Below are 56,962 nucleotides of genomic sequence, written 5' to 3'. Positions count from 1 at the left end.
CGCGCGTGCCGTCCAGCACGGTGAGGTTGCAGGTCTCGCCCAGCTGTTCCACCAGCCGGGACAGCACCTCATGGCGCAGCGCCTGACGCGGGTCGGCCTGCAGCGCGCGCACGGCCAGGCTCAGCAGCCGGGGCCCCGGCGAGAAGCTGCGGTCGCCCTCATGGCGCGCCAGCCATTGCCGCGCCTCCAGATGGGAACACAGGCGCGAGGCCGTGGCCTTGGGCAGGTTCAGCGCGCCGGCGATGTCCATCAGCCCCGGCGGGCTCTCGGCCTGGGTCACGAAGTCCAGCACGGCCAGAGAACGGTCCGAGACCGAACTCGCTTCTTCCGGCCGTGCGGGCTGGGAGTCTGGAACACGGGAGTCAGTGGCTGCGATGGGCATGGCATGGCGGTGGGAGCGGGGCTTTCGATCATGCCTGATCGCAGGGGCCAGGGTTTGCGCGGATTGTGATGGCGACGCCGACTATTTAAGTTCCACCAAAAGAAACAAATAGTTCCTTCAAAAGAAACAACAGGAGACATGCCATGGCGGAGCGCATCGATACTTATGACTACGTGCTCGTCGGGGCCGGCTCGGCGGGCTGTGTGCTGGCCGCCCGCCTGTCCGAGGATCCGGCCACCCGCGTGTTGCTGCTGGAGGCCGGCCCGCCCGACCGCTCGCCCTGGATCCACCTGCCCATCGGCTACGGCAAGACCATGTGGAGCCCGGTCTACAACTGGAGGTTCGAGACCGACCCGGACCCCAACATGAACGGCCGGCGCATCTACTGGCCCCGGGGCCGCACGCTGGGCGGCAGCAGTTCCATCAACGGACTGATCTACGTGCGCGGCCAGCCCGAGGACTACGACCACTGGGCGGCGCTGGGCAACCGGGGCTGGTCCTATGAGGAGGTGCTGCCCTACTTCGTGAAGTCCGAGGGCAATGCGCGTGGCGCCTTCGCTGGCCATGGGGGCGAGGGGCCGCTGAAGGTCTCGGACATAGGCGCCAGGCATGAACTGATCGAGGCCTTCATCGCGGGGGCCGGCCAGGTCGGTGTGCCGCGCACGGAGGACTTCAACGGCCGCGACCAGGAAGGTGCGGGCTACTACCAGCTCACCACGCACAAGGGCCTGCGCTGCAGCACGGCCAAGGCCTACCTGGCAGATGCGCGGCGCCGGGCCAATCTGCGCATAGAGACCGATGCCATGGCCACGCAAGTGATCCTGCGTGGCAGGCGGGCGGCCGGCGTGCACTACCGGCAGGGCGGCCAGCCGCGCCAGGCCAAGGCGCGGGCCGAGGTGATCCTGTGCGCGGGAGCCATCCAGTCGCCCCAGCTGCTGCAGCTGTCGGGCATCGGGCCGGGTTCATTGCTTCAGGAATTGGGCATTCCCGTGGCCTGCGACCTGCCGGGCGTGGGCGAGAACCTGCAGGACCATCTGCAGATCCGCCTGGGCTATGAGTGCAGCAAGCCCATCACCACCAACGACCAGCTCAATTCCTGGGTGGGCAAGACGCAGCTGGGCCTGCAATGGCTGCTGTTCCGCTCCGGTGCGCTGGCCGTGGGCATCAACCAGGGCGGCTGCTTCATGCGCGCGCTCAAGGACGATGGCGGCCGGCCCGTGGCAGCCACGCCCGACATCCAGTTCCATGTGTCCACGCTGTCCGCCGACATGGCGGGCGGCCAGGTCCACCCGTATTCGGGCTTCACCATGTCGGTATGCCAGTTGCGCCCCGAGTCGCGCGGCCAGTTGCGCATCCGCTCGCGCGATCCGTTCGAGGCGCCGTCCATCCAGCCCAACTACCTGGCCACCGAGCTGGACCGCCGCACCAACGTGGCTGCCGTGCGCGCGGCCCGCGCCATTGCCGACGCACCGGCCATGCGCCCTTACGTGAAGCGCGAGGTCAAGCCCGGCCCCGGCCTGCAAAGCGATGCCGAACTGCTGGAGTTCTGCCGCAACCATGGCGCCACCATCTTCCACCCCAGCGGCACCTGCCGAATGGGCCGTGACGACCTGGCCGTGGTCGACGAGCGGCTGCGCGTGCAGGGCATGCAGGGGCTGCGCGTGGTCGATTGCTCGGTCATGCCGACCCTGGTGTCGGGCAACACCAATGCGCCCGTGGTGATGATGGCCGAGAAGGCCGCCGACATGGTTCGTGAAGACGCGAAGCAGCCCGAAGTCGCATGACTGCTTCGCCCGCTCCCCGGCATATGCGACGGACAACCAGGAGACATCATGACGACGGCAACCGATCCCAGGGTGATTCGCAAGGTGGTGACCTCGGCGCTGATTGGCGCGACGATCGAGTGGTACGACTTTTTCCTGTACGGCGTGGTCGCCGGCATCGTCTTCAGCAAACTGTACTTTCCCGGAGACGATCCGCTGGTCTCCATGCTGCTGGCCTACACCACCTTTGCCGTGGGCTTCGTCACCCGGCCGCTGGGCGGCGTGATCTTCGGGCACTTCGGGGACAGGGTGGGGCGCAAGAGCATCCTGGTGATCACGCTGATGATCATGGGCGTGTCCACCTTCCTGATCGGCCTGCTGCCCACCCATGCCCAGATCGGCGTGGCGGCGCCCATTTTGCTGCTGCTGCTGCGCGTGGCCCAGGGCATCGGCCTGGGCGGCGAATGGGGCGGCGCCGTGCTCATGGCCTATGAGTACGCGCCCAGGGAAAAACGGGGCTTCTATGCATCCCTGCCCCAGGTGGGCCTGGCCATCGGGCTGTTCATGGCCTCGGGCGTGGTGGCCCTGCTGTCATGGCTGTGCACCGAGGAGCAGTTCATGGCCTGGGGCTGGCGCATCGCCTTCCTGATCTCGGGGCTGATGGTGGCCGTGGGCATGTACATCCGGCTGCACGTGAAGGAGACGCCCGAGTTCGCGGCCGTCAAGGCGCGCAATGCGGAAACCGCGATCCCGTTCATGGACATGCTGCGCCGCTATCCGGGCAACGTGCTCAAGGGCATGGGCGCGCGCTACATCGATGGCGTGTTCTTCAATGTCTTTGGCGTGTTCTCGATCACCTATCTGACCTCCACCCTGCAGATCAGCCGCACCGATGCCCTGATTGGCGTGATGGTGGCCGCCGTGGTGATGTGCGTGACCATTCCCTTCTTCGGCCACCTGTCGGACCGGCTGGGCCGCACCCGGGTCTATCTGTGGGGTTCGCTGATCACGGCGGTATCGGCCTTTCCGGCCTTCTGGCTCATGGGGCACAGCGACGGCAACGTATTGCTGGTCTGGATCGCCATCGTCGTGCCCTTCGGCATCCTGTATGCAAGCATCTATGGCCCCGAGGCCGCCTTGTTCTGCGACCTGTTCGACGCCAAGGTGCGCTATACCGGCATCTCCTTCGTCTACCAGTTCTCGGGCATCTTCGCATCGGGCATCACGCCCATCATCGCGACAGCCCTGGTCAAGACCTCGGGCGGCAGCCCGTGGCTGGTGTGCCTGTATGTGCTGTTCGCGGGACTGGTGTCGGCGTGGTGCGCATGGGCGATCGGAAAGACTTCGCCCACCACTCCCCAGACCTTTGCGCCGACACGGAATGCCGGACTGGGCCTGTAATTCCGCCGAAGGCGCGATCCAATACATCCAATCCCGCAGATCCGTCTTCACAGGAGTGTCATTTTGTAATTCAAATCGATAAAATAAACATGAATTTTCATATCTCGATAGAGAGGGAATCATGTTCAAGAAAGCACTGGCCGCGGCCACCTTGCTGGGCTGCGGCCTGGCCCATGCATTCATGCCCAGCAATGGCACCTGGGTCGTGACATCGGAGCTTGATGGCAAACCCGGACGCGGGCTGGCCATCGACGCACAGAACGGTACGCTGGTCATGCAAATGTATGCCTATGAGAGCAATGGCCAGCCCAGCTTCTACATGACCTCAGGTGCGCTGAGCAACAACCGCTTTTCTGCGCCGCTGATGCGCTACAAGGGCGGTCGCCACCTGGGCAGCGGCCCGCTTTCGGGGTCCGAGGACCGCAACATGGGCCAGGTCAGCATTCGCTTCACAAGTGGTGTAGCCGGCTTCATCACTCTACCCGGCGAACGTGAAGTGGCGATCTCGCGCTTCAACTTTGGCTATCCGGCCACGGCCTCCAGCCTGCGTGGTGTCTGGAACATGACCTCCTGGGGCTCGGAAGGCCTTCAAACCGTGGCTGCGGAATTGACTCGCCAAGGAGGCGCCACTGCCAACGGCAATGGCATCATGGCCACCGAGGACGGCCAGTTCCTCTGCGAGCATCAGGTCCGCGGCACGCTTGCGGGCCAGACCCTGTGTGTCTGGGTCAACGGCTCCGGCCAGATTCTGCGCGGCTATCGCTACGTCTATAGCGTCAACGACGGCGAAGGGATTTCCAACACCAATGGAGACCGTGCCGACCAGCGCCTGTTCGTCAAGCGCTGGACCACACCACAGAACGTGAGCACCGGCATCGTCTACGCCAATTCGGCTCCTGCGGAGCCCGCGTACTCGGCACTGCTGGAATACATCGAGAGCCAGAGCCTCAACGCCACCCCTCTGCCCAGCGAGCAGGAATAATGCAGGAGCCGCCGGCCTGCCTCAATGCGGCGCCGGCAACCGCTGCGCATGCCGCAGGTCCACGTGGGCCTGCAGGAAGTCGAGCACCGCGCGCGTGCGTGGCGGCAGCCGGTCCGGCTTGCCCAGGTAGACCGCGTGGATGGGCTCCAGGTCGCCGGTGTTGAAATCCTCCAGCACCGGCACCAGCCGCCCAGCCTGGAGATCCTCCCAGGCGTGGTAGAGCGACAGGCGCGCCAGGCCCGCGCCGGCCAGCGCCAGCTCGCGCATGACGTCGCCGTCGTTGACGCGCACCACCTCGCCGATCTCCACCGCCACGCGCTGACCGTCCACCAGAAAGGGCCAGTGCGGTATGGCGCGCTGGTAACTCCAGCCCAGGCGTACATGGCGCGCCAGGTCCGTCGGATGCAGGGGCCGGCCCATGCGCTCCAGGTAGGCGGGCGAAGCCAGGATCACCTGCCGCGTGTGGCCCAGCAGGCGCGCCACCATGTCCGAAGGAGGCAACTGGCCCCAGCGGATGGCGATGTCGATGCCGGCCTCCACGAGGTCCACGATCTGGTCTGACAGGCTGATCTCCAGGCTCAGGCCCGGGTGCGCGGCCAGCAGCTGGGGCACCAGCGGCACCAGCAGCATCTTGCCCGTCGATGAGCTGGTGTTGATGCGCACCAGCCCGCGCGGCGCGCTGCGCACGGCCACGCAGGCCTCCAGTTCGTCCAGGTCGGCCAGCACGCGCTTGCCACGCTCATAAAGCTGAGAACCTTCGGGCGTGAGCTGCATGCGACGCGTGCTGCGCTGCAATAGCTGCACGCCCAGCCGTGCCTCCAGCCGCGACATGGTCTTGCTCACGGCCGAGGGCGAGATGCCCAGTTGGCGTGCCGCAGCCGACAGGCTGCCGCGTTCGGCGACCAGCACCAGCATCTCCAGTTCGGCGAAGCGGTTGGCCTCCGGGCCGCTGTTGTCGGGGAGGGCGGCAAGGCGGGAATCGGGCATGGCAGCTCCTGGAAGGATTCATCTGTTCCCCCATGGAACAGATACGTTTCCATTATTCCATCTACACAAAGATATGTTGCAGTGCGACATTAACAGGCATCAAACCAAGGACCACAAGGAATCCTTCCATGCCTCTCTCCCTCCTCGCCCTGGCGGCCGGTGCCTTCGGCATAGGCACCACGGAATTCATCATCATGGGCCTGCTGACCCAGGTCAGCCAGGATCTCCACATCAGCATTCCCACGGCCGGCACGCTGATCTCGGGCTATGCCATCGGCGTGGCCGTGGGCGCGCCCGTGCTCACGCTGCTGACGCGCCAGTGGCCGCGCAAGCGCCTGCTGCTGGCGCTGATGCTGATCTTCATCGCCGGCAATCTGGCGGCCGCCTTCGCGCCCAGCTATGCATGGCTGATGTCGGCACGCGTGCTGACTTCGCTGACCCACGGCACCTTCTTCGGCGTGGGCGCCGTGGTGGCCACGGGCCTGGTGCCGGTGGACAAGAAGGCGTCGGCGATTGCGCTGATGTTCTCGGGCCTGACCCTGGCCACCCTGCTGGGCGTGCCTGCCGGCGCCTGGATCGGCCAGATGTTCGGCTGGCGCAGCGCCTTCCTGGCCGTGGCCGTGATCGGCGTGCTGGCCTTTGCCATCCTGGCCGCCTTCGTACCGCGCGACCAGGGCCGCCCCGAGGTCACGCCGCTGGCGCAGGAACTGGCCGTGCTGGCCAACGGCCAGGTCTGGCTGGGCCTGGGCATCACGGCCTTCGGCTTTGCCGGCGTGTTCGCGCTCTATACCTATGTCGAGCCGCTGCTGACCCAGGTCACCCACATGGGTGACAGTTTGGTCGCGCTGACCCTGCTGCTGTTCGGCGCGGGCCTGGCGGCAGGCAACCTGCTGGGCGGCAAGCTGGCCGACCGGGGCGTGATGCGCGCCCTGGTGTGGAGCATCGTGGCGCTGATGCTGGTGCTGGCCTCCGGGCGCTGGGCCTTCGGCCACCAGGCCGTGGCCATGGCCTATGTGATCGTGCTGGGCATCGTGGCCTTCGCCACGGTGGCGCCCATGCAGATGCGCGTGCTGGAGCAGGCCGGCCCCCACGGTGCCAACCTGGTGTCCAGCCTGAACATCGCGGCCTTCAACCTGGGCAATGCCCTGGGCGCCTGGGCCGGCGGCATGGCCCTGGCCGGTGGCCTGGGCCTGGTCCACCTGGGCTGGACCGCTGCCGCGCTGACGGCCGTGGGCCTGGTGCTGGTGTTCTGGAGCAGCCGCTTGCCCGCAGCTGCCACGCAGGGCGCAGGCGTTGCCTGCGCCTGAGGCTCAACGGGCCAGCACGGGGGCCAGGGCGCGCCCCGTGTGCGTGCCCGCCGCCACCAGATCTTCCGGCGTGCCGGCCGCGACGATGCGGCCGCCTTCCTTGCCACCTTCGGGGCCGAGGTCGATGATCCAGTCGGCCTCGGCGATCACGTCCAGGTCATGCTCGATGACGACCACGCTGTGGCCTGCATCGACCAGCCGGTGCAGTACGCGGATGAGCTTGTCCACGTCGGCCATGTGCAGGCCCACCGTCGGCTCGTCCAGCACATACAGCGTATGTGGCGCCTTGTTGCCGCGCCGCGTGACGTCGTCGCGCACCTTGGTCAGTTCGGTCACCAGCTTGATGCGCTGGGCTTCGCCACCGGACAGGGTGGGCGAGGGCTGGCCCAGCGTGAGATAACCCAGGCCCACGTCCTTGAGCAGCTGCAGCGGATGGGCGATGCCGGGCATGCTGGCGAAGAACTCCACGGCCTCGTCCACCTCCATCTGCAGCACATCGCCGATGCTCTTGCCGCGCCAGGAGACAGCCAGGGTCTCGGGGTTGAAGCGCGCGCCGTGGCAGACCTCGCAGGGCACCTTCACATCGGGCAGGAAGCTCATCTCGATGGTGCGCATGCCCTGGCCCTCACAGGCCGGGCAGCGGCCTTCGCCGGTGTTGAACGAGAAGCGCCCGGCCGCGTAGCCACGCGCCTTGGCCTCCAGCGTTTCGGCATAGAGCTTGCGGATGGTGTCCCAGAAGCCGATGTAGGTGGCGGGGCAGCTGCGCGGCGTCTTGCCGATGGGGGTCTGGTCCACCTCCAGCACGCGGTCTATTCCCTCGAAGCCCTGCAGGCCCTTGCAGCCCACGAGGGCGGGCGACTTGCCCGCATCCATGGCATCGCGCCCGGCCTTGGTGGCCCGCTGGCCCACCCAGGCGGCCACATTGGCCAGCATCACGTCGCGCGCCAGCGTGGACTTGCCCGAGCCGCTGACGCCCGTGACGGCGACCAGGCGCTTGAGCGGCACGCGCGCATCCACGTTGTGCAGGTTGTGCAGATGGGCGCCGCGCACGGTGAGCCAGCCCAGGGCCTCGGGCTGGAGGGTGGCCTCGACAATGGCCGGCGCGGCCTTCTTGCGGGACTTGGCAGCCTTGGCAGGCACCGGCTCGGCCTGGGGCACAGCCGCAGCGGCCGGCTGCGGCGGCACGCCTTCGCCCACCCACAGGCGGGGCTGGAACGGATGGCGCATGGCATGCAGCAGGTAGCGGCCCGTCACCGAGTCCTCGGCCGCCATGATGTCGGCCGCCGTGCCCTGGGCGACCAGGCGGCCGCCGCGTATGCCGGCGCTGGGGCCGATGTCGATGATGTGGTCGGCGCGGCGGATGGTGTCCTCGTCATGCTCGACCACGACCAGGGTGTTGCCCTTGTCGCCCAGCTTGTGCAGGGCGTTGAGCAATATCTGGTTGTCACGCGCATGCAGGCCGATGGTGGGCTCGTCCAGCACGTAGCACACGCCCTGCAGGTTGCTGCCCAGTTGGGCGGCCAGCCGGATGCGCTGGGCCTCGCCGCCCGACAGCGTGGGCGCGCCACGGTCCAGCGTGAGATAGCCCAGCCCCACTTCCTCGAGGAATTCGAGGCGGCTCTGGATTTCGGGGACCAGGTCACGGGCGATGTCGGACTCGCGGCCCGACAGGGCCAGGGCCTGCACCCAGTGGCGCACGTCGGTGACGGACAGCCGGGCGATCTCGGCGATGCCCACGCCATGGAAGCGCACGGCGCGCGCCGTGGCGTTCAGGCGCGTGCCCTGGCAAGTGGGACAGGTCACCTCGGCCAGGTCCTCGATCTCCTGGCCTTCGAACTTGACCTCGCGGCCCCGGTTGTCCTCGACCAGCAGGGTGTCGTCATAGACCTTGCGCTGGTCCTTGGTGAGCTTGACGCCCGTGCCCACGCAATCGGGACACCAGCCGTGCTTGCTGTTGTAGGAGAACAGGCGCGGGTCCAGCTCGGCATAGCTGGTGGCGCAGACCGGGCAGGCGCGCTGGGTGGAGAACACCTGCAGGCTTCCGATGCCGGCCGTGCTGCGGCCGCCGGCCATGGCGCCTTCCAGGTCGTCCAGGCCGGACAGCACATGCAGTACACCCTTTCCGATCTCCAGCGCCTGGGCCAGATGGGTGCGCAGCTCACGCTCGTTGGCAACCGTCACCGAGAGGCTGGCCACGGGCAGCTCGATGGTGTGTTCCTTGAAGCGGTCGATGCGCGGAAAGCCCGTGGTCGGCAGGAATTCGCCATCCACGCGCAGATGCGTGTAGCCGCGTGGACGCGCCCAGTCGGCCAGCTCGGTGTAGACGCCCTTGCGGTTGACCACCAGCGGCGCCAGCAGGCCGATGGTCTGGCCTCGGAACTGCGTGAGCAGCTGGGCCGCGATGCTTTCGGCGGTCTGCGGCTGCACGGCGGCGCCGTCATGGATGCAGTGCTGGGTGCCCAGCTTGACGTAGAGCAGGCGCAGGAAGTGCCAGACCTCGGTGGTCGTGCCCACGGTGGACTTGCGCCCGCCACGCGACAGGCGCTGCTCGATGGCCACGGTGGGCGGAATGCCGTAGACCGCATCCACCTCGGGCCGGCCCGCGGGCTGGACGATGGAGCGCGCATAGGCATTCAGCGATTCGAGGTAGCGGCGCTGGCCTTCGTTGAACAGGATGTCGAAGGCCAGCGTGGACTTGCCCGAGCCCGACACGCCGGTGACCACGTTGAAGCGGCCGCGCGGAATGTCCACCGACAGCTGCTTGAGGTTGTGCTCCTTGGCGTTGACGATCTCGATGGCGTTGCGGGCCAGCTGCGCCGAGGCCGCGCGCGCCTTGCGCTCGGGCCGGTAGAGCATGGGTGCGACCTCGCGCACGGCCTCGCCGCCCACGCCCATGGCCAGGTCGTATTCGCGCAGCGCCTGGGCCGTGTGCGAGGACTGGACCTGGCGCACTTCCTCGGGCGTGCCCTGGGCGACGATGGCGCCGCCGCCGTCGCCACCTTCGGGGCCGAGGTCGATCAGCCAGTCGCTGGCGCGGATCACGTCCAGGTTGTGCTCGATGACGATCAGCGAGTGGCCGGCCTCCAGCAGCTTGCGCAGCGCGCGCATGAGCTTGGCGATGTCGTCGAAGTGCAGGCCCGTGGTCGGTTCGTCGAACAGGAACAGGGTGCCCTTCCTGGCCAGCGCCTGCCTGGACTTGGCCTGGGCCTTGGCGGCCTCGGCCAGGAAGCCGGCGAGCTTCAGGCGCTGGGCCTCGCCACCTGACAGCGTCGGCACGGGCTGGCCCAGCTTCACATACTCCAGGCCCACGTCCACGATGGGCTGCAGCGCGCGGATGACGTCGCGGTCCTGGGCGAACAGCTGGGCCGCCTCGGCCACGGTGAGTTCGAGCACGTCGGCCACGTTGAGCCGGCGCGGCTGCAGTTCGCCGGCCGCATGGCGCTCGATGGTGACTTCGAGGATCTCCGGACGGTAGCGCGTGCCGTTGCAGTCGGGGCAGCGCAGATAGACGTCGGACAGGAACTGCATCTCCACATGCTCGAAACCCGAGCCGCCGCAGGTGGGGCAGCGGCCATCGCCGCTGTTGAAGCTGAACTTGGCCGCCGTGTAGCCGCGCTGGCGCGCCAGCGGCGAGATGGCGAACAGCTCGCGGATGCTGTCCCAGGCACCGACATAGCTGACGGGGTTGGAGCGCGCCGTCTTGCCGATGGGTGACTGGTCCACGAACATCACGTCGCTCAGGTGGTCGGCGCCCATCAGGCGGTCGAAGGCGCCCGCCGCGTCCGTGGGCTTGCCGAAATGGCGCATCAGCGCGGGCACCAGCACGTCCTGGACCAGCGTGGACTTGCCCGAGCCGCTGACGCCCGTGACGGTGACCAGGCGCTGCAGCGGGAAGTCCACCGAGATGTCGCGCAGGTTGTGCTCGCGCGCGCCTTCGAGGATCAGGCGCGGCGTGGACTCGGTGACCATGCGCTTGAGGCCGAAGCCCACCTGCTTGCGCCCGCCCAGGTAGGCACCGGTCAGCGTGTCGGCATGGCGCAGGTCCTCGGGCGTGCCGTCGAAGACGATCTGGCCGCCGCGCGCGCCGGGGCCCGGGCCCATGTCGATCATGCGGTCGGCGGCGAACATCACGGCCGGATCATGCTCGACCACCACCAGGGTGTTGCCCGCATCGCGCAGGCGCTGCATGGCCTCGGTGATGCGGTCCATGTCGCGCGGATGCAGGCCGATGCTGGGCTCGTCCAGCACGAACAGGGTGTTGACCAGCGAGGTGCCCAGGGCCGTGGTCAGGTTGATGCGCTGCACCTCGCCGCCCGACAGGGTACGGCTCTGGCGGTCCAGCGTCAGATAGCCGATGCCCACGTCGCACAGGTACTGCACGCGCGCCATGATCTCGGCGTGCAGCATCTTGAGCGCCTGGGCCTCGCCGTCATGGGCGGGCGCATCGGCGGCCGGCGCCAGCTGCTGGAAGAAATCGCGCAGCCGCACGATGGGCAGTTGCATCAGGTCGTGCAGGCACAGGCCGGGCAGCGCATCGAGCTGCGCGCGACTCCAGGACACGCCCCGCGGCATGAAGCGGCGGTAGCGACCGCCCTCCTCGCCCGGTGGCAGCACGGCATCGGCCGCCTGCTTGCCGCCCAGGCGCCACAGCAGGCTTTCGGTCTTCAGGCGCGCGCCGCCGCAGGTCGGGCATTCGGTGTAGCTGCGGTACTTGGACAGCAGCACCCGGATGTGCATCTTGTAGGCCTTGCTCTCCAGGTATTCGAAGAAGCGCTTGATGCCGTACCAGGTCTGGGTCCACTTGCCGTTCCAGTTGGGCGAGCCGTCCAGCACCCAGGATTTCTGGGCATCGGTGAGCTTGGCCCAGGCCGTGTCGCGCGGGATGCCTTCGGCCTCGGCGTGGCGCATCAGGTCGTCCTGGATCTCCTTCCAGGCCGGCGTCTGCACGGGCTTGATGGCGCCCGTGCGCAGGGTGAGCTTGTCGTTGGGGATGACCAGGCCCCAGTCCACGCCGATCACGCGGCCGAAGCCCCGGCAGGCCTCGCAGGCGCCCACGGCGGAGTTGAACGAGAACAGCGAGGGGATGGGCTCCTGGTAGCTCAGGCCGCTTTCGGGGCAATGCAGGCCCAGCGAGAACTTCCACAGCTGCGGCTCGGCGGCCTCCACGGCGGATTCAGGCAGCACGTACACGGTCATGTGGCCGCTGCCGCGCTTGAGGGCGACCTCGATGGCTTCGTAGACGCGGGCGCGCTCCACATGGCCCAGGCGGAAGCGGTCGGCCACCACGTCCAGCACCTTGACCTTGAGCGGCGCAGCGGCCTTGGCCTTCCTGCCCTTGGCATCGGCGGCGGGCTCCACGGCGCCGGCCTTCTCGGCCTCGCGCTCGGCCTGGACCTTGGTGAAGCCGCTGGCCGACAGCCATTGTTCGACCTCGGCGGCCGTGGTGTTGGCCGGCAGCTCCACGGGAAAGGTGATGGCGATGCGCGGATCGCCAGCCTGCCGGCAGCGCGCGGCCAATTCCTCCAGCACGCTGTCGGGCGTGTCATGGCGCACGGGCACGGCGGTGTCGCGGTCGAACAATTGCGCCGCGCGCGCGAACAAGAGCTTGAGGTGGTCGTTCAGCTCCGTCATCGTGCCCACGGTGGAGCGCGAGTTGCGCACGGGATTGGTCTGGTCGATGGCAATGGCCGGCGGCACCCCCTCCACGCGGTCCACGGCCGGCTTGTCCATGCGGTCCAGGAACTGGCGCGCATAGGCCGAGAAGGTCTCCACGTAGCGGCGCTGGCCCTCTGCGTACAGGGTATCGAACACCAGGCTGGACTTGCCCGAGCCGCTGGGCCCCGTGACCACCGTGAGTTCGCCTGTGCGGATGTCGAGATCGAGGTTCTGGAGATTGTGCTGGCGTGCGCCGCGGATTCGAATCAGGCCCTGCGTCATGGTGTTCTTTGGTCAGTGGGAGCCAAACATTCTAGGCAGTCCATGCGACAGGCACGGGCCGCTTTCCAATACCTGTATTTTCATACAGGTTAAGCCCCAAAGCACCTGGCCAACCGACCGTATCGGCCATGAAAAAAGCCCCGGAACCAGTCCGGGGCTCTTGTCTCTCGCCAGGCGTGGCCTATTTGGCCATCTGCACGGAAGCCGGCATGGCCTGCTCACCTTGCACGCCCTGGACCTGGGTGATGGCCAGCAGCGATATGACAACGAAGGCCAGGCAACCGGCCGCAATGATCCTCATGGTGAATTTCCTTGATCGGGCTTGAAAGAGGGGCCCAGACAAAAAGGCCCCGCACCGCAAGGTACGAGGCCTGATGGCAGGCAGGCCCTGATTGGAACAGGCCGGCTTTGCACGCGGCTTACGCCGCGCGGCGATCAGAATGCGTGGCGCACGCCGACGGCGAAGGACGAGAAGTCCGCGCCCTTGACGCCGGTCATGTAGTTGGCGCCGGCCTTGTTGTCCACCTTGGTGTAGTAGCCGTAGACCTTGGTGCGCTTGCTCAGGTTGTAGTTGTAGCCCAGGGTCCACTGGTTGGCACCGGAGTCGGCGATGTTGCTCCACTTGTTGGCGTGGCCCAGGTTCACATGGAACTCGGAAGCGCCCAGGGTATACATGCCCGACAGGCGGAAGTTGTTGCGCGTGCCGCGGATCTCTTCGTCGTTGCGCTGGTAGTAGCCGCCGACCACGAACTGGCCGAAGGTGTAGGCAGCGCGGAAGGCCAGTTGCTTGTCTTCGTCGACCTGGCTGTAGCCGGCGCCCAGGGCCAGGGCGCCCAGGTTGTAGTTGGCGGCCAGGTCATAGCCGTTCTTGCGGGCGGGCGTGGCCTTCTCGTGCATGGAGACCGAGCCTTCCACCGTCAGGCCGCCCAGGTTGGGCGTGGTGTAGGAGATCTTGTTGGCGGTGCCCAGGCCGCTGGCGAACCAGACGGGGTCGAAGTACAGAGCGTCGGAGGACGAGCCCGTGTCATGGTTGTGCATGCTCACGTAGTCGGCCGTGGCGAAGTACGAACCGGGGAAGAAGTTGCCCATGCGGATCGTACCGAAGCTGCCCGACAGGTTCACTTCGCTCTGGCGGCCGAAGGTCAGCGCGCCGGTGGAGGAGGAGCCCAGGCCGGTGTCGGAAGCGAAGCCGCTTTCCAGCACGAAGCCGGCCTTCAGGCCGCCGCCCAGATCTTCGACGCCACGGATGCCCCAACGCGAGGAGTTGTTTTCCATCTTGTTGACGGACTCGTCGCCGATCTTCTGGCGCTCAACGGTGGTGTTGATACGGCCATAGATCGTCACGCTGCTTTGCGCCATCACGGTGGTGGAACCCAGCACGGCCAGCACGGCCAGGGCAACGCGGTTCATCTTGATCATCTCGGCATCTCCTCGGGATTGTTGAGTGGGTGTTCTGGAAATCTCAGGGCCGACTCCGGCTCCGGATCAGTGCCATCTGCGGCTGCTGCGGATTCTAGGTGCGGGCTTGTCAAAAAATGTGCGCCCACCTTTCAAAATGAGCGATCTGATGCTTTGCTGCCACAGACAAGACATGGAAAACCAGTAGAAGCACCCAAGAAAAAGCCCATGGCAAACCGCCATGGGCTTTCATCGATGCAGAGCAAAATTTTGTGCTCTGTGACCACAGTGCATGCATTGAACACTGCGCGCAAATCAGGCACGCCCTAACTCAGGGACACCGAGGAAGGGCCGCCCCGCACCGAGGGTGTCGTCCCCCTCCCGCGAAGCGAGAGAGGGGGAAGGCGCGCAAGCGCCTCAGGGGGCGCCCTCAATCGTTAGCGTAGATATCCACGTCCTTGGTTTCCTTCAGGAACAGCGTACCGATGATGGCCGTGGCCCCTGCGATCACGATGGGATACCACAGGCCGCTGTACATGTTGCCGGTCTGGGCCACGATCGCGAACGACATGGTCGGAAGCAGGCCGCCGAACCAGCCGTTGCCGATGTGGTATGGCAGGCTCATGGAGGTGTAGCGGATGCGCGTGGGGAACAGTTCCACCAGCATGGCCGCGATGGGGCCGTAGACCATGGTCACGAGGATGACCAGGTAAGTCAGGATGGCCACCATCATGACCTTGTTCATCTTCGCCGGGTCTGCCTTTGCCGGGTAGCCGTCCTCGGCCAGCACCTTGGCCACGGTCTTCTTGAACTCTGCGTCCCTGGCCTTGGCTTCCTCGGGGCTCAGGCCCTTGAGCGAGAACGAGGGGATCTCGGTGCTGCCGATGCGGATGAAGGCGGTCTTTCCGGGCGCGGCGTCCTCTGCGTCATAGCTGACCGAGCCGGCTGCAAGCACCTGCTTGGCCACGTCGCAGGAACTGGTGAACTTGGAAGTGCCCGTGGGATTGAACTGGAACGAGCATTCCTTTGGATCGGCGACGATGACCACCTTGCTCTTGGCCTGGGCAGCCGCCAGGTCGGGGTTGGCAGCCTCGGTCAGTGCCTTGAAGACGGGGAAATAGGTCACCACGGCCAGCACGCAACCCAGCATGATGATGGGCTTGCGGCCTATCCTGTCCGACAGCGAGCCGAAGACCACGAAGAACGGCGTGCCGATGATCAGCGCCGCCGCGATCATCAGATTGGCCGTCACCGCGTCCACCTTGAGCTGCTGCGTGAGGAAGAACAGCGCGTAGAACTGGCCCGTGTACCAGACCACGGCCTGGCCGGCCGTCAGGCCGACCAGCGCCAGCAGCACGATCTTGAGGTTGCGCCACTGGCCGAAGGACTCCGACAGCGGGGCCTTGGAGACCTTGCCCTCGGCCTTCATCTTCTGGAAGGCCGGCGACTCGGACAGCGTCATGCGGATCCACACCGAGATGCCCAGCAGCACGATGGACAGCAGGAAGGGAATGCGCCAGCCCCAGTCGGCGAACGCCTGCTCGCCCAGCGTGGTGCGTACGCCCAGGATCACCAGCAGCGACAGGAACAGGCCCAGCGTGGCCGTGGTCTGTATCCACGAGGTATAGGCACCGCGCTTGCCGTGCGGCGCATGCTCGGCCACATAGGTGGCCGCGCCACCATACTCGCCGCCCAGCGCCAGGCCCTGCAGCATGCGCAGGCCGATCAGGATGACGGGAGCCGCCACGCCGATGCTGGCGTAGGTGGGCAATATGCCGACGATGAAGGTCGACAGGCCCATGATCAGGATGGTCACCAGGAAGGTGTACTTGCGGCCGATCATGTCGCCCAGGCGCCCGAACACCAGTGCGCCGAAGGGCCGCACGATGAAGCCGGCCGCGAAAGCCAGCAGCGCGAAGATGAAGGCCGATCCCGCATCCAGCCCGCTGAAGAACTGCTTGGCGATGATGGCCGCCAGCGATCCGTAGAGATAGAAGTCGTACCACTCGAACACGGTGCCCAGCGACGAGGCAAAGATCACCTTGCGTTCTTCCGGAGTCATGGGCCGCGGGGTCGCCTTGACCCCCGCGCCTTGCGATGCGTTGATAGCCATGTCTGTCTCCTAGATTTATTGAATGTGTAGCGGGCCTTGCCATAGGGCCCGCAGATTCACTATCCGCCCGGCTGCTGACGCGAATCTGACTCGCCTCTTACAGAAATTGACGGCGAACTGAATGGATTCTTACGAACTCCGCAGCAACCCTGATGCCGTCTTTTTCCATGTGAAAACCACGGTAAAAACCCTGGGAAATCAGTCGCTTGCACGTAAGCACGCGGTCAGACGCCATTTCCAGAATGCGCCGCATATGCCGGAGCCACCCAGGGCTTCGCGCTGGCATATACGACCTTTCAGGAGACAAACCATGACCGATCCGGTGGTAGACAAAATACAGCGCCATCCCAAATACCAGGAGTTGCGCAGCAGGCGCAATCGACTGGGCCTTTTCCTGACGGTGCTGATGCTGGTCGTCTATTACGGCTACATCGCGCTGATCGCCTTCGACAAGTCGTTCCTGGCCCAGCCCATCGGCGCGGGTGTGACTTCGCTGGGCATCCCGATCGCCATGGGGGTGATCGTCTTCTCGGTGATCGTCACCGGCCTCTACGTGCGCCGCGCCAATGGCGAGTACGACAAGCTCACCCAGGACATCCTGAAGGACGCCACGAAATGAAGACCTCCGCACAACGCATGCTGCTGGCGCCCCTGGCGCTGGCCCTGGCCGGCCCCGTGCTGGCCGCCGGCGGCGACGTCGGCGTGGCCGCCAAGCAGGCCACGAACTGGACCGCCATCATCCTGTTCACGGTCTTCGTGGTCGCCACGCTGTGGATCACGAAGTGGGCCGCGGGCCGCACCAAGTCGGCCGCCGACTTCTACACGGCCGGCGGCGGCATCACGGGCTTCCAGAACGGCCTGGCGATCGCGGGCGACTACATGTCGGCCGCCTCGTTCCTGGGCATCTCGGCCTCGGTCATGGCCAGCGGCTATGACGGCCTGATCTACTCCATCGGCTTTCTGGTGGGCTGGCCCATCCTGACCTTCCTGCTGGCCGAGCGCCTGCGCAACCTGGGCAAGTTCACCTTCGCCGACGTGGCGGGCTACCGCTTCTCCCAGACGCCGTTCCGCGCCTTCGCGGCCAGCGGCACGCTGGTGGTGGTGGCCTTCTACCTGATCGCCCAGATGGTGGGCGCCGGCCAGCTGATCAAGCTGCTGTTCGGCCTGGACTACTGGATCGCCGTGGTGCTGGTAGGCGCGCTGATGATGATCTACGTGCTGTTCGGCGGCATGACGGCCACGACCTGGGTGCAGATCATCAAGGCCTGCATGCTGCTGGCCGGCGTGACCTTCATGGGCTTCATGGTACTGGCCAAGTACGGTTTCAGCCCCGAGGCACTGTTCGCCGAAGGCGTGCGCGTGCGCACCGAGATCGCGGCCAACAACGGCGCCGATCCCTCGGCGGCCGCCAAGGCGGGCCTGGCCATCATGGGCCCGGGCGGCTTCATCAAGGACCCGATCTCGGCCATCAGCTTCGGCATGGCGCTGATGTTCGGCACGCTGGGCCTGCCCCACATCCTGATGCGCTTCTTCACCGTGCCCGACGCCAAGGAAGCGCGCAAGAGCGTTTTCTGGGCCACGACCTGGATCGGCTACTTCTACGTGCTGATCTTCATCATCGGCTTCGGCGCCATCACCCTGGTGCTGACCAACCCCGAGATGGCCGACACGGTCAAGGGCGTGATCCACGGCGGCGCGGGCACGGCCAACATGGCGGCCGTGCTGGTGGCCAAGAGCGTGGGCGGCGACGTGTTCTACGGCTTCATCTCGGCCGTGGCTTTCGCCACCATCCTGGCCGTGGTCGCGGGCCTGACGCTGTCGGGCGCCTCGGCCGTGTCGCACGACCTGTACGCCACGGTGATCAAGAAGGGCAAGGCAGACAGCGCCGCCGAGCTGCGCGTCTCGCGCATCACCACGCTGACGCTGGGTGCCATCGCCGTGCTGCTGGGCATCGTGTTCGAGAAGCAGAACATCGCCTTCATGGTGTCCCTGGCCTTCGCGGTCGCGGCCTCGGCCAACTTCCCTGCCCTGCTGCTGTCGGTGCTGTGGAAGGACTGCACGACCAAGGGCGCGGTCATCGGCGGCTTCATGGGCCTGGTCTCCTCGGTGGGCCTGACCATCGTCTCGCCCCCGGTGTGGGAGGCCACGCTGGGCAATCCCGCAGGCTCGGCCTGGTTCCCCTACGCCTCGCCCGCGCTGTTCTCGATGAGCATCGGCTTCTTCGGCGTGTGGCTGTTCTCGGTGCTCGACAAGAGCGCCCAGGCCGCCAGGGAACGCGCCGTGTTCCCCGCGCAGCAGGTGCGCTCGGAAACCGGCCTCGGTGCCTCGGGAGCCTCGGGCCACTGAGCCACGCCGCAAGGCCATACGGAAGCCGGGCGCTGTGCCCGGCTTTTTTTCGTCCGCGAGCCTTCGGATGGATCGGCTGGAGAAGCCCCCTGAGCGGATTGGAGATGTCCGGCATTTTCACGGCCTCTAGACTTGGTGGTCTGCCGAGCATTTCGTGCAGCACGATTTCTCTCTTCAACGCACAGGACCCCTCCGACATGCAAATCACCAGCCAAAGTTTCCAGGACGGCCAGGCCATCCCCGGCGAATTCGCGTTCGCCGTGCCCGATGCGACCTCGCACGTGGCGCTGTCGTCCAACCGCAACCCGCACCTGGCCTGGAGCGGCGCGCCCGCGGGCACGCAGTCCTTCGTCGTGGTCTGCCACGACCCCGACGTGCCCAGCCGTGGCGACGACGTGAACCAGGAAGGCCGCGAAGTGCCGGCCAGCCTGGCACGCGTGGATTTCTTCCACTGGCTGCTGCTGGACATCCCGGCCACCACCACCGCAATCGCCGCCGGCAGCCACTCCGATGGCGTGACGGCGCGCGGCAAGAGCGGCCCGGCCGCCCCGGGCGGCCTGCGCCACGGCATCAATGACTACACGGGCTGGTTCGCGGGCGATGCGCAGATGAAGGGCGACTACTTCGGCTACGACGGCCCCTGCCCGCCGTGGAACGACAGCATCGTCCACCACTATGTCTTCACGGTCTACGCACTGGCCACGCCCACGCTGGCGGTCTCCGGCCCGCTGACCGGCGCCAGCGTGCGCGCGGCCCTGGCCTCGGCACCGGTGCTGGGCCAGGCCAGCATCACCGGGCTGTACAGCCTCAATCCCTCGGTGCCTGCCGCCTAAGCCAGGCCCCGCAGCCTGCGCAGCTTGACGAAGGCCAGCGCCGCCATCACGGCGTCGTTGAGCGCGTCATGGGCCTCGCGCCGCGGCAGGCCCAGCTCGGCCATCAGCGTGGCGAAGCGCAGGTCGATGTCGGGCGCCTGCTGCTGCCAGGGCGCAAGCTGCTGGAAGCGGTGGTCGTAGTACAGCGCCGAGATCTCGATGCGCGCGTTGGGCAGGCCCGTGCCCAGCAAAGGCCGCAGCGCGCGCTCGATCATGGCCACGTCGAACTCCAGGTAGTAGCCCACCAGCGGGCGGCTGCCGACGAAGCGCAGCAGCCGGGCCATGGCCTCCTCGATGGGCAGGCCCTGGGCCAGGTCGCGCTCGCGCAGACGGTGGATGCGCACGCTGTCGCCCGGCACGCCGCGCGAGGGCCGCACCAGCAGCTCCAGCCGCTCGCTGGTCAGGATGCGATCGCCCACGATGCGCACGGCGCCGATGGACAGGATGTCGTCGCTGCGCACGTCCAGGCCCGTGGTCTCGCAGTCCAGCGCCACCCACTCGCCGGGCGGCGGTGGATCGAACAGGAAGGCGTAGGCCGGGTCCCTGAGCGCACGCCGCAGGCGGCTGCGGCGCAGGCCCTCCAGCCATCGGTGCAGGAGGCCCGCGCTCATACCAGGTCCAGCCGCAGGCGCTGGCGCAGCAGCGCCTTGAAGCGCCTCACCACGGCCAGCGTGTCCTTGAGCAGGTCGCGCTCCAGGCTGCCCAGGCGCGCGGGATCCACATGGCCGGTGACGGGCCGGTCCAGGGCCATCTCGGCCAGGCCGGCCTGCAGGCGCAGGCCCATGAGCAGGTGCAGGCCGTCGAGCAGTTCGCGCCCCAGGGCCTCGTCTAGCACGCCCTCGGCCACCAGGGCCGCGATGCGTTCGGCCGTGCCCGTGGCCGTGATGTGGTGGGCCAGGGCCAGGCTGCGCACGCCGTGCACGATGGGAAAGATGCCGGCCTTCTTGAGGTGCACGGTGCTGTCTTCATCGCCGCGCACCAGCAGCCGGCTCCACCAGTGGCCCGGCGCCTCGCCGAAGGCATTGATGGCCGAGGCAAAGCGGGCAATCAGCGCGTCATTGTCCGTGGCCAGCGCCACGAGGCCCTGGCGCACGCCGGCCAGCAGCGCGGCGTCGCCGGCCACGGCCTGGGCATCGAGGAAGATGGCCAGGTGCATGAGCCCCTCGGGGCCGGGCAGGACCAGCCACTCGCGCACGCGCCGGCCGAAGTCCGAGGCCGAGCCGCGCCATGCCGGGTTGCTGAGCATGATGCGCCCCGGGCATTCGGGGTAGCCGAAGCGCTGCAGCACCTCGGAAAAGCGCCGGCAGATGGCGTCCAGGTTCTCGGGCGGCACATAGCCGTCGCGCAGCAGCAGGCCGTTGTCCTGATCGGTCTTGAGCAGTTGCTCGCCGCGCCCTTCGCTGCCCATGACGAACAGGCAGCTGTGGGCCACGAGCTCGGCGGGCGCCAGCATCTGCCAGGCGCGCTCGAACAACCGTGCATTGAGCTGCTGCACAAGGCGCGCCATCAGCCCCACGCGCGTGCCGCCCCGGTGCAGCGCCGCCACCAGGCGCGTGACCTGGCCGGCCGCCTGCTCCAGCGCCTGCAGGTCCTGGGCCTGCTCGATCTGCACGGTGATCAGGTGGGAGTGGTTGGCCAGGAAACTGAACAGGTCCAGCGCCTCCAGGATGCCCATGACCTGCCCGTCCGCGCCCAGCACCGCCAGCCGGTGCACGCGCGCGCGCAGCAGCAGCACCATGGCGTCGCCCAGCTGATCAGAGGCGCGCACCGTGACCACGGGACAGCTGGCGAATTCGCCCACGGCCAGCCGGTCCAGCGCGCGACCGTCGAGGACGGCACGCTGCAGGGTGGTGGCCGTGAAGATGCCCAGCCCGGCCTCCAGCCCCGAGACCAGCACGCTGGTCGTGCGCTCGGCCTGGAACAGGCGCGCGACGGAGACGATGTCGGTGGCCGCATCGACCACATGGGCCGGCCGCAGATAGGCCTGGTCCACGCGCTCCAGGGTCAGCGACTGGCGCTCATGCCGCTGGGCACGCTGCGCCAGCGTGCCCAGCTTGTGGCCCAGGTCGGAGAACAGCAGGGCGCCGAAGGCCGCGTTGCGCGCGATCAGCTCGTTGACGGTGGCGTGGGCGAGCTGGTAGGCCACCAGTTCCTCGGCCACCGTGAAGCGGCTGCTGGCACGGCCCGCGACCAGGGCACGGCCATCGAAGCTGTCGTCGGGGCCGTAGGTGGCCAGCACCTCGTCGCCCTCGGTCTGGACCACATGGCCCTTGATGATGACGAACAGGTGGGTGGGTGCCGAGCCCACATCCAGCACCACGGCGCCTTCGGGGAAGTAGGCGATGTCCACGCCGCCGCGCACCAGCGCCTGTTCATCGGGCGCGAGGCAGTCGAAGGGCGAGGCCGAAAAGTTGAAGGCGTTGGGCATGGGGCGGGGGCATGTCTGCGTGCCCCGCCATTCAACCCTTCAGGCCTTGCTCCACGCTTGCAGCGGCGTCCCAGCCGCCGTCGAACCAGGTGTCGCCGTCCAGATAGGCGCGCAGCATGGGCAGGCTGTCCAGGCCCCAGAAGACGCGGCCATCGACCTCCCAGGCCGGCACGCCGAAGATGCCCTGCGCGGCGGCGGCTTCGGTGTTCTCGCGCAGCAGGCGCCTGGCGTTGTCGCCCGCGTCGGGGCGCAGTTGCGGCTCCAGCTCGGCGCGCAGCGCATCGAGCCGCGCGGGCTCCAGCGCGTCGGCGCCGCCGATCCAGACATGGCGCAGCACCGTGCCCGCCACGAAGCGGTTGACCGTGCCGTCATCGCTGCATTCCAGCGCCAGGCGCAGCAGCGGCAGCGGGTTGAACGGATGGCGCGCGGGCATGTCCAGCCCCACGCCCGAGGCATGGCCCAGCCAGCTCACATGGCGGTAGGTCCATTCGCGCTTGCCGGGGATGGCGGCCGGCCCCGGGTTGCCCAGTCGATTCAGCAGCGCGCCCAGCAGCACGGGCCGATAGCGCATGTGGTGGCTGATGCCTTCGAGCGCGCGGGGCAGTTGCTCGAACGCCAGCCAGGCATAGGGCGAGACGAAGTCGAGGTGGAAGGTGATCTGCTTCATGGGCGGGCCCGGTGGATCGTCAGGCGGAGAGGTCCGCCGCGGCCAGACCGGCACGCTCCAGCAGCGCATGCCAGATCACCAGCCGCTGCGGCGTGTCGGATTTGGACCAGGCGCGGATCTCGTCGATGGTGCGAAAGCAGCCTTCGCAGTGGCTGCGGTCCGGCGTCATGCGGCACACCGAGATGCAGGGCGAGGGAACGGGTTCATCGTCGGCACGCGGCGCGAACGCTGCCTGGGCCTTGTGGGCCAGCATGTCCCTGGGGCCCATCATGCGGACACCTCCTGCACCACGTCGGCCCAGGGCGCACCGGCCAGCAGCTGCAGCGCGGCCGGCGTGGCCGCGAACACCGCATGCGGGTGGCCCGCCGCCGCCCAGACGGTGTCGAAGCGCTGCAACTCGCGGTCCACCAGGGTCACGGGCTTGCTGGCATGTGCCACGGGGCTGACGCCGCCGATGGAAAAGCCGGTCTGCGCCTTGACGAAGTCGGCATCGGCGCGGCCCACGGGGCCGACCAGGGCCGCGACCTTCTTCTCGTCCACGCGGCGGTCGCCCGAGGCCACCACCAGCACGGCCACGCCGTCGCTGCGGCGGCGGAAGATGATGCTCTTGGCCACCTGGCCCACGAGGATGCCAAGCTGGTCGGCCGCCTCCTGGGCCGTGCGCGCCGCGCCGTCCAGCATGCGCGGGCCTTCGCCGTGCCCGGCCTGCTGCAGGAAGGCCGCCACGCGTTGCACGCCTTCGGGCAGGTTCTGGAGTTCGGATCCGCACATGGTCATACCGCCTCGCATGCGGCAGCCGCGCTGGCGCGTTTCGTCAAGAGTGCCTTGGCCACACGCGACTGCGTGGGACGGCCCAGGTGGTCGCTGATGAACTGGCCGGCGTCGATCAGCCTGTCCAGGTCGATGCCGGTCTCGATGCCCATGCCCTGCAGCATGTAGACCACGTCCTCGGTGGCCACATTGCCCGTGGCGCCCTTGGCATAGGGGCAGCCGCCCAGGCCCGCCACCGAGGTGTCGAACTGCCACACGCCCAGGGACAGCGCGGCCAGCGTGTTGGACAGGGCCTGGCCGTAGGTGTCGTGGAAATGTCCGGAGACATCGTCGATGGCGAAGTGCTGCAGCGTGGCCTCGATGGCCTTGCGCACCTTGACGGGCGTGCCCACGCCGATGGTGTCGGCCACGCCCACATGCTGCACGCCGATGCCCTTCATGAGGCCGGCCAGGTAGGCCACGCGCTCGGGCGCGATCTCGCCTTCGTAGGGGCAGCCCACGGTGCAGCTCATGGCGCCGCGCACGTAGATGCCCTGGGCGCGCGCGGCCTCGGCCACGGGGGCGAAGCGCTCGATGCTTTCGGCAATGGAGCAGTTGATGTTCTTCTGGCTGAAGGCCTCGCTGGCCGCGCCGAAGACCACGATCTCGTCGGGCCACAGTTCGCGCGGCGCCGACAGGGCGGCCTCCAGGCCCTTCATGTTGGGCGTGAGCACGCTGTAGCGCACGCCGGGGCGGCGAACGATGCCGGCCATGACTTCGGCGTTGTCGGCCATCTGCGGCACCCACTTGGGGCTGACATAGCTGGTGACCTCGATTTCCTTGAGGCCGGCCTCCTGCAGGCGGTGCACCAGCTCGATCTTGATGGCGGCGGGCACGGGCTGTTTTTCATTCTGCAGGCCGTCGCGGGGGCCTACATCGACGAGTTTGACGCGGGAAGGAATGCTCATGGGGTGTTCTCACCGGGATGACGGGTACGGCCCCTATTGTCCAGGCTTGCAGGTCCGGGCACCACCCCATATCCTGCCGGGCCATGCACAACGGCTGCCAGCGCCCTCTTCAGCCGGGCAGGGCCGCCATTTCCTCGCGCAGCATCTCCACCATGCGCGCGGCAGCCGGCGACAGGCGGCGGCCGCTCAGGCGGACCAGGCCGATGGGGCGTCGCAGCACCGGCCGTGCCAGCGGGCGCGCCACCACTTCCGGCCGCTGCACCACCTGCGCGGCCAGCAGCGGCAGCGCGCTCACGCCCAGATCGGCCGCCACCATGGCCGCGATGGTGGCCAGGTGCTCCACGGCGTACTGCGGCGCAAAGCGTATGCCGTGGGTCAGCAGGGCCTCGTCGGCGTACTGGCGCACGCTGGTGCCGGCGGGCATGGAGATGTGGGGCAGATGGGCCACGTCGGCCCAGCCCAGGTCGCCGCGCCCGCGTGCCAGTGCGTGGCCCCGGCCCAGCAGCAGCACGAAGCGGTCCGAGGCCAGGGGCGCATAGTCCAGGTCGGCATAGGCGGGATTGGCCGCCGTGAGCGCGAAGTCCACGCGGCCCGCGCGCACCATGTCGAAGGCCGGCCCGGCCAGGCTGTCGAACAGCTCCAGGTGCACGCCCGGATGCTCGGCCGCGAAGCGCGCCAGCACGCGCGGCAGCAGGCCCGCCGCCAGCGACGGCAGGGCCGCCAGCGCCAGCCGGCCCACCTGCACCTGGGCCACTTCCTGCACGCGGCGCACGGTCTCGTCCATCTGGTGGCGCAGGATGCGCGCCTGCTCGGCGAAGACCGCGCCGGCCTGGGTCAGTTCCACGGCGCGCGTGGTGCGCTCGAACAGGCGCGCGCCCAGCATCTCTTCGAGCCGCGCCAGCGTGCCCGAGACGGCCGACTGCGACAGGTGCATCTGCAGCGCCGTGCGCCGAAAGCTCAGCGTGTCGGCCAGGGCCAGAAAGACATCGACCTCGCGGGCCGACCAATTGATCTTCATGGCCGATCAGTTTATCGAAAAATGCGTCTTTACCGTTCAATGACGGCTGCCTAGACTGCGCTCCACATCCATGAAATCAGCAGGAGACAGCATGCACAGCAGTTCGCCGCGCAACGCGCGCACGGTGGTCGTCGGGGGAGGCACCATGGGTGCCGATGTGGCCGTGGTCCTGGCCCGGGGCGGGGCCAGCGTGACCGTGGTCGATCCCGGCGCGGCACGGCGCGAGCTGCTGCTGCAGCACGTTGCCATCGAGCTGGCCACGGCCGGCTTTTCTCGGTGCGCGCCCCAGGTCTCGGTCTGCGCGGCGCTGGAGGATGTGGCCTGGGACGGCGTGGCCCTGGTGGTGGAATGCATCACCGAGCGGCTGGATGCCAAACAGGCGCTGTTCGCCGAGCTGCAGGCGCATGCGCCGGCCGACGCCGTGCTGGCCAGCAACAGCTCGGGCTTTCCCATCAGCGCCATCGCCGCCGGCCTGCCCACGGCCCGGCGCATGCTGGGCCTGCACTTTTTCATGCCAGCCCACCTGGTGCCGCTGGTGGAAGTGGTACTGGGCGAGCGCAGCGACCCGGCCCTGGGCCAATGGCTGCACGGCTTCATGCGCGGCTGCGGCAGCGTGCCCGTGCTGGTGAAGAAGGACAAGCCCGGCTTTCTGGCCAACCGCATGCAGCACGCGCTGTCGCGCGAGGCCTTTGCACTCATCGACGAGGGTATTGCCTCACCCGAGGACGTGGATGCCGCCGTGCGCTTCGGCTTCGGCTTCCGCTTCCTGGCGGCCGGCCCCGTGCTGCAGCGCGACCATGCGGGCATCGAGGTGCATTGCGCGGCGGCCGCCACCATGTACCCCACGCTGTCCAACACCGATGTACCGGCCCAGGCCCTGCGCGACCGCGTGGCGCGTGGCGATCTGGGCATGAAGACCGGCAAGGGCTTCTTCGACTGGCCCGAGGACCGCCGCCTGGCCGAGCGCGCCCGCTATGACGCGCTGCTGCGCCAGGGCCTGGCCCTGCTGGCCAGCGAACTGCCGGTGCCGGGCGGCGAAGAAGGCACGCCATGAGCACGCCAGTCCCTTCATCGCAGTGGAGCAATCCGCTGATCATCACCGTAGCGCCCAATGGCGCCTACAAGCAGCCGGCCGACCACCCTGCCCTGCCGATCACGCCGCAGGCGCTGGCCGCCACGGCGCGCGCCTGCCTGGATGCCGGCGCGGCCATGATCCACATGCACATCCGCGACGCCCAGGGGCGCCACAGCCTGGATGTCGAAGGCTACCGCGAGGCCTGGCGCGTGGTGCGCGAGACCGTGGGCCGGGAGATGGTGGTGCAGATCACCAGCGAGGCGGCCGGCGTGTACCAGGCGCCGCAGCAGATCGCCATGGTCGAGGCGCTGCGGCCCGAGGCCGTCTCCATCGGCCTGCGCGAGATCGACCGGCCCGAGATCGGCGATGCGGGACTGGCGCACTTTTTCGCGGGCCTGGTGCGCGACCAGGTCATGGTGCAGGTCATCCTCTACGACGTGGCCGACCTGCGCCGCTGGCAGGCGCTTCGCGCCAGCGGCGTGGTGCCCGAGGCTCCCTGGTTCCTGCTGTTCGTGCTGGGCCGCTACAGCGCGGGCCAGACCTCGCGGCCGCAGGATCTGCTGCCGTTCCTGGCCGCGCACGACGGCGGCGAGCCCTGGGCCGTGTGCGCCTTCGGCGCCACGGAAAACACCTGCATCGCGGCGGCGGCAGCCTTCGGCGGCCATGCGCGCGTGGGCTTCGAGAACAACCTGCTGGCCCGGGACGGCGCCACCGCGCCCGACAACGCCGCCCTGGTCCGCCAGGCCGCCGAGACGGCTCGGGCCCTGGGCCGCCCGCTGGCCACGGCCGACGGCATACGCCAGCGCTTCACGCCGCGCTGAGCCCCAAGGCATCCAGGAGCCCGCACCAGACGGGCCATCCATTCCAACCACCGGCAGGAGACACACCATGCAACAGCCCACCCACGGCACGCGGCGCACCGCGCTCGCCACGCTTTCCCTGGCCTTCATGGCCCTGGGCCTGGCCAGCCAGGCGTCGGCCCAGGCCACGGCGCCGGCCTTCCCGAACAAGACCATCCGCTTCGTCGTGCCCTACCCGCCCGGCGGCCCCACCGACCTCATGGCGCGCATGCTGCAGCCCGAGCTGCAGCAGCGCCTGGGCGTGACCGTCATCGTGGAGAACAAGAGCGGCGCGGGCGGCAACCTGGGCAGCGCCGAGGTGGCCCGCCAGGCGCCGGCCGACGGCCATACGCTGCTGCTGGCGGCCAGCGGCCCCATGGCCGTGAATGCCTCGCTGTACAAGAGCATGCCGTTCAACCCGCTCAAGGACCTGGAGCCCGTGGTGCAGTTGTCGGCCTTCCCGCTGGTGCTGGAAGTGCATCCCTCGCTGGGCGTCAAGACCGTGGCCGAGTTCCTGGCCCTGGCCCGATCGGGCAAGACGTTGAGCTTTGCCTCGGCCGGCAACGGCACGCCCCAGCACCTGGCGGGTGAGCTGTTCAATTCCATGGAGCAGGTCAAGCTGGGCCATGTGCCCTACCGCGGCGCGGGCCCCGCGCTCAACGACCTGATCGGTGGCCAGGTGGGCGTGATGTTCGACATCGTGGGCAGCTCGCTGCAGCACATCCAGGGCGGCCGCCTGATTCCGCTGGCCGTCACCTCGGCCGAGCGCAGCAAGGTGCTGCCCGATGTGCCCACCATGGCCCAGGCCGGCGTGCCCGGCTACCAGATCACCGGCTGGCACGGCATTGCCGTGCGCGCGGGCACGCCGCCCGCCGCCATCGACAAACTCAATGCCACGGTCAACGCCATCTTCAAGGACCCGGCCTTCCGCACGCGCTGGGAGGCCATAGGGACGCCGGCCGTGGGCGGCACGGCGGCCGAATTCGGCGCCCTGATCAAGAGCGACTCCCAGCGCCTGGGCGCGCTGGTGAAGAGCACCGGCGTGACGCTGGACTGAGCCCTGCCGGGCGCCGGAGCGCCGGAGCGCCGGGCGCCGTCGCGCTCAGGCGGCGGCCTCCAGGCGCAGCAGTTCGGAGCCTTCCGTTACCTGGTCGCCGGGCGCATAGAGCAGCTCGGCCACCACGCCGTCGCCAGGCGCGGCAATCGTGTGCTCCATCTTCATGGCCTCCATCACGGCCAGCGGCTGGCCCTTGCTGACCTTGTCGCCGGCCTTGACGGCAAAGGAGACCACCTTGCCCGGCATGGGCGCGGTCAGGCGGCCGCCTTCGGAATGCACCTCGCCCGCATGGGCCAGCGGATCGGCCAGGCCCAGCACCGCCGCGCCCTGGGGCGCGAACACATGGCATTGTTCGCCCAGCACATGGACCTGGGCGCGCAGGCGCTGGCCGGCGAATTGCACGTCGAAGGCGCCGTCGCCGGCCTGTTGCCAGGACAGCAGGCCCTCGGCCAGTGACTCGCCCTCACCCACGGCCAGTTGCAGCGCGCCGTCATGCAGGTAGCGCAGGCGCGCGGGCACGGCGGCCTCGCCCTGGCGGAAGTCCCAGCGCCGCTCGGCCACGCCGTGCGAGCGCCAGCCGTCGCGGCGGCTGAAGGGGTCGGCGGTTTCCTGCGCGCGCTCGGCCTGCAGCACCTGGGCCACGGCGGCGGCCACGGCCAGGGGCTGCGGCAGGCGCTGCTGGTGGAACAGGTGCTGCTTTTCGCGCTCGATCAGCGCCGTGTCCAATTTGGCGGAGGCAAAGGCATCGCTGGCGATGACCAGGCGCAGGAACTGCACATTGGTGGCCAGTCCCACGATGCGCGTCTCGGCCAGGGCGGCATCGAGCCGCGCCAGCGCCTGTTCGCGCGTGCCGCCATGCACGATGAGCTTGGCGATCATGGAGTCGTAGAAGGGGCTGATGGCATCGCCCTCGCGCACGCCGTCGTCCACCCGCACGTCGCCGACATGGAAGCTGGCGCAGTCGGGCTTGCGGTAGACATGCAGGGTGCCGGTGGCAGGCAGGAAGCCGTTGTCGGGGTTCTCGGCGCAGATGCGCGCCTCGATGGCGTGGCCGGTGATGCGCAGCTCGTCCTGGCGCTTGGGCAGGGGCTGGCCGCTGGCCACGCGCAGCTGCCAGTCCACCAGGTCCTCGCCCGTGATGGCCTCGGTCACGGGGTGCTCGACCTGCAGCCGGGTGTTCATTTCCATGAAGTAGAACTTCATGGCCTCGGGCTGGTCGTAGCCGCCGGGCTGCTCGACGATGAATTCCACCGTGCCGGCGCCCACGTAGTTCACGGCCTTGGCGGCGGCCACGGCGGCCTCGCCCATCTTCTGGCGCAGCGCGGGCGTCATGCCGGGCGCGGGGGCCTCTTCCAGCACCTTCTGGTGGCGGCGCTGGACCGAGCAGTCGCGCTCGAACAGGTAGACGCAGTTGCCCTGGGTGTCGCCAAAGACCTGGATTTCGATGTGGCGCGGGCGCAGCACGTATTTCTCGACCAGCACGGCGTCGTCGCCAAAGCTGTTGATGGCCTCGCGCTGGCAACTGGCCAGGGCAGCGGCGAAGTCCTCGCTGCGCTCGACCAGGCGCATGCCCTTGCCGCCGCCGCCCGCGCTGGCCTTGATCAGCACCGGGTAGCCGATGCGGTCGGCCTCGCGCTGCAGCAGCTGCGGGTCCTGGTCGGCGCCGTGGTAGCCGGGCACCAGGGGCACGCCGGCCTTTTCCATGAGTTGCTTGGAGGCGGCCTTCAGGCCCATGGCGCGGATGGCCGAGGGCGGCGGGCCGATGAAGACCAGGCCGGCATCGGCGCAGGCCTGGGCGAACTCCTCGTTCTCGCTGAGAAAGCCGTAGCCCGGGTGGATGGCCTCGGCGCCCGTGGCCTTGGCGGCTTCCAGGATGCGCTCCCAGCGCAGATAGCTGTCCTTGGGTGCGCTGCCGCCGATGTGCACGGCCTCGTCGCAGGCCTGCACATGCTTGGCGCGGGCATCGGCGTCCGAGTACACGGCCACCGTGCGCACGCCCATGCGGCGGGCGGAAGCCGCGACGCGGCAGGCGATTTCACCGCGGTTGGCGATCAGGATCTTCTTGAACATGCGTTATCTCCAGTGTTTTCTCTGCAGCCCCGGTCATCAGGCGACCGGCGGCTATGGTTTTTGATCCATCGCGGGCGCCCCGCCGAACAGCGCACGCAGGCGCTGCACCACGGCCTTGAGAAAGCGCCACAGCGCCCAGGTCAGCAGCCACATTGCGATGACCACGACCAGCAGCACGGCAGCGAAGGCCAGCGGATGCGTGAGCGCCAGCCAGATCGCGCCCACCGAGGCGCCGTCTTCCACCAGGCTGGCGCCCACGTTGGAAAACGGCTCGGGCGAGGTGTTGATGGCCGCGCGCGCCGTGCTCTTGGCCACCTGGCTGGACAGGGCCAGCGAGCCGCCCATGAGGGCCGCCATGGTGGCCATGGTCGCGCTGTCGGCGCCGAAGACGCCGGCCGCCAGTGCCGCGCCCGCAGGGATGCGGATCACGCTTTGCAGCAGGTCCCAGACCGAGTCCACGCCGGGAATCTTGTCGGCGAAGAACTCCACGAACAGCAGCGCGCCGCTGGCGAACAGCAGGGCCGGATGCTCCAGCACATGCAGCCCGCCCGGCAGCGCCACCCAGCCCAGCGCCCCCAGCAGCCCGGTCACGAAGACCACGGCATAGAGCCGGAAGCCGCTGGCCCAGCCCAGTGCGGCGGCCAGCGCCAGCAGGCCGGCCATGTCCATGCCGCTGGCGGCCTGGCCCACGCGCTCGGCCACCTCGCCGGCCGCCTCGCTGACCGTGTGGTGCACGGCCGGGCCCGGGTACAGGCCCACGGACTGCAGCCACTGGACGAGGGAGTCGGTCAGGGTGCTCATGGCGTTGGCTCGGTGATGGTTCGGCGGACAGGCAGCCTGCGCGTATCAGGCCAGCCAGGCCGGCTTGCGCTTTTGCAGGAAGGCCTGCACGCCCTCCTTGCCTTCGGCGCTGGCGCGGATGTCGGCAATGCCCTCCACGGTGGCGGCGATCAGTTGCTCGTCGATGTCGCGCCCGGCCACCTCGATCACCAGTCGCTTGCAGGCGCGGGCGGCCGCCGGTCCGGCACTGACCAGGTGCTTGAGCAGGCCGTCCACGGCGTTGTCCAGCTCGTCGGCCGGCACCACGCGGTGGACGAAGCCGATGCGCAGCGCCTCGGCCGCGTCGAAGCGCTCGCCGGTCAGGAAGTAGCGGTGGGCCGCGCGCGCGCCCATGGCACGGATCACGTAGGGGCTGATGGTGGCGGGGATCAGGCCGATCTTGACCTCGGACAGGCAAAAGCCCGCGCCCTCGGCGGCCACGGCCATGTCGCAGGCCGCGACCAGGCCCATGCCGCCCGCATAGACGTCGCCCTGCACGCGCGCGATGGTGGGTTGCGGGCATTCGTAGATCACGCGCAGCATCTCGGCCAGCAGGCCGGCGTCCTCGCGGTTCTCGTCACGCGAGTAGTCGGCCATGCGGCGCATCCAGTTGAGGTTGGCGCCTGCGCAGAAGGCCGGGCCCTCGGCGGCCAGCACCACGGCGCGCACGTCGCTGCGCTTGCCCACGGTGCGGAAGGCCTGGGTGATGTCGGCGATGACCTCGTCGCTGAAGGCATTGCGCACCTCGGGCTGGGTCAGCGTGATGGTGGCCAGGTGGCCCTGGAATTCGAGGGTCAGTGCGGTGGTTTTCATGGGTTGCCTCGCTGCGATGGAAGAACGGCCGCCGTCACATGCGGAACACGCCGAAGCGCGTGTCCTCGATGGGCGCATTGCGCGTGGCCGCCAGGCCCAGCGCCAGCACGCGGCGCGTGTCGGCGGGGTCGATGACGCCATCGTCCCACAGGCGCGCCGTCGCGTAATAGGGGTGGCCCTGATCCTCGTACTGCTGGCGGATGGGGGCCTTGAAGGCCTCCTCCTCCTCGGCCGTCCACTGGCCGCCCTTGGCCTCGATGCCGTCGCGCTTGACGGTGGCCAGCACGCTGGCCGCCTGCTCGCCGCCCATGACCGAGATGCGCGCGTTGGGCCACATCCACAGGAAGCGCGGCGAGTAGGCGCGGCCGCACATGCCGTAGTTGCCCGCGCCGAAGGAGCCGCCGATGATGATGGTGAACTTCGGCACGGCCGCCGTGGCCACGGCCGTGACCAGCTTGGCGCCGTGGCGGGCAATGCCCTCGTTCTCGTACTTGCGGCCCACCATGAAGCCGGTGATGTTCTGCAGGAAGACCAGCGGGATCTTGCGCTGGCAGCACAGCTCGATGAAGTGCGCGCCCTTGACGGCCGACTCGCTGAACAGGATGCCGTTGTTGGCGATGATGCCCACCTGCATGCCCTCGATGCGCGCAAAGCCGCAGACCAGGGTGGCGCCGAAGCGGGCCTTGAACTCGTCGAAGCGGCTGCCGTCCACCACGCGGGCGATGATCTCGCGCACGTCGAAGGGCTTGCGCGTGTCCACGGGGATGACGCCGTACAGTTCGCCGCCGTCGAACAGCGGGGCCTCGGGCGGCAGGTCGCCGGCCGATGGCTGCTTGGCGTGGTTGAGGTTGGCCACGGCCTGGCGCGCCAGCGCCAGCGCATGGGTGTCGTTGTGGGCCAGGTGGTCGGCCACGCCCGACAGGCGCGTGTGCACGTCGCCGCCGCCCAGGTCCTCGGCGCTGACCACCTCGCCCGTGGCGGCCTTCACCAGCGGCGGGCCGCCCAGGAAGATGGTGCCCTGGTTCTTGACGATGATGGACTCGTCGCTCATGGCCGGCACATAGGCACCGCCGGCCGTGCACGAGCCCATGACCACGGCGATCTGGGCAATGCCCTGGGCGCTCATGTTGGCCTGGTTGAAGAAGATGCGGCCGAAGTGCTCGCGGTCGGGAAACACATCGTCCTGGTTGGGCAGGTTGGCGCCGCCCGAGTCCACCAGGTAGATGCAGGGCAGCCGGTTCTGCGCGGCGATCTCCTGGGCGCGCAGGTGCTTCTTCACCGTCATCGGGTAGTAGGTGCCGCCCTTCACCGTGGCGTCGTTGCACACGATCATGCAGTCCACGCCGCTCACGCGGCCGATGCCGGCGATCAGGCCCGCGCCGGGCGCGTCGTTGCGGTACATGTTGAGCGCGGCCAGCGGCGCGATCTCCAGGAAGGGCGTGCCCGGGTCCAGCAGCATGGCCACGCGCTCGCGTGGCAGCAGCTTGCCGCGCGCCACGTGCTTGGCGCGCGCGGCCTCGCCGCCGCCTTCGGCGACCTTGGCCACCTGGGCCTGCAGGTCCTCGACCACGGCGCGCATGGCCGCGGCATTGGCCAGGAAGTCCGCCGAACGCGGATTGAGTTGGGTGCCCAGAATGCTCATGTGTGGCCTCTTCTTGTGTTTGCCCGATGCGGGCGCTTGGTTTTTCCGAATGTCTCGCAAGAAACGGTGGACCAGGCTAGGGACAATGCCGCATGCACACCGTTGAAATCGTCTTGCTCGTCCTGCTGCTGGGGGCGCTGACGGGCATCGCCGCACGCTACGTGCGCGCCATTCCGCTGCCGCTGATACAGATCACGCTGGGGGCGCTGATGGCCTGGCCGCAGAAGGGCCTGCACATCGCCTTCGATCCCGAGCTGTTCCTGCTGCTGTTCATCCCACCGCTGCTGTTCGCCGACGGCTGGCGCATTCCGAAGCGCGAATTCTTCTCGCTGTACCGCCCCATCCTGCGTCTGGCCCTGGGCCTGGTGCTGTTCACGGTGGTGGGGCTGGGCTGGCTGATCCACTGGCTGGTGCCCGGCATGCCGCTGACCGTGGCCTTCGCGCTGGCCGCCGTGGTCTCGCCCACCGATGCCGTGGCCGTCTCGGCCATCACGCGCAACCTGGGCATGCCCGAGAAGACCATGCACATCCTCGAGGGCGAATCGCTGCTCAACGATGCCTCGGGCCTGGTGGCGCTGAAGTTCGCCATCGCCGCCACGCTGACCGGCCTGTTCTCGTGGACCGAGGTGGCCAAGGAGTTCCTGTGGATGGCCCTGGGCGGCCTGGGCGTGGGCACGCTGATCGGCTGGGGCTTTTCCTATGCGCGCAGCACCATCACGCGGCGCCTGGGCGACGTGGCGGCCACGCAGATGGTGCTGCTGCTGATCCTGCTGCCGTTCGCCGCCTACATCGTGGGCGAGAAGATCGGCGTGTCGGGCATCCTGTCGGCCGTGGCCGCGGGCATCGCCACCAACTTCGCCGATCTGGAGCGCAGCAGCTACATCAGCGAGCGGCTGCAGACCGAGGGCACCTGGAGCATGGTCGAGGCCTCGTTCAACGGCGCCATCTTCCTGCTGCTGGGCCTGCAGCTGCCCTCCATCATCGGCGTGACGCTGCACGAGGCGGGCAGCGACTGGTGGGTGCTGGTGGGCTATGTGGCCATCATCTCCAGCGCGCTGCTGCTGATGCGCTGGATCTGGCTGACGCTGGGCGTGCAGGGCAGCCTGGTGCGCGCCCACCACCAGGGCAAGATGGCCGAGCGGCCTTCCCACCTGCTGAACCTGGCCACCACCATGGCCGGCATCCGCGGCGCGGTGACCCTGGCCGGCGCGCTGTCCGTTCCCATGCTGCTGAACAACGGCCAGCCCTTCCCCGGCCGCGAGATGCTGGTCTTCCTGGCCACGGGCACCATCCTCTTCACCCTGGTGCTGGGCAGCGTCGCCCTGCCGCTGATCCTGCGCCGCATGCCCCAGCCCGGCGAATCGCCCACGGTGCGCGAGGAGCGCCTGGCGCGCGTGGCCGCCTGCCAGGCGGCCATCGGCGGACTGACGCTCAGCGAGGAGGACATCCAGGGCCACGCCCCCGAATGGGTAGCCATGCACCAGGAGGTCATGGGCCACCTGACCCAGGAGTACCGCAACCGCGTGCAGCTGCTGGACGACGGCAGCGGAACGGCCTCCAGCATCGAGATCCAGCGCGAGGCGCCCGAGGTCGTGCGCCAGCGCAAGCTGCGCTACCTGCTGGAGATCGAGCTGCGCCTGCGCTGCATCCACCAGGAGCGCGACGCGCTCTATGCCGAGCGCCAGGCCCACCGCATCAACGACGAGTCGCTGCGCCACCTGGTCAGCGAGCTGGACATGCAGGAGGTCTCGCTGCGCAAGCGCCTGGTCGTGGCCCGGCGCGCAGCGGCCTCGGCCGTGGCTGCGCCCGAGAGCGGAACGCCCTAGGCGGTACGCGGGGGACAGCGGGCAACGGCGCATGGAAGCGGACCTCAGGCGGTCCTGGCGGGGCGCAGATCCAGCATGGCGATCATCTCGTCGCGGATCTTGAACTTCTGGATCTTGCCGGTCACCGTCATCGGGAAGGCCTCGACGAAGCGGATGTAGCGCGGCACCTTGTAGTGGGCGATCCGGCCCTTGCAGAAGTCGCGCACGCTGTCTTCGGTCAGCGCCTGGCCGGGCTTGGCGATGATCCAGGCGCACAGCTCCTCGCCATAGCGCACGTCGGGCACCCCGACGACCTGCACGTCCTGCACCTGCGGGTGGCGGTAGAGGAATTCCTCGATCTCGCGCGGGTAGATGTTCTCGCCACCGCGGATCACCATGTCCTTGATGCGGCCGACGATGTTGACGTAGCCCTCGGCGTCCATGGTGGCCAGGTCGCCGGTGTGCATCCAGGCCTCGTCGTCGATGGCTTCTCGCGTGCGGGCCTCGTCACCCCAGTAGCCGTGCATGACCGAGTAGCCGCGCGTGCACAGCTCGCCCGAGATGCCGGGCGCCACGGTCTGCCCCGTGGCAGGATCGACGATCTTGACCTCCAGGTGCGGCTGCACCTTGCCCACGGTGGACACGCGCCGCTCAAGGGGCGTGCCGGCATCGCTCTGGCAACTGACCGGACTGGTCTCGGTCATGCCGTAGGCGATGGTGATCTCGGACAGGTGCATGTCGCTGACCACGCGCTTCATCACCTCGATGGGGCAGGGCGATCCGGCCATGATGCCGGTGCGCAGCGTGCTCAGGTCGAACTCGCCGAAGCGCGGATGGTCGAGTTCGGCGATGAACATCGTGGGCACGCCGTGCAGGCCCGTGCAGCGCTCGGCCTGCACGGTCTCCAGCACCAGCAGCGGATCGAATCCGTCATTCGGGTAGACGATGGTCGAGCCATGCGTGAAGCAGGCCAGGTTGCCCAGCACCATGCCGAAGCAGTGGTACAGCGGCACGGGAATGCACAGCCGGTCCTCCGGCGTGAGCCGCATGCACTCGCCGATGAAGAAGCCGTTGTTCAGGATGTTGCGGTGGGTCAGCGTGGCCCCCTTGGGAAAGCCCGTGGTGCCGCTGGTGAACTGGATGTTGATGGGGTCGGTATTCTTGAGCGTGGCGGCCACGGCGTCGATGCGCGCATCCTGCGCATCGCCGCGCGCCAGCAGGCCGGAAAAGCGCAGCATGCCGGGCTGCTCGGCGCCCTGCCCTGCCACGTCGATCCAGACCACGCTGCGCAGTCCGGGCAGGCGCGCCGCCTGCAGGTGGCCCGGCTCGGCCGTGGCCAGTTCGGGCGCCAGTTCGCGCAGCATGCCCAGGTAGTCGCTGGTCTTGAACTGCGCCATGGTCACCAGGGCCTTGCAGCCGACCTTGTTGAGCGCGTACTCGACCTCCGAGGTCCGGTAGGCCGGATTGATGTTGACCAGCACGAGTCCGACCTGGGCCGTGGCCAGCTGCATCAGCACCCATTCGGCATTGTTGTGCGACCAGATGCCGATGCGGTCGCCCTTGTCCAGCCCAAGGCCCAGCAGCGCACTGGCCAGCCTGCGCGCCTCGGCGTGCAACTGGGCATAGCTGTAGCGCAGGCCCTGGTGGCGGCTGACCAGCGCATCGCGCTGCGGCTGGCGGGCAGCCATGCCGGCGAAGAAATCGCCGATGGTCTGCTCGATCAGCGGCACATCGGTGCGGCCTTGGGCATGGCTGGAAGCGAGCGGGGCGTTCTGGGCGGGCATGCGTTGTCTCCTCGGTTGGCGGCGCGTGCGGGCCGGCCGGGCCGGCATGGCAGCTGTTGCGTGGCAGCATAAGGGCCAACCCCGATCAGAACAGGCCACGAAGGTTGCAATAATTGCCAGCATGTTCACCCCTTCGCTGGTCAAGACCCCCCTGCCCCAGGCCGCCGCGACCATGGCCGACGCACACCCAGCTGTCACGCCCATGGCCTTTGTCCAAGCCATCATGCTGGCCTATGAGCGCCGAGGTCTCAGCGCCCTTGGCGCACTGGAGAAGGCACAAATCACGCCAGATTCCGTCACCGATGCCACACAATGCATCACGGCACTGCAGATGGAGGCTCTGTCGGACGCCGCCATGCGCGAACTCGACGACGAGGCCCTGGGCTGGTTCTCGCGGCGTCTGCCCTGGGGCAGCTACGGCATGCTGGCGCGCGCCAGCATGGGCAGCGAGCAGTTGGGCCTGGCACTGGCACGCTGGTGCCGCCACCACGGACTGCTGGCCGACGACATCCGCCTGAGCCTGGTGCAGGAAAACGGCATCGCCACGCTGGCCATCGAGGAGCTGGCCGGGCTGGGCGCCATGCGCGAATTCTGCCTGCTGTCGGTGCTGCGCAACATCCACGGACTGGCCAGCTGGCTCATCGACGAGCCGCTGCCGCTGCTGCGCGCCAGCTTTCCCTTCGATCCACCGCCGCATGCGGCTGTCTACGCCTTGCTGTTTCCGCCCGGCGAGGTGGAGTTTGGCGCGGCACGGGCCAGCCTGCGCTTTGATGCACGCTTTCTCGAGATGCCCCTGGCACGCGACGAGGCCGCCCTCAAGCGCATGCTGCAGCGCGCCCTGCCCCTGCAGGTCCGCCCCTATCGGCGCGAACGCCAGCTGGTGCAGCGCGTGCGCCAACTGCTGGCGGCCGACGCCGAATGCCTGCAGACCGCCGATACGCTGGCGCGCCAGCTGCACCTGTCGCAGCGCAGCCTGCACCGCCAGCTCAAGGAGGAAGGCGCCTCGCTGCAATCGCTCAAGGACGAGGTGCGCCGCGAGCGCGCCATCGCCCTGCTGCTGCGCACCAGCCGCCCCATCAAGCGCATCGCCCAGTCCTGCGGCTTCCTCAACGACAAGAGCTTCATCCGCGCCTTCCGGCTGTGGACAGGGCTGTCGCCTTCGGAGTTCCGAAAGAGCGCGCGCACGCGGCCTGATTGAGACAGGGATGATCCTGGCGCCGACACCTGGCGCGATTTGCATCCTGCGCGACAGCCGCCGTCCGCCGATCTGCCATAGGCTGTGCGCATGCACCACCTACACCACTGCGTCAGCGCGCGCTCGTTCCGCGCGCTGTGGATGCTCGAAGAGCTGCGGCTGCCCTACCAGCTGCACATGCTGCCGTTTCCACCACGCGTGCTGCAGCGCAGCTACCTGGAACTCAACCCGTTGGGCACGGTGCCGCTGCTGTGCCATGGCGAGGCCAGGCTGACGGAGTCGGCGGCCATCTGCGAGTACCTGGCGGCCCTGCATCCCGAGGCAGGCCTGTCGGTGGGCCCGCAGGAGGCGGGCTTCGCGGACTACCTCAACTGGCTGCACCGCAGCGATGCCACGCTGACTTTCCCCCAGACCCTGGTACTGCGCTATCTGCACCAGGAGCCGCCCGAGCGGCGCCAGCCGCAGGTGGCACAGGACTACCAGCGGTGGTTCCTGGCGCGGCTGCGCTGCGTGGAGGCCGCCACGGCACAGCAGGAATGGCTGTGCGCAGGCCGCTTCACGGCGGCCGACGTGGCCGTGGGCTATGCGTTGATGCTGGCGGCCTATCTGGACATGGCCGGGCAGTGGGGTCCCGCCACCCAGGCCTACTGGCAGCGCCTGCAGCAGCGCCCGGCTTTCCAGAGGGCCTTGCAGTCGGAGCAGCAGGCCGCGCGTGAACAGGGCGTGCAAGCCAGCCCCTCGCCACAGCTGCGCGACTGAATCAGTCCTGTGCCCGGCCGATGGCCCGCAGCATGCCGGGCAGCCCGCCCATGTCGCCAAACACGCAGCTGGCACCGGCTTCGAGCAGTTGCTCGGCCGAGGCATGGCCCTGGTCCGCGGGAAAGTAGCCCCAGACCGTGGCGCCCGCGGCCACGCCGGCCGTGACGCCGGTCACGGTGTCCTCGATGACCAGGCAGTTGCCGGGCTCCACACCCAGGGCCGCGGCGGCGGCCAGGTAGACATCGGGGAAAGGCTTGCTGCGCGGCAGCTCGTGGCCGCTGAAGACCCGGCCTTCGAAATACGGCGCCATGCCGGCCTGGGCCAGTTGCATCTCGACCTTGGCGCGGTCGGCACCGGAGGCGCAGGCGATGCGCCCGTTGCACAGCGCGTGGGATTCGCTGACGGCGGCCAGCGCGCCATCGATGGCCACCAGCTCGGCGCGTAGCGCGGCATTGCGGCGTTCGTAGAAGGAGGCCATCCATGCGTCGGTCAGCGGCCTGCCGGTGCGTGCCTCGATCAGCGCCGCCTGGCTGCGCACGGTCTTGCCGATGAACTCGCGCAGGCATTCCTCGGTGGAGATGGGCCAGCCCGATTCATTGAGCATGGTGCATAGCACGCGGTTGGTGATGGATTCGCTGTCGACGAGCACGCCGTCGCAGTCGAAGAGCACGGCCTCGAAAGCAGTCATGGGATAGGTTCTCTGTACAAACTGCACAAGGGCGCCCGAAGGCGCCCCTGCTGCACAATGGGCCGGATTATGCGCCGCCCGCGCAACCCTGCGCTGTGCTCAGGGGAAGGAGGCACCGGCCAGCGGATGCACCATGCGCTTGACGTTGCGCACCGAGATCGCGTGGAACTGGCCGTCGTCGGTGACCACGTCGCCGAAGGCGAAGAAGCCTTCGGCCGCATTGCGGTTGAACTGGGCCAGGCGCTGCGCGAGGCTGGCGCTGCTGGAGACCGGCTCGACACGGTACTCGATGGCGCCCTGCTGGTCCCCGCTCTTTTCATACAGCTGCACGCCCTCGGTGTTGCCGCGCAGCACCAGGGCACCGCGCAGCAGGTGGCCCTTGGCGCCCATTTCATCGAGGCGCTGCTTCAAGGCCGCGCCGCTGGCCATGCCGAAGGGCGCGGCCAGCGCGAACACCGCGTACTCGAAGGCCGGGGCCCTGGAGTCCTTGACGTAGAGGTTGAACATGTCGTTGCCCGAGACCAGCGGACCCGTGTAGCGAAAGCCCCGGCCGCTCATCTCGGCCAGTTGCTGCGTGAAGCCCGTCGTGTCCAGCGCGCCCACGGCAGGGCGCGTTTCGTAGCTGTAGGTGGAGCCCGCGGTGGCACTGCGCACATAGAGGTTGCGCAGTTCCTGCGTGCTGTCCGGGAACGCCATGCCCGACTTGTACAGATAGCCTTGTGCGCCCTGCTGGTTGAGTTGCGCCACCAGGGCCGAGACACCGGCCACGTCGCCCACCATGCGGTAGTCCAGGCGGACTCCGGCATGGGCCGTGTCGCTGACGTAGAAGTCACCCATGGGAGCGGGGAAGCTGGCACCGCCCGAAGCCAGCGTATAGGTGAAGGCATAGCCTTGCGCACCCAGCGCATTCATGGCGGACAGGGCCGCATCGAAGCTCCCGGCCGCCGTCTCCATGCGGTACTGGCCGGTCACCGGGGTTGGCGTGCCACCGCCGGGGTTGCCGGGAGTGCCCGGATCGCCGCCACCCGGCTCACCCCCGCCACCACCTCCGCCTCCGCCGCAAGCGGCCAGGCTTCCCAAAAGCAGCAACGCCGCACTGCGGCGCGTCAGCTGAACCATCGTCATGACTATCTCCCCTTCCTGTTGCATGCCTGCCCGTTCCGTCGCGGAATCTCTGGGCAACGGCGGCGATTGTGGGCAGGGTGCCCACATCTGGTTACCCCCCGGCCGGGGGGTAATCGTTACGATGTGCGCGAGGTGTATCCGGGCGCTGCCGGCGCTTTCCCTGTTCCGATACGCCGCGCGGACAATGCACAGCCACGTTCTTCTGACCGAATCCTCCTGCCTCCAGCCCGGACCCTACGCCCTGGTGGTCGATGACCACCCGCTGACCGCCATGGGTGTGTCCCAGTTCCTGAAACAATTCGGCATGGCCGAGGTCCACACCGTGGCCGATGCGGCCGAGGCCAGGCAATGCCTTGCCGCCAAGGGAGCGCCGCGTCTGGCCGTCGTGGATTTCTGGCTGGCCGATGCTGCGGGGACCGAGGTGGTGCAGGACATCCGCGCGCGCGCCCCGGGTTGCTGCGTGCTCATGACCAGTGGCGATCCGCATGGCGCCGTCGCCCTCAAGGCGCGTGCGGCCGGTGCCGACGGCTTTGTCCTCAAGGCCCGGCCACCCCAGGTGCTGGAGCAGGCGCTGGCCAGCCTGCTGCGTGGCGAGCCCTGGTTCGACAGCGCCGCACTGGCACCCCAGCCCCCTGGCGGCACCCATGCCATCCGCATGACGGCGGCGGAGCTGGGCCTCACGCCCCGCCAGGCCCAGGTGCTGGACCTGGTGCTGCGCGGCCTGCCCAACCCTCGCATCGCCCAGCTGCTGCACCTGTCCCCGCACACCGTCAAGGAGCATGTGGCGGGCGCGTTGCAGCGCCTGGGCGTGAAAAGCCGCATCGATGCCATCACGCGCATGCAGGGCATCGCGCTGGAGCTGTCACCCTGCGTGCCTGCGACGGATACGGTTCAGCCTCCCGCCCCGGACAGGCTGCGCTGCAGCACGGCCAGCAGCGCCTGCGGCGCCACGGGTTTGCGCAACAGCAGGTAGCCCAGCTCCTGGGCCTGCTCCAGCAGCGCGGGCGATGGCTCTGCGCTGAGCAGGGCTCCTGCGGCCCGCGGTGCCTTCGCCAGCGCGGACTGCAGCAGCACGAAGCCGTCTTCACCACCGGCCAGCCGGTGGCCGCAGAGCATGAAGTCCGGATGCCGGCCCGCCCGCTGCCAGGCGTCGACCTGACGGCCCGAGTCGGCCACCTCCACCTGCAGGCCCCAATCGCGCAGCAGGCCGGCCAGGGCCTGCGCCGCCGGCGCATCGCCATCGACCACCCAGCAAAGGCCTTGCAGTGCGGGACGTTGCGGCTCCGCGCCAGCCACCCGTGCCGGGGTCGGTTCGTGCCGCACATTGAGGCTGGGCGGCAGCTGCAACCAGAAGCAGGAACCCCGCCCCGGCGTGGACAGCAAGCCATGCTCCAGCCCCATGCGCCGGGCCGCGGCAGCCACGACGGCCAGGCCCAGGCCCTGGCTCGTCACGCCAGGCGGCGCGCCGCGCCGGGCCTCCCACCCCGTACGGGCGCGAAAGTGGGGGGCGAACACATGGGGCCGGTCCTCGGCGGCAATGCCCAGTCCAGTATCCCAGACCTCGATGCGCCAGCCGCCCGCGCGCACGCGGGCAGCAAGCAACACGCCGCCCTGCGGGGTATAGCGCAGGGCGTTGTGCAGCAGGTTGAACACCATCTGCCGCATCAATGCCTCATCGACGCGCACATGGCTTGCCATGCCACGGGCCACGCGCCAGCGCAGCGCCAGCCCGCGCTGGCCGGCCTCCGCCGCGAAGAGCCGGGCCGCATCGCCCAGCAGGATGCCCAGGTCCACCACCTGCATGCGCAACTCCCAGCCCCCGCTTTCCAGGCGGGAGAGGTCCAGCAGGTCGTTGCACATGGTGCCCAGGGAGTGGGCGCAGGCCTGGGCATCGTCGAGCACGCGGGCCAGCGCACCGTCGGCATTGCGCTGGCGGGCGGTCTCCACCAGCAGGCCCAGGGCGTGCAGCGGCTGGCGCAGGTCATGGCTGGCAGCCGCCAGGAAGCGGCTCTTGGCCTCCAGCGCCTGCTCGGCCTGTTCCTTGGCCGCGAGATAGCGCTCGGCCAGCAACTGGCGTTCGCGCTCCTGGGTCCATTGCTGGAGCATGAGCTGGCGCGCCCCCCACGCATGGCGCACGATGATGGCGCCATAGAGCATCAGCAGCGCCAGCAGGTAGGGCCCCCTGTGCGGGAAGTACCAGGCCACGGCCAGCAGCATGGCGCCGAACAGCACCGCGAAGAATCGCCAGAACAAGGCCGCGGCCGGGGCCAGGAACATGGCGGCGGAAGCCACCACCGCGCAGAGCACGAGATAGATGAACAGGCGCAGCTCATGGTCACCCGCGTGGGTGAGCGGGATGACCAGCGCCCAGGCGCCTGCATTGAGCAGGGCCATGCGGCCCATCATCCGTTCCCAGAGCGCCAGCTGCACGTACAGCTGCGATGGCACCGGCACCGCCGTGCACAGGTCCCGTCGCAGCCGGCGCCGCAGCACCACGAAAACGCAGGCGATGAGCGCCATGCCCAGCCACCACAGCAGCAACGGCACCTGGAACACGCCCGTTTCCCGCCGCTGCAGCCAGACCAAGACACCGGGAATGACGAGGGCCGCCACCTCGGACGAGCCACGCGATGCGATGGACAGCAGCAGCCGCTGGCGCTGCTGGAGCCGCCACAGCGGACCGCCGCTGCCGCCCTGCGGCTCAGAACTGATCGCCATCCAGATAGGACCAGCGCCCGCCTTCGAAAATGAAACGGCTGCGCTCGTGCAGGCGCACGGCGCGCCCGGCGATACGGTAGCGCGCGATGAACTCCACCTCGGCACGGCCTTCACCCGTCTCGCGGAAGTCCTTGACGGTGAGGCCCAGCCATTTGGCCCCTGGCTCGAACTCCAGCGCAGCCGGCCGGTGGCCTGGATGCCAGGTGGCCAGCAGATAGGGCGCATCCTCGCACACGAAGGCGCTGTAGCGCGAGCGCATCAGCGCCTCGGCATCGGGGGCGGGACAGTCGTCGAAATGGCCCAGGAAGCGACCGCAGCAGGCCTCGAAGGCCAGGCCTCGGCCCTTGGCATCCTGGCGACCGCAGGGGCAGACACCGCTCATGGCGGCATTCCCGGCGACGGAACGGTGATGGAGCATGTCAGTCGCGGCCGCTTTGGAGCGACCGGGTTCTTGATGGAGGACAGGCGGGCCATGATACTGACCCCAGGCCTGCCGGCCTGTAAGGAGAGGCCATGTTTTCCATGTCGGTCCCGTGGTGGGAGTTCGTGCTGCGCGGCGTCGCCGTCTATCTGTTCCTGCTGGTATTCCTGCGGCTGACGGGTCGGCGCCAGACAGGCCAGTACGCGCCCTTCGACCTGGTACTGCTGCTCATCCTGTCGAATGCCGTGCAGAACTCCATGAATGCCGGCGACAACTCGCTGATCGGCGGCATGGTGTCGGCGTCCACGCTGATCCTGTGCCACTGGCTGCTGTCCTGGCTGAGCTTCCGCTTTCCCATGCTGGAGCGGCTCATCGACGGCAAGGCACAGGCCCTGATCTCCGACGGCCACCTGAACAAGGACCTGATGCGCCGCGAGCGCCTCACGCGCGACGATATCGAGGCCGCGCTGCGTGCAGGCGGTTGCCTGCACCTGCGCGAGGTGGAGCGCGCCACGCTGGAGACCGACGGCAGCATCACCATCGTGCTGCGCCGCCGCGACAGCGACAACGAGGGCGATCCGCCAGTGTGAGCCTCAGTCGAGCTGGGACAGGAAGCGCTCGATGGCCAGGTTCACCGGCTCGGGATGGGTCAGGTTGGCCGCGTGGCCAGCCCCCGGCACTTCCACCCATTGCGCATGGGGCAGGCCCTGGGCCATGGCACGCGCACGGTCGGGCGTGATGGCGACGTCCTGCGCGCCATGGATGACCAGGGCCGGCACCTGGATGCCGGGCAGGCGCGGGCTGATGTCATCGCGCTGGGCCAGCGCCAGGAAGCTCTGGCCCAGGTTGATGGGGGTTGCCTTTTTCCACCGGGCGCGCCAGGCCGCGGCGCCACTCCAGCCCTGACCCAGGATGGTGTGCTCCACGGTGGCTGCCATGTCGTCGCTGAGGCCGTGCTCCATCCAGGCCCTCAGCAGGGCCTCGTGGTGGGGCATCTGTTCGGGGTCCTCGAGCATGGCCTGGGTGTCGATCAGCACCAGCGCGCGCACCACTTGCGGGTGGATGAGCGCACAGCGTAGCGAGAGATAGCCCCCCTGCGACATGCCCACCAGCACGGCGCGCTCCACGCCCAGGTGGGCCAGCAATGCAGCCAGATCGTCCGCCGAGTCGTAGTAGTCGAAGGGGGCGCAATGCACGGGATCCGCCGTCTGGCCATGGCCACGCTCGTCCCAGCTGATGCAGCGAAAGCGCCCCTGCAATGCCTGGACCTGGGGCGCGAACATGGTGTGGTCCATGAGCAGCCCATGCGAGAACACCAGCGCCGGGCCACGCCCTCCGGTGTCCTCGTAATACAGGTTCTGGCCGTTGACGGAAGCAAAGGGCATGTCGGGATCTCCTGCAAAGGTGGTCACAAACCTGCCGCCCCCCGGGTGCCTGCCTCTGCCGGGCAACGGGGAGCAGCCATGCTCCATGCTAAGCCCTGCAGGTGACAGGACCATCCGGCGCGACCCGCAGGGCCCCGGTGTGGAATCAGGCGAGGGCCCGCTGGATGAGGATTTTCTGCACGTCGCTCGTGCCCTCATAGATCTGGCAGACGCGTACGTCGCGGTAGATGCGCTCCACGGGGAAGTCGCTGACCACGCCATAGCCGCCCAGGGTCTGGATGGCGGCGCTGCATACCCGTTCGGCCATCTCGCTGGCGAACAGCTTGGCCATGGCCGCCTCCTTCAGGCAAGGCCGGCCGGCATCGCGCAGGCTGGCCGCATGCCAGATCAGCTGGCGAGCGGCCTCGATCTGCGTGGCACAGTCGGCCAGGCGAAAGCCCACGGCCTGGTGGTTGAAGATGGGCTGACCGAAGCTCTCGCGCTCCTTGGCGTACTGCAGCGCGCACTCGAAGGCGGCACGCGCCATGCCCACGCTTTGCGCCGCGATGCCGATGCGCCCGCCCTCCAGCGCCGACAGCGCGATCTTGTAGCCTTCGCCCTCGGCCCCGATCCGGTTGGCGGCCGGGATGCGGCAGTCCTCGAACTGTATCTGTGCCGTGTCCGAGCTGTGCTGGCCCAGCTTGTCCTCCAGGCGCAACACCTGGTAGCCGGGCGCGGAGGTGGGCACGATGAAGGCGCTCATGCCCTTCTTGCCGGCGGCCTTGTCGGTGACGGCGATGACGATGGCCACGTCGCCGTTCTTGCCGCTGGTGATGAATTGCTTGACGCCGTTGATGACGTAGCCATCGCCGTCGCGATCGCGTGTCGCCGTGGTGCGCAGCGCGGAGGCGTCCGAGCCCACATGCGGCTCGGTCAGGCAGAAGGCACCCAGCATCTGGCCGCGCGCCAGCGGCGCCAGCCATTGCTGCTTCTGCGCCTCGCTGCCGTAGCGCATGAGGATGGCGTTGACGGGGCAGTTGGTGACGCTGATGACGGTGCTGGTGCCGCCGTCGCCGGCCGCGATCTCCTCCAGCACCAGGGCCAGGCTCAGGTAGTCCAGGCCTGCGCCGCCGTATTCCTCCGGCACGCAGATGCCGTAGGCGCCCAGCGCGGCCAGGCCCTGGTGCACGTTCCTGGGAAAGTGGTGCTCCTTGTCCCAGCGCGCGGCATGGGGGGTGATCTCGGTGCGCACGAAGTCGCGCACCGCGTCGCGGATCATTTCCTGGTCTGCGTTGAGCAGCATGTGTCTGTCTCCTGTCTTTTCTGTCGTTGTCTCTGTTGTCTTGTGCGGACTACCAGTCCATGCGCTGCCCGTCGTGCCGCAGCATGCGCCCCCTGTCGGCCGCAGTGACGCCGGCCAGCGTCCGGATCAGGCCCTGCACGCTTTGCTCCACGGTGAAGGTGGCATGCGCGCCGCCCATGTCGGTCTGCACCCAGCCCGGGTCCAGCGCCACCACGGCAGCACCCGGCCACTGCGGCTGGGCACTGACCACGACCATGTTGAGCGCCGCCTTGCTGACGCGGTAGAGCCAGGCGTCGGACTCGGCCCCGGCCAGCAGCGACATCTCGCTGGAGAACAGGCCGAAGACGCCGCCCGCGGCCTCCACCAGCGGCGCCACCTGGGGCAGCACCTGCATGGCGCCCAGCACATTGGTGTGCATGACGCGGTCGAACTGCTCGCGCGTGGGCGGCGTCGCCGCGCCATGCGCGTCCCAGAGGCCGGCCACGTACAGCGCCAGCGCGATCTTCTCGCCATCCAGTTGCCAGGCCAGGCCACTGACGCTGGCCGGATCGGCCACATCGACTTGCAGCACCTCGGCACCCGTGGCCTGCACGCGCTCGCGGTCGGCCGCGCTGCGCACCGTGGCGACCACGCGCCGGCCCTGAGCCACATAGGCCTGCGTCAATGCCAGACCCAGACCGCGCGAGGCCCCCATCACCAGTGTCAACGCCATGCCTGCATCCCTTCGTGTGGTGTTTGCGATCAGCGGCCCTGCTCGCCGGCGATCTGCTGCTCATAGCGCTGGACCATGGCCTCCTGCGTCTCCGTGGGAGCCGGCAGGCCGATCTGCTGGTGGATCATCTGGTTCATCGAGGGCATGACGTTGCGCGGCACCAGGGACTCCTGCTTCCAGAGCCGCGCACGCATCAGTGCCTTGCCGCAGTGCAGGTAGGCTTCATGCACCTGTATCTCGATGACGATCCTGGGCCGAAAACCCTCACTGGCGAACAGCGCCGTGTAGTGGGCCTCTTCGCGCAGCCTGGCCACGCCGTTGACGCGCAGCGTCTCGTCGAAGCCCGGCACCATGAACAGCAGGCCGATGCGCGGGTCGGCGATCAGGTTGCTGAAGCTGTCCAGCCGGTTGTTGCCACCGGAGTCGGGAATCAGCAGCGTCTGGTTGTCGGGCGCCTTGACGAAGCCCGGCTTTCCGCCGCGCGGCGAGGCATCCATCATCGTGCCCGCCGCTCCCCCCGTGGCCACGATGCACAGCGGCGACAGCGCGATGAAGCGCAGGCAATGCCGGTCCAGGTCCACCTGCTGCTTGAGCAGGGCCCTCTCGGCCGGCATCGCATAAAGGCTTCGCAACTGTTCTTCGCTGGTGATCATGGTCGGGATGGCTCCAAATGCAGACAGGAAGGACCGGTGTTCGCATGAAGACCGGCCTCGGCCGCAAGCTTAGACCAGTTCTATCGCCATGGCGGTTCCTTCGCCGCCACCTATGCACAATGTCGCCAGTCCGCGCTTGGCGCCACGCGCCTGCAAGGCATGCAGCAAGGTGACCAGGATGCGCGCACCACTGGCCCCGATGGGGTGGCCCAGCGCGCAGGCGCCACCGTTGACGTTGACCTTGTCACGCGGCACGCCCAGCTCGGCCATCAGCGCCATGGGCACGACGGCGAAGGCTTCGTTGACCTCCCACAGATCCACATCGCCAGCCGTCCAGCCGGCCTTCTTCAGCGCCTTTTGCGTGGCACCGACAGGGGCCGTGGTGAACCACTCGGGCTCCTGGGCATGCGTGGCATGGGCCACGATGCGCGCCAGCGGCTTGCAACCCAGTTCCCTGGCCGTGGATTCGCGCATCAGCACCAGGGCTGCCGCGCCGTCGTTGATGCTGGAGCTGGAAGCGGCCGTGATCGTGCCGTCCTTCTTGAAGGCGGGCTTGAGGCTGGAAATCTTGTCCAGCTTGGCCTTGGCCGGGCCTTCGTCGATGCTGACCGTGACATCGCCCTTGCGCGTGGACACGGTGACGGGCGTGATCTCGGCCTTGAAGGCGCCGCTCTCGGTCGCTGCCTGGGCGCGCTTGACGCTCTCGATGGCGTAGGCATCCTGCTGCTCGCGCGTGAAGTGGTATCTGGCGGCGCAGTCCTCGCCGAAGGTGCCCATGGAGCGGCCAGGCTCGTAGGCATCCTCCAGGCCGTCAAGCATCATGTGGTCATAGACCTTGTCGTGGCCCATGCGGTAGCCGCCGCGGCCCTTCTTGAGCAGGTAGGGCGCATTGGTCATGCTTTCCATGCCACCTGAGACGACCACGTCGCGGCTGCCCGCGACCAGCTGGTCATGGGCCAGGATGGTGGCCTCCATGCCGGCGCCGCACATCTTGGACAGGGTCACGGCGCCCGTGCTGCGCGGCAGCCCGCCCTTGAAGCCGGCCTGGCGTGCGGGCGCCTGGCCCTGGCCCGCCATCAGACAGTTGCCGAACAGCACTTCATCCACCTTTTCGGGAGCGACGCCGGCACGCTCCACGGCCGCCCGGATGGCCGCGCCGCCCAGATCATGGGCCGCGAGGTCGGCGAAGTCGCCCTGGAAGGCACCCATGGGGGTGCGGGCCGCGCCGACGATGACGATGGGGTCTTGCATTGCTCTATCTCCTTGGTTGTCGTGATGGTGAACGGGAAAAACGGGTCAGGCCAGCCAGCGGCTGCGCTCGTAGGGAAAGACATCATGTACGTGCCCTTCTCTGATGCGCTGCTGATGTGCCTGCCAGAAGGCAGGATCCAGCAGGTCCGCATGGTGGCGCATGAACACTTCGCGCACGGCGGGGTTGCCCAGCAGGAAGGGGGCGAAGGTTTCCGGAAAGACATCTCGCGGCCCCACCGGGTACCAGACCTCGCCGCTGAGTTCGTCTTCCTCGTTGCGTGGTGCGGGCACCTGGCGGAAATGGCAGTCGGTCAGGTATTCGATCTCGTCGTAGTCGTAGAACACCACCTTGCCGCCGCGCGTGATGCCGAAGTTCTTCCACAGCATGTCGCCCGGGAAGATATTGGCCGCGACCAGGTCCTTGATGGCATTGCCGTACTCGAGCACGGCGTTCTCCAGCGCCTGGCGCGGCGCCGGCAGGTCCAGGCCCGCGTCGAAGCATTCCTGCAGCAGGATGTTGAGCGGCACCATGCGCCGCTCGATGTAGAGGTGGGAGATGATGACCTCCTGCTGCCCGTCGCCATCGCGGTCGCTGATCTCCACCTGGCTGGGTGCATGCTCCAGGATCTCGGCGATCAGCGCTTCGGAAAAACGCTCGCGCGGAAAGGCCACCAGGCTGTACTCCAGCGTGTCGGCCATGCGCCCCACGCGGTCGTGCTGCTTGACCAGGCGGTACTTGGCCCTGACCTGCTCGCGGGTGATCTCCTTGGGCGCTGCGAAGCGGTCCTTGATCAGTTTGAACACATAGGGGAAGCTGGGCAGGTCGAAGACCAGCATGACCATGCCCTTGATGCCCGGGGCGATGCGGAACTGGTCGCGTGAATGGCGCAGATGGTGCAGGAAATCACGGTAGAACAGTGTCTTGCCCTGCTTGGCCAGGCCCAGGGCGTTGTACAGCTCGGCGCGCGGCTTGCGCGGCATGAGGCTGCGCAGGAACTGCACATAGGCGCTGGGCACATCGGTATCGACCATGAAGTAGGCACGTGCGAAGCTGAACAGGCCATGCAGGTCCTTCTCGCCGAACAGGGCCGCATGCAGCACCAGCTTGCCACCGTCGCCATGCAGGATGGGTACGGCCCAGGACAGCTCGACGAAGCCATTGATGACTTTGCCGACGATGTAGGCACCCTTGTTGCGGAAGAACAGGCTGGACAGCACCTGGATCTGGAAGTTGGCGTACAGGCGCATGGCCTGCAGCTGGGGCTCCAGCCGCTCGACCAGGCGCGCGATGTCACGATCGAGGTCCTCGAACGGGCGCTGCAGCGCGAACTGCTCGACGACCTCACGCAAGGTCTGCGGCAGTGTCTCTCGCGTAGGGTAGAAAGCCAGGTAGGCAGGGCGCGCCGTCGGATCCTGGTTCTCTATGTATTCCGTGCTCACGGCTGGCCGCACGAAGATGAAATCGTTCTGGAAATGCGTGCGGTGCAGGATCTTGGTTGTGACCGAGTTGAAGAAGGTCTCGGCCAGCTCGGGCTGCAGGTGGTTGACCATCAGCCCGATGTAGTGCCGCTTGACTTGCTGCCACAGCGCCATGGGCTGTGCGCCCGCGGAGAATTCCTTCTCGAGCCGGCGCACGCATTCACGCACGCGCAGGTCGTAGAACTCGATGCGCTCGCGCTGGGCACGTTGCTGGCCCAGCCAGTCGGCCGTCTCGAAACGGTGCTTGGCACGGGCGGACTCGGCACGAAACAGGCGGTAGTGGCGGTTGAAGCCATCCATCATCGCCCGCGCAATGTCGTGGGCCAGCAGTGTCTCCTTGGTCGCCATGGACATGGTGCGTATCCGGAGGTTGCCGCCAGCCCTTGCCGTTCAGTCGCGCTCGCGGCTGGCGACACGCTCCACCGCCTGGGCATAGACCTCGGCAAGACCGCCCACCCCCGGCACGGTCATCTGCAGGTCGGTGATCAGGCCGTTCTTGAGGCTGTAGCACCAGCCATGCAGCGTGACCTTCTGACCACGTGCCCAGGCATCCTGCATCACCGTGCTCTGGGCCACGTTGATCACCTGCTCGATGGCATTGAGCTCGCACAGCGCATCATGGCGCCACTGGGGCGAAAGCCCAGCCAGCAGCGCCTGGTGCTTGTCGCGCACATCCTTGACATGGCGAATCCAGTTGTCCGCCAGACCGACACGCACATCTTCCAGCGCGGCCAGCACGCCGCCGCAGCCGTAGTGGCCAACCACCATCAGGTGCTCGACCTTGAGCTGGTCCACAGAGTACTGGATGGTGGACAGGCAGTTCAGGTCGCTGGGCACGACCACGTTGGCCACGTTGCGGTGAACGAACACCTCGCCGGGCTCCAGGCCCGTGATCTGGTTGGCAGGGACGCGGCTGTCGGAACAGCCGATCCACATGTAGCGGGGTTTTTGCTGCGCCATCAGCCCGGTGAAGAAACCGGGCCGGTCACGCTCCATCTGCTGGGCCCATTCGCGGTTGTGGACAAACAGCTCTTCGATGGAGGTTGTGCTCATAAGCAATCCTTTGGTGTAGGTGGAACTCGGGAACGGCGCGGCAGCACGGAAGTCAGCAGGTTTCCGCGAACAGCTCGCGACCGATCAGCATGCGACGGATCTCGCTGGTGCCAGCGCCGATTTCATAGAGTTTCGCATCCCGCCACAGGCGGCCCAGCGGGTACTCGTTGATATACCCATTGCCACCATAGATTTGCACGCCCTCGCCCGCCATCCAGGTCGCCTTCTCGGCGCACCACAGGATCACGCTGGCGCAATCCTTGCGGACCTGGCGGACATGCTCGGTTCCCAGCAGATCGAGGTTTTTGGCGACCGTATAGGCGAAGGAGCGTCCGGCTTGCAGCACGGTGTACATATCTGCCACCTTGCCCTGTATGAGCTGGAACTCGCCGATGCTCTGGCCGAACTGCTTGCGGTCGTGGATGTAGGGCACGACGTTGTCCATCACCGACTGCATGATGCCGAGCGGACCACCGGTCAGCACGGCGCGCTCGTAGTCCAGGCCGCTCATCAGAACCTTGGCGCCATTGTTGACGCCGCCCAGCACATTCTCTGCCGGCACCTCCACGTTCTCGAACACCAGCTCGCCCGTGTGGCTACCGCGCATACCCAGCTTGTCCAGCTTCTGCGCGATCGAGAAGCCCTTCATGCCTTTCTCGATCAGGAAAGCAGTGACGCCACGGGCATTCAACTCTGGCTCGGTCTTGGCATAGACCACCAGGGTATCGGCATCAGGGCCATTGGTGATCCACATCTTGGAGCCGTTGAGGACGTAGTAGCCGCCCTTGTCCTCGGCGCGCAGCTTCATGCTGATCACGTCCGAGCCTGCGCCAGGCTCGCTCATGGCCAGGGCACCCACATGTTCACCACTGATCAGCCTGGGCAGGTACTTCGCCTTCTGCGCCTCGTTGCCGTTGCGGTTGATCTGGTTCACGCACAGGTTGCTGTGCGCGCCATAGGACAGGCCCACCGAGGCGCTGGCGCGCGAGATCTCCTCCATGGCCACCATGTGCGCGAGATAGCCCATGTCAGCGCCACCGTACTGCTCGGACACCGTGATGCCCAGCACGCCCAGTTCGCCGAACTTGCGCCACAGGTCCATGGGGAACTGGTCGTTGCGGTCTATCTCGCCGGCACGCGGCGCTATCTCGGCCTGAGCAAACTCGCGCACCGCATCGCGCAGCGCGTCGATGTCCTCGCCCAGTTGGAAGTTCAGGCCCGGCAGGTTGGAAAGGCTCATCTCGTGTCTCCTGTGAAATTGGTGAAAGAAAATCGCCCGGCTCAATCGGCCAGGTCGCGGCCCTGCACGCACATCAGCGTGCAGCCCATGGTGGCAATCAGCTTTTCGCGGCCTTCGTCGATCGCGTAGGCACGGCCTTCGGTCACGGTGATGGTGCGGCCCGGCTTGAGCACGCGGCCTTCCATGCGAAAGCGCTGACCCTTGGCCGGGGACAGCAGGTTGATCTTGAACTCGATGGTGAGCACGGCAGCATTGGCCGGCATCAGGGTCAGCCCTGCATAGCCGCAGGCGGAATCCAGCGCCGTGGAAACCATGCCGGCATGCAAAAAGCCATGCTGCTGCGTCAGCCCGGGCGCCCAGGCCAGGCAAACATCTACGGCACCGGGCTCCAGCAGGGACAGCTCGGCGCCCAGAGTGTGCATCGCGCCCTGGCGTGCAAAACTGTCTCGCACACGGCGGGCAAAGTCACTGTTGGCAGGTTCCAGGCGGAGCGCGGTCACGGCAAGCCTCATAAATTACGTTTACGTAAACGTCAATTATGAAGCATTTTTCCCTTCCAGGCGTTTCAACAGCGTGCGGGCCTCGGACTCCTGGTCGCGTACCTCGGCCAGATTGGCCTGCAGATCAGCCAGCCGCTCCTCCAGCTGCCGGCGGTGCGCGGCCAGCACCTCCAGGAACTTGCGCAGTTGTGCACCGGTATCCCGGGGGCTGTCGTAGAGATCGATGATTTCCTTGGCCTCGGTCAGCGACAAGCCCAGCCGCTTGGCCCGCAGTGTGAGGCGCAGGCGCGTGCGGTCCCGGGGGCTGTACACGCGGTTGCGCCCGCCAGGGCCGGCACGCTCGGGCTCCAGCAGGCCCATATCCTCATAGAAACGGATGGCCCGGGTCGTGAGATCGAACTCCTTGGCAAGATCACTGATGGTGTAGGTGGTCGACATGGCTGGCGAGTCCGTGCGCATCCACAGCCGGCGGCCATGGGCATGAGACGTTGACGTCAACGTCAATGCTAGCGGAATTGAACGCTGCAATCAGGAACAGGTGCACGCCTGAAGGCAGCCAGGACCAGGCTTGGAGAGAGATGGAAAAGAAGGCGCCAACGCCCTCCTTTTTTCTGGTTTTCCCTTTTTCCTTTTCAAAGGCCCAATGCAAAAAACCCCGTAGCCTTGGGCTACGGGGTTTCTTGGGCTGTAAGAGCCTGACGATGACCTACTTTCACACGGGAACCCGCACTATCATCGGCGCAAAGTCGTTTCACTGTCCTGTTCGGGATGGGAAGGAGTGGTACCAACTTGCTATGGTCATCAGGCATAACTTGTTGTCATGCTGCCCTCGGGGCAACACAACTAATTCATAGAGTCTTCAATCAGCTTTATATTTCGACTGCGTCTTACTTGGCATAACCACCTTGATGATCACTTCGTCATCAAAGTTATAGGGTCAAGCCTCACGAGCAATTAGTACTGGTTAGCTTAACGCATTACTGCGCTTCCACACCCAGCCTATCAACGTCCTGGTCTCGAACGACTCTTCAGGGGGCTCAAGGCCCCGGCAGATCTCATCTTGAAACGAGTTTCCCGCTTAGATGCTTTCAGCGGTTATCTCTTCCACACTTAGCTACTCGGCAATGCCACTGGCGTGACAACCGATACACCAGAGGTGTGTCCACTCCGGTCCTCTCGTACTAGGAGCAGGCTTCCTCAAATCTGCAGCGCCCACGGAAGATAGGGACCAAACTGTCTCACGACGTTTTAAACCCAGCTCACGTACCTCTTTAAATGGCGAACAGCCATACCCTTGGGACCGACTACAGCCCCAGGATGAGATGAGCCGACATCGAGGTGCCAAACACCGCCGTCGATATGAACTCTTGGGCGGTATCAGCCTGTTATCCCCAGAGTACCTTTTATCCGTTGAGCGATGGCCCTTCCATACAGAACCACCGGATCACTATGTCCTGCTTTCGCATCTGCTCGACTTGTCAGTCTCGCAGTTAAGCACGCTTATGCCATTGCACTATCGTCACGATGTCCGACCGTAACTAGCGTACCTTCGAACTCCTCCGTTACGCTTTGGGAGGAGACCGCCCCAGTCAAACTGCCTACCATGCACTGTCCCCGATCCCGATAAGGGACCTGGGTTAGAACCTCAAACGCACCAGGGTGGTATTTCAACGTCGGCTCCATGAGAACTAGCGTCCTCACTTCAAAGCCTCCCACCTATCCTACACAGATCCGTTCAAAATCCAATACAAAGCTACAGTAAAGGTTCATGGGGTCTTTCCGTCTTTCCGCGGGGAGATTGCATCATCACAAACATTTCAACTTCGCTGAGTCTCTGGAGGAGACAGTGTGGCCATCGTTACGCCATTCGTGCAGGTCGGAACTTACCCGACAAGGAATTTCGCTACCTTAGGACCGTTATAGTTACGGCCGCCGTTTACTGGGACTTCAATCAAGAGCTTGCACCCCATCATTTAATCTTCCAGCACCGGGCAGGCGTCACACCCTATACGTCCACTTTCGTGTTTGCAGAGTGCTGTGTTTTTATTAAACAGTCGCAGCCACCGATTTTTTGCAACCGCTTTGGGCTCCCTTTGTACAAGTTCACCTACTTGCGGCATACCTTCTCCCGAAGTTACGGTATCAATTTGCCGAGTTCCTTCTCCAGAGTTCTCTCAAGCGCCTTAGAATACTCATCTCGCGCACCAGTGTCGGTTTGCGGTACGGTCGTGTGTAGCTGAAGCTTAGTGGCTTTTCCTGGAAGCAGGGTATCACTCACTTCGTCTGCAAGCAGACTCGTTATCACCCCTCATCTAAGCCCGGCGGATTTGCCTACCAGGCACGACTACAGGCTTGAACCAACATATCCAACAGTTGGCTGAGCTAACCTTCTCCGTCCCCACATCGCACTACACATCGGTACAGGAATATTGACCTGTTTCCCATCAGCTACGCATCTCTGCCTCGCCTTAGGGGCCGACTCACCCTACGCCGATGAACGTTGCGTAGGAAACCTTGCGCTTACGGCGAGGGGGCTTTTCACCCCCTTTAACGCTACTCATGTCAGCATTCGCACTTCTGATACCTCCAGCACCCGTTACCAGGCACCTTCACAGGCTTACAGAACGCTCTCCTACCACTTGCAATAAATTGCAAATCCGCAGCTTCGGTAACTGGCTTAGCCCCGTTACATCTTCCGCGCAGGACGACTCGATCAGTGAGCTATTACGCTTTCTTTAAATGATGGCTGCTTCTAAGCCAACATCCTGACTGTTTTAGCCTTCCCACTTCGTTTCCCACTTAGCCAATTTTAGGGACCTTAGCTGGCGGTCTGGGTTGTTTCCCTCTTGAGTCCGGACGTTAGCACCCGGTGCTCTGTCTCCCAAGCTGTACTCTGCGGTATTCGGAGTTTGCATAGGTTTGGTAAGTCGCCATGACCCCCTAGCCTAAACAGTGCTCTACCCCCGCAGGTAATACTTGAGGCACTACCTAAATAGTTTTCGGAGAGAACCAGCTATTTCCAAGTTTGTTTAGCCTTTCACCCCTATCCACAGCTCATCCGCTAGTTTTGCAACACTAGTCGGTTCGGACCTCCAGTACCTGTTACGGCACCTTCATCCTGGCCATGGATAGATCACTTGGTTTCGGGTCTACACCCAGCGACTGGACGCCCTGTTCGGACTCGATTTCTCTACGGCTCCCCTATTCGGTTAACCTTGCCACTGAATGTAAGTCGCTGACCCATTATACAAAAGGTACGCAGTCACCCTTGCGGGCTC

46 protein-coding genes and 2 rRNA genes (2 of these 48 cut by a window edge) are annotated in these 56,962 nt (G+C 67.2%); 15 read left to right on the top strand and 33 right to left on the bottom strand.

Annotated elements, in window-relative coordinates; translation table 11 throughout:
- Positions 1-382, bottom strand: the 5' portion of a protein-coding gene (locus tag L1Z78_RS03325) for an IclR family transcriptional regulator (RefSeq protein WP_234640137.1). Its footprint begins 422 nt before the window's first position; 382 of the gene's 804 nt are visible here — the first part of the coding sequence; it begins with the start codon at positions 380-382; the stop codon falls past the left edge of the window.
- A gap of 143 nt (positions 383-525) precedes the next feature.
- Here L1Z78_RS03325 and L1Z78_RS03320 point away from each other — a divergent pair, with 143 nt between their 5' ends.
- The 3 genes from L1Z78_RS03320 (at position 526) to L1Z78_RS03310 (ending at position 4,528) form a co-directional block, all read left to right on the top strand.
- The gene (locus L1Z78_RS03320) at positions 526-2,166 is read left to right on the top strand and encodes a GMC family oxidoreductase (protein ID WP_234640136.1); all 1,641 of its coding nucleotides are present in this window, start codon (positions 526-528) and stop codon (positions 2,164-2,166) included.
- Positions 2,167-2,214: 48 nt separating this feature from the next.
- Positions 2,215-3,546, top strand: coding sequence for an MFS transporter (locus L1Z78_RS03315; RefSeq protein ID WP_234640135.1), 1,332 nt, complete (start codon positions 2,215-2,217; stop codon positions 3,544-3,546).
- 121 nt (positions 3,547-3,667) lie between these two features.
- A complete protein-coding gene (locus L1Z78_RS03310; RefSeq protein ID WP_234640134.1) occupies positions 3,668-4,528 on the top strand; it encodes a hypothetical protein in 861 nt (286 codons plus the stop codon).
- 21 nt (positions 4,529-4,549) lie between these two features.
- Here L1Z78_RS03310 and L1Z78_RS03305 read toward each other — a convergent pair whose 3' ends face one another.
- Positions 4,550-5,515, bottom strand: a complete 966-nt coding sequence (locus L1Z78_RS03305; RefSeq protein WP_234640133.1) for a LysR family transcriptional regulator — start codon at positions 5,513-5,515, stop codon at positions 4,550-4,552.
- Positions 5,516-5,643: 128 nt separating this feature from the next.
- Between L1Z78_RS03305 and L1Z78_RS03300 the strand changes: the two genes are divergently transcribed.
- Positions 5,644-6,822 (top strand): MFS transporter, encoded by a 1,179-nt coding sequence (locus L1Z78_RS03300; protein ID WP_234640132.1) that lies wholly within the window; start codon positions 5,644-5,646, stop codon positions 6,820-6,822.
- Positions 6,823-6,825: 3 nt separating this feature from the next.
- On the opposite strand, the gene uvrA is transcribed toward L1Z78_RS03300, so the two are convergent.
- From uvrA to L1Z78_RS03285, 3 genes are all read right to left on the bottom strand, one after another.
- Entirely contained in the window at positions 6,826-12,759 is a 5,934-nt protein-coding gene (uvrA, locus tag L1Z78_RS03295) for an excinuclease ABC subunit UvrA (RefSeq protein WP_234640131.1), read from the bottom strand.
- A gap of 435 nt (positions 12,760-13,194) precedes the next feature.
- Positions 13,195-14,178: a porin gene (locus L1Z78_RS03290; RefSeq protein WP_234640130.1), complete on the bottom strand. Its 984-nt coding sequence runs from the start codon at positions 14,176-14,178 to the stop codon at positions 13,195-13,197.
- A 409-nt stretch (positions 14,179-14,587) separates the two neighbouring features.
- Positions 14,588-16,270 (bottom strand): MFS transporter, encoded by a 1,683-nt coding sequence (locus tag L1Z78_RS03285; protein ID WP_234640129.1) that lies wholly within the window; start codon positions 16,268-16,270, stop codon positions 14,588-14,590.
- Positions 16,271-16,580: 310 nt separating this feature from the next.
- Between L1Z78_RS03285 and L1Z78_RS03280 the strand changes: the two genes are divergently transcribed.
- From L1Z78_RS03280 to L1Z78_RS03270, 3 genes are all read left to right on the top strand, one after another.
- On the top strand, positions 16,581-16,889 hold the full coding sequence (locus tag L1Z78_RS03280; protein WP_234640128.1) for a DUF485 domain-containing protein: 309 nt from the start codon (positions 16,581-16,583) through the stop codon (positions 16,887-16,889).
- The gene (locus tag L1Z78_RS03275; RefSeq protein ID WP_234640127.1) at positions 16,886-18,616 is read left to right on the top strand and encodes a cation acetate symporter; all 1,731 of its coding nucleotides are present in this window, start codon (positions 16,886-16,888) and stop codon (positions 18,614-18,616) included. Before L1Z78_RS03280 ends, L1Z78_RS03275 begins: the two co-directional genes overlap by 4 nt.
- Positions 18,617-18,813: 197 nt before the next feature.
- A complete protein-coding gene (locus L1Z78_RS03270) occupies positions 18,814-19,449 on the top strand; it encodes a YbhB/YbcL family Raf kinase inhibitor-like protein (protein ID WP_234640126.1) in 636 nt (211 codons plus the stop codon).
- Here L1Z78_RS03270 and L1Z78_RS03265 read toward each other — a convergent pair.
- From L1Z78_RS03265 to L1Z78_RS03235, 7 genes are all read right to left on the bottom strand, one after another.
- A complete protein-coding gene (locus tag L1Z78_RS03265; RefSeq protein WP_234640125.1) occupies positions 19,446-20,099 on the bottom strand; it encodes a 3'-5' exonuclease in 654 nt (217 codons plus the stop codon). The two genes, L1Z78_RS03270 and L1Z78_RS03265, sit on opposite strands and share 4 nt — an antisense overlap.
- Positions 20,096-21,916, bottom strand: a complete 1,821-nt coding sequence (locus tag L1Z78_RS03260; protein ID WP_234640124.1) for a putative nucleotidyltransferase substrate binding domain-containing protein — start codon at positions 21,914-21,916, stop codon at positions 20,096-20,098. The genes L1Z78_RS03265 and L1Z78_RS03260 overlap by 4 nt, the downstream gene beginning before the upstream one ends.
- Before the next feature lie 31 nt (positions 21,917-21,947).
- A complete protein-coding gene (locus tag L1Z78_RS03255; protein WP_234640123.1) occupies positions 21,948-22,583 on the bottom strand; it encodes a 2-hydroxychromene-2-carboxylate isomerase in 636 nt (211 codons plus the stop codon).
- A gap of 19 nt (positions 22,584-22,602) precedes the next feature.
- Positions 22,603-22,851 carry a DUF1289 domain-containing protein gene (locus L1Z78_RS03250; protein ID WP_234642083.1) on the bottom strand — a complete coding sequence of 83 codons (249 nt, stop codon included), beginning with the start codon at positions 22,849-22,851 and terminating at the stop codon, positions 22,603-22,605.
- Entirely contained in the window at positions 22,851-23,354 is a 504-nt protein-coding gene (locus L1Z78_RS03245) for a YbaK/EbsC family protein (RefSeq protein ID WP_234640122.1), read from the bottom strand. The genes L1Z78_RS03250 and L1Z78_RS03245 overlap by 1 nt, the downstream gene beginning before the upstream one ends.
- Before the next feature lie 2 nt (positions 23,355-23,356).
- Positions 23,357-24,301, bottom strand: coding sequence for a hydroxymethylglutaryl-CoA lyase (locus L1Z78_RS03240; RefSeq protein WP_234640121.1), 945 nt, complete (start codon positions 24,299-24,301; stop codon positions 23,357-23,359).
- Between the two features lie 109 nt (positions 24,302-24,410).
- Positions 24,411-25,319 carry a LysR family transcriptional regulator gene (locus L1Z78_RS03235; RefSeq protein WP_234640120.1) on the bottom strand — a complete coding sequence of 303 codons (909 nt, stop codon included), beginning with the start codon at positions 25,317-25,319 and terminating at the stop codon, positions 24,411-24,413.
- 91 nt (positions 25,320-25,410) lie between these two features.
- On the opposite strand from L1Z78_RS03235, the gene L1Z78_RS03230 reads away from it, so the two are divergent.
- The 3 genes from L1Z78_RS03230 to L1Z78_RS03220 all read left to right on the top strand — a co-directional run bounded on the left by L1Z78_RS03230 (position 25,411) and on the right by L1Z78_RS03220 (position 28,290).
- Positions 25,411-26,373 (top strand): 3-hydroxyacyl-CoA dehydrogenase family protein, encoded by a 963-nt coding sequence (locus tag L1Z78_RS03230; protein ID WP_234640119.1) that lies wholly within the window; start codon positions 25,411-25,413, stop codon positions 26,371-26,373.
- Complete coding sequence (locus L1Z78_RS03225) at positions 26,370-27,215, top strand: 3-keto-5-aminohexanoate cleavage protein (RefSeq protein WP_234640118.1); 846 nt, start codon at positions 26,370-26,372, stop codon at positions 27,213-27,215. The genes L1Z78_RS03230 and L1Z78_RS03225 overlap by 4 nt, the downstream gene beginning before the upstream one ends.
- A 67-nt stretch (positions 27,216-27,282) precedes the next feature.
- Positions 27,283-28,290, top strand: a complete 1,008-nt coding sequence (locus L1Z78_RS03220; RefSeq protein WP_234640117.1) for a Bug family tripartite tricarboxylate transporter substrate binding protein — start codon at positions 27,283-27,285, stop codon at positions 28,288-28,290.
- Positions 28,291-28,335: 45 nt separating this feature from the next.
- On the opposite strand, the gene L1Z78_RS03215 is transcribed toward L1Z78_RS03220, so the two are convergent.
- From L1Z78_RS03215 to L1Z78_RS03200, 4 genes are read right to left on the bottom strand one after another with little or no spacing between them, the layout of a single operon-like run.
- A complete protein-coding gene (locus L1Z78_RS03215) occupies positions 28,336-30,360 on the bottom strand; it encodes an acetyl/propionyl/methylcrotonyl-CoA carboxylase subunit alpha (RefSeq protein WP_234640116.1) in 2,025 nt (674 codons plus the stop codon).
- 51 nt (positions 30,361-30,411) lie between these two features.
- Positions 30,412-31,161, bottom strand: coding sequence for a DUF4126 domain-containing protein (locus tag L1Z78_RS03210; RefSeq protein WP_234640115.1), 750 nt, complete (start codon positions 31,159-31,161; stop codon positions 30,412-30,414).
- Between the two features lie 45 nt (positions 31,162-31,206).
- Positions 31,207-31,992 (bottom strand): enoyl-CoA hydratase/isomerase family protein, encoded by a 786-nt coding sequence (locus tag L1Z78_RS03205; protein WP_234640114.1) that lies wholly within the window; start codon positions 31,990-31,992, stop codon positions 31,207-31,209.
- Between the two features lie 34 nt (positions 31,993-32,026).
- The gene (locus L1Z78_RS03200) at positions 32,027-33,634 is read right to left on the bottom strand and encodes a carboxyl transferase domain-containing protein (RefSeq protein WP_234640113.1); all 1,608 of its coding nucleotides are present in this window, start codon (positions 33,632-33,634) and stop codon (positions 32,027-32,029) included.
- Positions 33,635-33,726: 92 nt separating this feature from the next.
- Here L1Z78_RS03200 and L1Z78_RS03195 point away from each other — a divergent pair, with 92 nt between their 5' ends.
- On the top strand, positions 33,727-35,460 hold the full coding sequence (locus tag L1Z78_RS03195; protein WP_234640112.1) for a Na+/H+ antiporter: 1,734 nt from the start codon (positions 33,727-33,729) through the stop codon (positions 35,458-35,460).
- Between the two features lie 44 nt (positions 35,461-35,504).
- Here the strand turns inward: L1Z78_RS03195 and L1Z78_RS03190 are convergent, their stop codons facing one another.
- On the bottom strand, positions 35,505-37,223 hold the full coding sequence (locus L1Z78_RS03190; protein ID WP_234640111.1) for an AMP-binding protein: 1,719 nt from the start codon (positions 37,221-37,223) through the stop codon (positions 35,505-35,507).
- Between the two features lie 121 nt (positions 37,224-37,344).
- Between L1Z78_RS03190 and L1Z78_RS03185 the strand changes: the two genes are divergently transcribed.
- Complete coding sequence (locus tag L1Z78_RS03185) at positions 37,345-38,421, top strand: AraC family transcriptional regulator (protein ID WP_234640110.1); 1,077 nt, start codon at positions 37,345-37,347, stop codon at positions 38,419-38,421.
- A gap of 87 nt (positions 38,422-38,508) precedes the next feature.
- A complete protein-coding gene (locus L1Z78_RS03180) occupies positions 38,509-39,177 on the top strand; it encodes a glutathione S-transferase family protein (protein WP_234640109.1) in 669 nt (222 codons plus the stop codon).
- A 1-nt stretch (position 39,178) separates the two neighbouring features.
- Here the strand turns inward: L1Z78_RS03180 and L1Z78_RS03175 are convergent, their stop codons facing one another.
- Positions 39,179-39,865: an HAD family hydrolase gene (locus L1Z78_RS03175; protein WP_234640108.1), complete on the bottom strand. Its 687-nt coding sequence runs from the start codon at positions 39,863-39,865 to the stop codon at positions 39,179-39,181.
- A 99-nt stretch (positions 39,866-39,964) separates the two neighbouring features.
- Complete coding sequence (locus tag L1Z78_RS03170) at positions 39,965-40,990, bottom strand: hypothetical protein (protein ID WP_234640107.1); 1,026 nt, start codon at positions 40,988-40,990, stop codon at positions 39,965-39,967.
- 184 nt (positions 40,991-41,174) lie between these two features.
- Here L1Z78_RS03170 and L1Z78_RS03165 point away from each other — a divergent pair, with 184 nt between their 5' ends.
- Positions 41,175-41,963: a response regulator gene (locus L1Z78_RS03165; protein ID WP_234640106.1), complete on the top strand. Its 789-nt coding sequence runs from the start codon at positions 41,175-41,177 to the stop codon at positions 41,961-41,963.
- On the opposite strand, the gene L1Z78_RS03160 is transcribed toward L1Z78_RS03165, so the two are convergent.
- Positions 41,882-43,708, bottom strand: a complete 1,827-nt coding sequence (locus L1Z78_RS03160) for a hybrid sensor histidine kinase/response regulator (protein ID WP_234640105.1) — start codon at positions 43,706-43,708, stop codon at positions 41,882-41,884. The two genes, L1Z78_RS03165 and L1Z78_RS03160, sit on opposite strands and share 82 nt — an antisense overlap.
- On the bottom strand, positions 43,692-44,090 hold the full coding sequence (locus L1Z78_RS03155) for a YchJ family protein (protein ID WP_234640104.1): 399 nt from the start codon (positions 44,088-44,090) through the stop codon (positions 43,692-43,694). The genes L1Z78_RS03160 and L1Z78_RS03155 overlap by 17 nt, the downstream gene beginning before the upstream one ends.
- A gap of 131 nt (positions 44,091-44,221) precedes the next feature.
- On the opposite strand from L1Z78_RS03155, the gene L1Z78_RS03150 reads away from it, so the two are divergent.
- Complete coding sequence (locus tag L1Z78_RS03150) at positions 44,222-44,719, top strand: DUF421 domain-containing protein (protein ID WP_234640103.1); 498 nt, start codon at positions 44,222-44,224, stop codon at positions 44,717-44,719.
- A 3-nt stretch (positions 44,720-44,722) separates the two neighbouring features.
- Here L1Z78_RS03150 and L1Z78_RS03145 read toward each other — a convergent pair whose 3' ends face one another.
- The 12 genes from L1Z78_RS03145 to L1Z78_RS03090 all read right to left on the bottom strand — a co-directional run.
- On the bottom strand, positions 44,723-45,514 hold the full coding sequence (locus L1Z78_RS03145; RefSeq protein ID WP_234640102.1) for an alpha/beta fold hydrolase: 792 nt from the start codon (positions 45,512-45,514) through the stop codon (positions 44,723-44,725).
- Between the two features lie 145 nt (positions 45,515-45,659).
- On the bottom strand, positions 45,660-46,796 hold the full coding sequence (locus tag L1Z78_RS03140) for an acyl-CoA dehydrogenase family protein (RefSeq protein ID WP_234640101.1): 1,137 nt from the start codon (positions 46,794-46,796) through the stop codon (positions 45,660-45,662).
- 49 nt (positions 46,797-46,845) lie between these two features.
- Positions 46,846-47,508, bottom strand: a complete 663-nt coding sequence (locus L1Z78_RS03135) for an SDR family oxidoreductase (protein ID WP_234640100.1) — start codon at positions 47,506-47,508, stop codon at positions 46,846-46,848.
- Between the two features lie 29 nt (positions 47,509-47,537).
- Positions 47,538-48,161 carry a pyridoxamine 5'-phosphate oxidase family protein gene (locus L1Z78_RS03130; protein ID WP_234640099.1) on the bottom strand — a complete coding sequence of 208 codons (624 nt, stop codon included), beginning with the start codon at positions 48,159-48,161 and terminating at the stop codon, positions 47,538-47,540.
- 69 nt (positions 48,162-48,230) lie between these two features.
- Positions 48,231-49,412: an acetyl-CoA C-acyltransferase gene (locus tag L1Z78_RS03125; protein WP_234640098.1), complete on the bottom strand. Its 1,182-nt coding sequence runs from the start codon at positions 49,410-49,412 to the stop codon at positions 48,231-48,233.
- Between the two features lie 45 nt (positions 49,413-49,457).
- Positions 49,458-51,245, bottom strand: coding sequence for a bifunctional isocitrate dehydrogenase kinase/phosphatase (gene aceK / locus L1Z78_RS03120; protein ID WP_234640097.1), 1,788 nt, complete (start codon positions 51,243-51,245; stop codon positions 49,458-49,460).
- Positions 51,246-51,281: 36 nt separating this feature from the next.
- Positions 51,282-51,944: a carbonate dehydratase gene (can, locus tag L1Z78_RS03115; protein ID WP_234640096.1), complete on the bottom strand. Its 663-nt coding sequence runs from the start codon at positions 51,942-51,944 to the stop codon at positions 51,282-51,284.
- 52 nt (positions 51,945-51,996) lie between these two features.
- Positions 51,997-53,184, bottom strand: coding sequence for an isovaleryl-CoA dehydrogenase (locus L1Z78_RS03110; protein WP_234640095.1), 1,188 nt, complete (start codon positions 53,182-53,184; stop codon positions 51,997-51,999).
- Between the two features lie 41 nt (positions 53,185-53,225).
- Entirely contained in the window at positions 53,226-53,684 is a 459-nt protein-coding gene (locus L1Z78_RS03105) for a PaaI family thioesterase (protein ID WP_234640094.1), read from the bottom strand.
- Between the two features lie 36 nt (positions 53,685-53,720).
- A complete protein-coding gene (locus tag L1Z78_RS03100) occupies positions 53,721-54,122 on the bottom strand; it encodes a MerR family transcriptional regulator (protein ID WP_234640093.1) in 402 nt (133 codons plus the stop codon).
- Positions 54,123-54,377: 255 nt separating this feature from the next.
- Positions 54,378-54,490 (bottom strand): 5S ribosomal RNA (gene rrf, locus L1Z78_RS03095).
- Between the two features lie 127 nt (positions 54,491-54,617).
- Positions 54,618-56,962: ribosomal RNA gene (locus L1Z78_RS03090) — 23S ribosomal RNA — on the bottom strand; it runs 531 nt beyond the window's last position.

This window comes from Delftia tsuruhatensis (genome assembly GCF_903815225.1).
Lineage (GTDB): Bacteria > Pseudomonadota > Gammaproteobacteria > Burkholderiales > Burkholderiaceae_C > Comamonas > Comamonas tsuruhatensis_A.
This window is presented reverse-complemented; position numbering and strand designations above follow the sequence as displayed.

Excerpts from the sequence above, each read along its gene's own strand:
- L1Z78_RS03320 (WP_234640136.1), top strand. The coding sequence starts at position 526 with ATGGCGGAGCGCATCGATACTTATGACTACGTGCTCGTCGGGGCCGGC.
- L1Z78_RS03315 (WP_234640135.1), top strand. The coding sequence starts at position 2,215 with ATGACGACGGCAACCGATCCCAGGGTGATTCGCAAGGTGGTGACCTCG.
- L1Z78_RS03310 (WP_234640134.1), top strand. The coding sequence starts at position 3,668 with ATGTTCAAGAAAGCACTGGCCGCGGCCACCTTGCTGGGCTGCGGCCTG.
- L1Z78_RS03305 (WP_234640133.1), bottom strand. The coding sequence starts at position 5,515 with ATGCCCGATTCCCGCCTTGCCGCCCTCCCCGACAACAGCGGCCCGGAG.
- L1Z78_RS03300 (WP_234640132.1), top strand. The coding sequence starts at position 5,644 with ATGCCTCTCTCCCTCCTCGCCCTGGCGGCCGGTGCCTTCGGCATAGGC.
- uvrA (WP_234640131.1), bottom strand. The coding sequence starts at position 12,759 with ATGACGCAGGGCCTGATTCGAATCCGCGGCGCACGCCAGCACAATCTC.
- L1Z78_RS03290 (WP_234640130.1), bottom strand. The coding sequence starts at position 14,178 with ATGATCAAGATGAACCGCGTTGCCCTGGCCGTGCTGGCCGTGCTGGGT.
- L1Z78_RS03285 (WP_234640129.1), bottom strand. The coding sequence starts at position 16,270 with ATGGCTATCAACGCATCGCAAGGCGCGGGGGTCAAGGCGACCCCGCGG.
- L1Z78_RS03280 (WP_234640128.1), top strand. The coding sequence starts at position 16,581 with ATGACCGATCCGGTGGTAGACAAAATACAGCGCCATCCCAAATACCAG.
- L1Z78_RS03275 (WP_234640127.1), top strand. The coding sequence starts at position 16,886 with ATGAAGACCTCCGCACAACGCATGCTGCTGGCGCCCCTGGCGCTGGCC.
- L1Z78_RS03270 (WP_234640126.1), top strand. The coding sequence starts at position 18,814 with ATGCAAATCACCAGCCAAAGTTTCCAGGACGGCCAGGCCATCCCCGGC.
- L1Z78_RS03265 (WP_234640125.1), bottom strand. The coding sequence starts at position 20,099 with ATGAGCGCGGGCCTCCTGCACCGATGGCTGGAGGGCCTGCGCCGCAGC.
- L1Z78_RS03260 (WP_234640124.1), bottom strand. The coding sequence starts at position 21,916 with ATGCCCAACGCCTTCAACTTTTCGGCCTCGCCCTTCGACTGCCTCGCG.
- L1Z78_RS03255 (WP_234640123.1), bottom strand. The coding sequence starts at position 22,583 with ATGAAGCAGATCACCTTCCACCTCGACTTCGTCTCGCCCTATGCCTGG.
- L1Z78_RS03250 (WP_234642083.1), bottom strand. The coding sequence starts at position 22,851 with ATGGGCCCCAGGGACATGCTGGCCCACAAGGCCCAGGCAGCGTTCGCG.
- L1Z78_RS03245 (WP_234640122.1), bottom strand. The coding sequence starts at position 23,354 with ATGTGCGGATCCGAACTCCAGAACCTGCCCGAAGGCGTGCAACGCGTG.
- L1Z78_RS03240 (WP_234640121.1), bottom strand. The coding sequence starts at position 24,301 with ATGAGCATTCCTTCCCGCGTCAAACTCGTCGATGTAGGCCCCCGCGAC.
- L1Z78_RS03235 (WP_234640120.1), bottom strand. The coding sequence starts at position 25,319 with ATGAAGATCAATTGGTCGGCCCGCGAGGTCGATGTCTTTCTGGCCCTG.
- L1Z78_RS03230 (WP_234640119.1), top strand. The coding sequence starts at position 25,411 with ATGCACAGCAGTTCGCCGCGCAACGCGCGCACGGTGGTCGTCGGGGGA.
- L1Z78_RS03225 (WP_234640118.1), top strand. The coding sequence starts at position 26,370 with ATGAGCACGCCAGTCCCTTCATCGCAGTGGAGCAATCCGCTGATCATC.
- L1Z78_RS03220 (WP_234640117.1), top strand. The coding sequence starts at position 27,283 with ATGCAACAGCCCACCCACGGCACGCGGCGCACCGCGCTCGCCACGCTT.
- L1Z78_RS03215 (WP_234640116.1), bottom strand. The coding sequence starts at position 30,360 with ATGTTCAAGAAGATCCTGATCGCCAACCGCGGTGAAATCGCCTGCCGC.
- L1Z78_RS03210 (WP_234640115.1), bottom strand. The coding sequence starts at position 31,161 with ATGAGCACCCTGACCGACTCCCTCGTCCAGTGGCTGCAGTCCGTGGGC.
- L1Z78_RS03205 (WP_234640114.1), bottom strand. The coding sequence starts at position 31,992 with ATGAAAACCACCGCACTGACCCTCGAATTCCAGGGCCACCTGGCCACC.
- L1Z78_RS03200 (WP_234640113.1), bottom strand. The coding sequence starts at position 33,634 with ATGAGCATTCTGGGCACCCAACTCAATCCGCGTTCGGCGGACTTCCTG.
- L1Z78_RS03195 (WP_234640112.1), top strand. The coding sequence starts at position 33,727 with ATGCACACCGTTGAAATCGTCTTGCTCGTCCTGCTGCTGGGGGCGCTG.
- L1Z78_RS03190 (WP_234640111.1), bottom strand. The coding sequence starts at position 37,223 with ATGCCCGCCCAGAACGCCCCGCTCGCTTCCAGCCATGCCCAAGGCCGC.
- L1Z78_RS03185 (WP_234640110.1), top strand. The coding sequence starts at position 37,345 with ATGTTCACCCCTTCGCTGGTCAAGACCCCCCTGCCCCAGGCCGCCGCG.
- L1Z78_RS03180 (WP_234640109.1), top strand. The coding sequence starts at position 38,509 with ATGCACCACCTACACCACTGCGTCAGCGCGCGCTCGTTCCGCGCGCTG.
- L1Z78_RS03175 (WP_234640108.1), bottom strand. The coding sequence starts at position 39,865 with ATGACTGCTTTCGAGGCCGTGCTCTTCGACTGCGACGGCGTGCTCGTC.
- L1Z78_RS03170 (WP_234640107.1), bottom strand. The coding sequence starts at position 40,990 with ATGACGATGGTTCAGCTGACGCGCCGCAGTGCGGCGTTGCTGCTTTTG.
- L1Z78_RS03165 (WP_234640106.1), top strand. The coding sequence starts at position 41,175 with ATGCACAGCCACGTTCTTCTGACCGAATCCTCCTGCCTCCAGCCCGGA.
- L1Z78_RS03160 (WP_234640105.1), bottom strand. The coding sequence starts at position 43,708 with ATGGCGATCAGTTCTGAGCCGCAGGGCGGCAGCGGCGGTCCGCTGTGG.
- L1Z78_RS03155 (WP_234640104.1), bottom strand. The coding sequence starts at position 44,090 with ATGAGCGGTGTCTGCCCCTGCGGTCGCCAGGATGCCAAGGGCCGAGGC.
- L1Z78_RS03150 (WP_234640103.1), top strand. The coding sequence starts at position 44,222 with ATGTTTTCCATGTCGGTCCCGTGGTGGGAGTTCGTGCTGCGCGGCGTC.
- L1Z78_RS03145 (WP_234640102.1), bottom strand. The coding sequence starts at position 45,514 with ATGCCCTTTGCTTCCGTCAACGGCCAGAACCTGTATTACGAGGACACC.
- L1Z78_RS03140 (WP_234640101.1), bottom strand. The coding sequence starts at position 46,796 with ATGCTGCTCAACGCAGACCAGGAAATGATCCGCGACGCGGTGCGCGAC.
- L1Z78_RS03135 (WP_234640100.1), bottom strand. The coding sequence starts at position 47,508 with ATGGCGTTGACACTGGTGATGGGGGCCTCGCGCGGTCTGGGTCTGGCA.
- L1Z78_RS03130 (WP_234640099.1), bottom strand. The coding sequence starts at position 48,161 with ATGATCACCAGCGAAGAACAGTTGCGAAGCCTTTATGCGATGCCGGCC.
- L1Z78_RS03125 (WP_234640098.1), bottom strand. The coding sequence starts at position 49,412 with ATGCAAGACCCCATCGTCATCGTCGGCGCGGCCCGCACCCCCATGGGT.
- aceK (WP_234640097.1), bottom strand. The coding sequence starts at position 51,245 with ATGTCCATGGCGACCAAGGAGACACTGCTGGCCCACGACATTGCGCGG.
- can (WP_234640096.1), bottom strand. The coding sequence starts at position 51,944 with ATGAGCACAACCTCCATCGAAGAGCTGTTTGTCCACAACCGCGAATGG.
- L1Z78_RS03110 (WP_234640095.1), bottom strand. The coding sequence starts at position 53,184 with ATGAGCCTTTCCAACCTGCCGGGCCTGAACTTCCAACTGGGCGAGGAC.
- L1Z78_RS03100 (WP_234640093.1), bottom strand. The coding sequence starts at position 54,122 with ATGTCGACCACCTACACCATCAGTGATCTTGCCAAGGAGTTCGATCTC.